General features: G+C 38.1%; 58 protein-coding genes and 3 pseudogenes (2 of these 61 only partly in view). 37 read left to right on the plus strand and 24 right to left on the minus strand.

Annotated elements, in window-relative coordinates:
* The 5 genes from G8E00_RS15760 to G8E00_RS15780 form a co-directional block, all read left to right on the plus strand.
* Positions 1 to 1,232 carry the 3' portion of a Tn7-like element transposition protein TnsE gene (locus tag G8E00_RS15760; RefSeq protein WP_166226180.1) on the plus strand. Its footprint begins 379 nt before the window's first position, so only the last 1,232 of its 1,611 coding nucleotides appear in the window; the start codon falls outside the window, past its left edge; the stop codon is at positions 1,230 to 1,232.
* 102 nt (positions 1,233 to 1,334) lie between these two features.
* Complete coding sequence (locus tag G8E00_RS15765; protein WP_166226183.1) at positions 1,335 to 4,103, plus strand: class I SAM-dependent DNA methyltransferase; 2,769 nt, start codon at positions 1,335 to 1,337, stop codon at positions 4,101 to 4,103.
* The gene (locus tag G8E00_RS15770) at positions 4,100 to 6,253 is read left to right on the plus strand and encodes a DEAD/DEAH box helicase (RefSeq protein WP_166226186.1); all 2,154 of its coding nucleotides are present in this window, start codon (positions 4,100 to 4,102) and stop codon (positions 6,251 to 6,253) included. The genes G8E00_RS15765 and G8E00_RS15770 overlap by 4 nt, the downstream gene beginning before the upstream one ends.
* 15 nt (positions 6,254 to 6,268) lie before the next feature.
* Complete coding sequence (locus G8E00_RS15775) at positions 6,269 to 6,541, plus strand: hypothetical protein (RefSeq protein ID WP_166226189.1); 273 nt, start codon at positions 6,269 to 6,271, stop codon at positions 6,539 to 6,541.
* 13 nt (positions 6,542 to 6,554) lie between these two features.
* Positions 6,555 to 7,772 carry a GIY-YIG nuclease family protein gene (locus G8E00_RS15780; RefSeq protein ID WP_166226192.1) on the plus strand — a complete coding sequence of 406 codons (1,218 nt, stop codon included), beginning with the start codon at positions 6,555 to 6,557 and terminating at the stop codon, positions 7,770 to 7,772.
* Here G8E00_RS15780 and G8E00_RS15785 read toward each other — a convergent pair.
* Positions 7,753 to 7,965 carry a helix-turn-helix domain-containing protein gene (locus tag G8E00_RS15785; RefSeq protein WP_166226195.1) on the minus strand — a complete coding sequence of 71 codons (213 nt, stop codon included), beginning with the start codon at positions 7,963 to 7,965 and terminating at the stop codon, positions 7,753 to 7,755. The genes G8E00_RS15780 and G8E00_RS15785 overlap by 20 nt on opposite strands.
* Positions 7,966 to 8,054: 89 nt before the next feature.
* Between G8E00_RS15785 and G8E00_RS15790 the strand changes: the two genes are divergently transcribed.
* Positions 8,055 to 8,537: a hypothetical protein gene (locus tag G8E00_RS15790; protein WP_166226198.1), complete on the plus strand. Its 483-nt coding sequence runs from the start codon at positions 8,055 to 8,057 to the stop codon at positions 8,535 to 8,537.
* A gap of 221 nt (positions 8,538 to 8,758) precedes the next feature.
* On the opposite strand, the gene G8E00_RS15795 is transcribed toward G8E00_RS15790, so the two are convergent.
* From G8E00_RS15795 to G8E00_RS15805, 3 genes and pseudogenes are all read right to left on the minus strand, one after another.
* Entirely contained in the window at positions 8,759 to 9,535 is a 777-nt protein-coding gene (locus tag G8E00_RS15795) for a sulfite exporter TauE/SafE family protein (RefSeq protein WP_166226201.1), read from the minus strand.
* A gap of 102 nt (positions 9,536 to 9,637) precedes the next feature.
* Positions 9,638 to 10,864 (minus strand): annotated as a pseudogene (locus tag G8E00_RS15800) (FAD-dependent oxidoreductase); the annotation flags it as partial.
* A gap of 174 nt (positions 10,865 to 11,038) precedes the next feature.
* A complete protein-coding gene (locus G8E00_RS15805; protein ID WP_166012480.1) occupies positions 11,039 to 11,725 on the minus strand; it encodes an MBL fold metallo-hydrolase in 687 nt (228 codons plus the stop codon).
* A 179-nt stretch (positions 11,726 to 11,904) separates the two neighbouring features.
* Here G8E00_RS15805 and G8E00_RS15810 point away from each other — a divergent pair, with 179 nt between their 5' ends.
* Positions 11,905 to 12,891 carry a sigma-54 interaction domain-containing protein gene (locus G8E00_RS15810; protein ID WP_166226207.1) on the plus strand — a complete coding sequence of 329 codons (987 nt, stop codon included), beginning with the start codon at positions 11,905 to 11,907 and terminating at the stop codon, positions 12,889 to 12,891.
* Between the two features lie 28 nt (positions 12,892 to 12,919).
* Entirely contained in the window at positions 12,920 to 13,393 is a 474-nt protein-coding gene (locus G8E00_RS15815; protein WP_166226210.1) for a DUF523 domain-containing protein, read from the plus strand.
* Here G8E00_RS15815 and G8E00_RS15820 read toward each other — a convergent pair.
* The 4 genes and pseudogenes from G8E00_RS15820 to mhpT all read right to left on the minus strand — a co-directional run bounded on the left by G8E00_RS15820 (position 13,390) and on the right by mhpT (position 16,863).
* Positions 13,390 to 13,676: pseudogene (locus tag G8E00_RS15820) on the minus strand (DUF4031 domain-containing protein). The gene G8E00_RS15815 and the pseudogene G8E00_RS15820 sit on opposite strands and share 4 nt — an antisense overlap.
* Positions 13,677 to 13,840: 164 nt before the next feature.
* Positions 13,841 to 14,794 (minus strand): bile acid:sodium symporter family protein, encoded by a 954-nt coding sequence (locus G8E00_RS15825; protein WP_166226213.1) that lies wholly within the window; start codon positions 14,792 to 14,794, stop codon positions 13,841 to 13,843.
* An 83-nt stretch (positions 14,795 to 14,877) separates the two neighbouring features.
* Positions 14,878 to 15,504, minus strand: coding sequence for a bifunctional nicotinamidase/pyrazinamidase (gene pncA / locus G8E00_RS15830; protein WP_166226216.1), 627 nt, complete (start codon positions 15,502 to 15,504; stop codon positions 14,878 to 14,880).
* Positions 15,505 to 15,657: 153 nt separating this feature from the next.
* Positions 15,658 to 16,863: a 3-(3-hydroxy-phenyl)propionate transporter MhpT gene (gene mhpT / locus G8E00_RS15835; protein WP_166226219.1), complete on the minus strand. Its 1,206-nt coding sequence runs from the start codon at positions 16,861 to 16,863 to the stop codon at positions 15,658 to 15,660.
* A gap of 724 nt (positions 16,864 to 17,587) precedes the next feature.
* Here mhpT and dapA point away from each other — a divergent pair.
* The 4 genes from dapA to G8E00_RS15855 all read left to right on the plus strand — a co-directional run bounded on the left by dapA (position 17,588) and on the right by G8E00_RS15855 (position 20,479).
* Positions 17,588 to 18,487 carry a 4-hydroxy-tetrahydrodipicolinate synthase gene (gene dapA, locus G8E00_RS15840; RefSeq protein WP_166226221.1) on the plus strand — a complete coding sequence of 300 codons (900 nt, stop codon included), beginning with the start codon at positions 17,588 to 17,590 and terminating at the stop codon, positions 18,485 to 18,487.
* Positions 18,488 to 18,499: 12 nt separating this feature from the next.
* Complete coding sequence (locus tag G8E00_RS15845) at positions 18,500 to 19,105, plus strand: lipoprotein-34 precursor (NlpB) (RefSeq protein WP_166226224.1); 606 nt, start codon at positions 18,500 to 18,502, stop codon at positions 19,103 to 19,105.
* A 36-nt stretch (positions 19,106 to 19,141) separates the two neighbouring features.
* The gene (gene purC / locus G8E00_RS15850) at positions 19,142 to 19,861 is read left to right on the plus strand and encodes a phosphoribosylaminoimidazolesuccinocarboxamide synthase (protein WP_166012488.1); all 720 of its coding nucleotides are present in this window, start codon (positions 19,142 to 19,144) and stop codon (positions 19,859 to 19,861) included.
* Between the two features lie 75 nt (positions 19,862 to 19,936).
* A complete protein-coding gene (locus G8E00_RS15855) occupies positions 19,937 to 20,479 on the plus strand; it encodes a hypothetical protein (protein ID WP_166226226.1) in 543 nt (180 codons plus the stop codon).
* A 37-nt stretch (positions 20,480 to 20,516) separates the two neighbouring features.
* Here G8E00_RS15855 and G8E00_RS15860 read toward each other — a convergent pair whose 3' ends face one another.
* Positions 20,517 to 22,892 (minus strand): glycerophosphodiester phosphodiesterase family protein, encoded by a 2,376-nt coding sequence (locus G8E00_RS15860; protein ID WP_166226228.1) that lies wholly within the window; start codon positions 22,890 to 22,892, stop codon positions 20,517 to 20,519.
* 400 nt (positions 22,893 to 23,292) lie between these two features.
* Between G8E00_RS15860 and G8E00_RS15865 the strand changes: the two genes are divergently transcribed.
* Complete coding sequence (locus G8E00_RS15865) at positions 23,293 to 23,955, plus strand: YrbL family protein (RefSeq protein ID WP_166012491.1); 663 nt, start codon at positions 23,293 to 23,295, stop codon at positions 23,953 to 23,955.
* A 57-nt stretch (positions 23,956 to 24,012) separates the two neighbouring features.
* Here G8E00_RS15865 and G8E00_RS15870 read toward each other — a convergent pair whose 3' ends face one another.
* The 3 genes from G8E00_RS15870 to G8E00_RS15880 form a co-directional block, all read right to left on the minus strand.
* A complete protein-coding gene (locus tag G8E00_RS15870) occupies positions 24,013 to 25,287 on the minus strand; it encodes a replication-associated recombination protein A (RefSeq protein WP_166012492.1) in 1,275 nt (424 codons plus the stop codon).
* Positions 25,288 to 25,428: 141 nt separating this feature from the next.
* On the minus strand, positions 25,429 to 26,619 hold the full coding sequence (locus G8E00_RS15875) for a PQQ-dependent sugar dehydrogenase (protein ID WP_166226231.1): 1,191 nt from the start codon (positions 26,617 to 26,619) through the stop codon (positions 25,429 to 25,431).
* Between the two features lie 113 nt (positions 26,620 to 26,732).
* The gene (locus tag G8E00_RS15880; protein WP_166226234.1) at positions 26,733 to 27,185 is read right to left on the minus strand and encodes a YcgN family cysteine cluster protein; all 453 of its coding nucleotides are present in this window, start codon (positions 27,183 to 27,185) and stop codon (positions 26,733 to 26,735) included.
* 292 nt (positions 27,186 to 27,477) lie between these two features.
* Between G8E00_RS15880 and G8E00_RS15885 the strand changes: the two genes are divergently transcribed.
* From G8E00_RS15885 to G8E00_RS15915, 7 genes are all read left to right on the plus strand, one after another.
* Positions 27,478 to 27,636, plus strand: coding sequence for a DUF1328 domain-containing protein (locus G8E00_RS15885; RefSeq protein WP_166012495.1), 159 nt, complete (start codon positions 27,478 to 27,480; stop codon positions 27,634 to 27,636).
* 233 nt (positions 27,637 to 27,869) lie between these two features.
* Positions 27,870 to 28,607, plus strand: coding sequence for a dienelactone hydrolase family protein (locus G8E00_RS15890; protein WP_166012496.1), 738 nt, complete (start codon positions 27,870 to 27,872; stop codon positions 28,605 to 28,607).
* Between the two features lie 49 nt (positions 28,608 to 28,656).
* The gene (locus tag G8E00_RS15895; protein WP_166012497.1) at positions 28,657 to 29,022 is read left to right on the plus strand and encodes an HIT family protein; all 366 of its coding nucleotides are present in this window, start codon (positions 28,657 to 28,659) and stop codon (positions 29,020 to 29,022) included.
* Positions 29,023 to 29,174: 152 nt separating this feature from the next.
* Positions 29,175 to 30,212: an A/G-specific adenine glycosylase gene (mutY, locus tag G8E00_RS15900; protein ID WP_166012498.1), complete on the plus strand. Its 1,038-nt coding sequence runs from the start codon at positions 29,175 to 29,177 to the stop codon at positions 30,210 to 30,212.
* A 79-nt stretch (positions 30,213 to 30,291) separates the two neighbouring features.
* Positions 30,292 to 30,834, plus strand: coding sequence for a M23 family metallopeptidase (locus G8E00_RS15905; RefSeq protein ID WP_166012499.1), 543 nt, complete (start codon positions 30,292 to 30,294; stop codon positions 30,832 to 30,834).
* A gap of 22 nt (positions 30,835 to 30,856) precedes the next feature.
* Entirely contained in the window at positions 30,857 to 31,102 is a 246-nt protein-coding gene (locus G8E00_RS15910; protein WP_166012500.1) for a hypothetical protein, read from the plus strand.
* 26 nt (positions 31,103 to 31,128) lie between these two features.
* Positions 31,129 to 31,683 carry a DNA-3-methyladenine glycosylase I gene (locus tag G8E00_RS15915; protein ID WP_166226237.1) on the plus strand — a complete coding sequence of 185 codons (555 nt, stop codon included), beginning with the start codon at positions 31,129 to 31,131 and terminating at the stop codon, positions 31,681 to 31,683.
* A 20-nt stretch (positions 31,684 to 31,703) separates the two neighbouring features.
* On the opposite strand, the gene G8E00_RS15920 is transcribed toward G8E00_RS15915, so the two are convergent.
* Positions 31,704 to 33,125, minus strand: coding sequence for an aminotransferase-like domain-containing protein (locus tag G8E00_RS15920; protein ID WP_166226240.1), 1,422 nt, complete (start codon positions 33,123 to 33,125; stop codon positions 31,704 to 31,706).
* A gap of 109 nt (positions 33,126 to 33,234) precedes the next feature.
* On the opposite strand from G8E00_RS15920, the gene G8E00_RS15925 reads away from it, so the two are divergent.
* A complete protein-coding gene (locus G8E00_RS15925; RefSeq protein WP_166226243.1) occupies positions 33,235 to 33,663 on the plus strand; it encodes a hypothetical protein in 429 nt (142 codons plus the stop codon).
* 221 nt (positions 33,664 to 33,884) lie between these two features.
* A complete protein-coding gene (locus G8E00_RS15930; protein WP_166226245.1) occupies positions 33,885 to 35,030 on the plus strand; it encodes an MFS transporter in 1,146 nt (381 codons plus the stop codon).
* Between the two features lie 49 nt (positions 35,031 to 35,079).
* Here the strand turns inward: G8E00_RS15930 and G8E00_RS15935 are convergent, their stop codons facing one another.
* Positions 35,080 to 35,733, minus strand: coding sequence for an START domain-containing protein (locus G8E00_RS15935; RefSeq protein ID WP_166226248.1), 654 nt, complete (start codon positions 35,731 to 35,733; stop codon positions 35,080 to 35,082).
* Between the two features lie 54 nt (positions 35,734 to 35,787).
* Positions 35,788 to 36,609, minus strand: coding sequence for a 4-hydroxy-tetrahydrodipicolinate reductase (gene dapB, locus G8E00_RS15940; RefSeq protein ID WP_166226250.1), 822 nt, complete (start codon positions 36,607 to 36,609; stop codon positions 35,788 to 35,790).
* A 324-nt stretch (positions 36,610 to 36,933) separates the two neighbouring features.
* On the opposite strand from dapB, the gene G8E00_RS16495 reads away from it, so the two are divergent.
* The 10 genes from G8E00_RS16495 (at position 36,934) to G8E00_RS15985 (ending at position 46,014) form a co-directional block, all read left to right on the plus strand.
* Positions 36,934 to 37,062: a hypothetical protein gene (locus tag G8E00_RS16495; protein ID WP_264821262.1), complete on the plus strand. Its 129-nt coding sequence runs from the start codon at positions 36,934 to 36,936 to the stop codon at positions 37,060 to 37,062.
* A 284-nt stretch (positions 37,063 to 37,346) separates the two neighbouring features.
* Entirely contained in the window at positions 37,347 to 37,745 is a 399-nt protein-coding gene (locus tag G8E00_RS15945; protein ID WP_166012507.1) for an RcnB family protein, read from the plus strand.
* A 234-nt stretch (positions 37,746 to 37,979) separates the two neighbouring features.
* Positions 37,980 to 38,342, plus strand: coding sequence for an RcnB family protein (locus tag G8E00_RS15950; protein WP_166012508.1), 363 nt, complete (start codon positions 37,980 to 37,982; stop codon positions 38,340 to 38,342).
* Positions 38,343 to 38,511: 169 nt separating this feature from the next.
* A complete protein-coding gene (gene argA, locus G8E00_RS15955; protein WP_166012509.1) occupies positions 38,512 to 39,867 on the plus strand; it encodes an amino-acid N-acetyltransferase in 1,356 nt (451 codons plus the stop codon).
* 327 nt (positions 39,868 to 40,194) lie between these two features.
* Positions 40,195 to 41,166 (plus strand): sulfonate ABC transporter substrate-binding protein, encoded by a 972-nt coding sequence (locus G8E00_RS15960; protein ID WP_166226253.1) that lies wholly within the window; start codon positions 40,195 to 40,197, stop codon positions 41,164 to 41,166.
* Between the two features lie 15 nt (positions 41,167 to 41,181).
* Positions 41,182 to 42,189 carry an aliphatic sulfonate ABC transporter substrate-binding protein gene (locus tag G8E00_RS15965; RefSeq protein WP_166012511.1) on the plus strand — a complete coding sequence of 336 codons (1,008 nt, stop codon included), beginning with the start codon at positions 41,182 to 41,184 and terminating at the stop codon, positions 42,187 to 42,189.
* A gap of 26 nt (positions 42,190 to 42,215) precedes the next feature.
* Positions 42,216 to 43,391 (plus strand): FMNH2-dependent alkanesulfonate monooxygenase, encoded by a 1,176-nt coding sequence (gene ssuD, locus G8E00_RS15970; protein WP_166012512.1) that lies wholly within the window; start codon positions 42,216 to 42,218, stop codon positions 43,389 to 43,391.
* A gap of 8 nt (positions 43,392 to 43,399) precedes the next feature.
* Positions 43,400 to 44,197, plus strand: a complete 798-nt coding sequence (gene ssuC / locus G8E00_RS15975; RefSeq protein ID WP_171522933.1) for an aliphatic sulfonate ABC transporter permease SsuC — start codon at positions 43,400 to 43,402, stop codon at positions 44,195 to 44,197.
* A 9-nt stretch (positions 44,198 to 44,206) separates the two neighbouring features.
* Positions 44,207 to 45,004 carry an ABC transporter ATP-binding protein gene (locus G8E00_RS15980; protein WP_166226256.1) on the plus strand — a complete coding sequence of 266 codons (798 nt, stop codon included), beginning with the start codon at positions 44,207 to 44,209 and terminating at the stop codon, positions 45,002 to 45,004.
* A gap of 386 nt (positions 45,005 to 45,390) precedes the next feature.
* Positions 45,391 to 46,014, plus strand: a complete 624-nt coding sequence (locus G8E00_RS15985; RefSeq protein WP_166012546.1) for a TetR/AcrR family transcriptional regulator — start codon at positions 45,391 to 45,393, stop codon at positions 46,012 to 46,014.
* A gap of 97 nt (positions 46,015 to 46,111) precedes the next feature.
* Here the strand turns inward: G8E00_RS15985 and G8E00_RS15990 are convergent, their stop codons facing one another.
* Positions 46,112 to 46,675: a 5'-methylthioadenosine/S-adenosylhomocysteine nucleosidase family protein gene (locus G8E00_RS15990; protein ID WP_166012515.1), complete on the minus strand. Its 564-nt coding sequence runs from the start codon at positions 46,673 to 46,675 to the stop codon at positions 46,112 to 46,114.
* 190 nt (positions 46,676 to 46,865) lie between these two features.
* Between G8E00_RS15990 and ribF the strand changes: the two genes are divergently transcribed.
* The 5 genes from ribF to G8E00_RS16015 all read left to right on the plus strand — a co-directional run bounded on the left by ribF (position 46,866) and on the right by G8E00_RS16015 (position 52,447).
* Complete coding sequence (ribF, locus tag G8E00_RS15995; RefSeq protein ID WP_166226259.1) at positions 46,866 to 47,867, plus strand: riboflavin biosynthesis protein RibF; 1,002 nt, start codon at positions 46,866 to 46,868, stop codon at positions 47,865 to 47,867.
* 63 nt (positions 47,868 to 47,930) lie between these two features.
* Entirely contained in the window at positions 47,931 to 50,777 is a 2,847-nt protein-coding gene (gene ileS / locus G8E00_RS16000) for an isoleucine--tRNA ligase (protein WP_166226261.1), read from the plus strand.
* Positions 50,770 to 51,309 carry a signal peptidase II gene (gene lspA / locus G8E00_RS16005; RefSeq protein ID WP_166012518.1) on the plus strand — a complete coding sequence of 180 codons (540 nt, stop codon included), beginning with the start codon at positions 50,770 to 50,772 and terminating at the stop codon, positions 51,307 to 51,309. Before ileS ends, lspA begins: the two co-directional genes overlap by 8 nt.
* Positions 51,302 to 51,784, plus strand: coding sequence for an FKBP-type peptidyl-prolyl cis-trans isomerase (locus G8E00_RS16010; protein ID WP_166012519.1), 483 nt, complete (start codon positions 51,302 to 51,304; stop codon positions 51,782 to 51,784). Before lspA ends, G8E00_RS16010 begins: the two co-directional genes overlap by 8 nt.
* A gap of 120 nt (positions 51,785 to 51,904) precedes the next feature.
* Positions 51,905 to 52,447 carry an NADPH-dependent FMN reductase gene (locus tag G8E00_RS16015; protein ID WP_166226264.1) on the plus strand — a complete coding sequence of 181 codons (543 nt, stop codon included), beginning with the start codon at positions 51,905 to 51,907 and terminating at the stop codon, positions 52,445 to 52,447.
* Between the two features lie 221 nt (positions 52,448 to 52,668).
* Here G8E00_RS16015 and G8E00_RS16020 read toward each other — a convergent pair whose 3' ends face one another.
* From G8E00_RS16020 to tagF, 8 genes and pseudogenes are all read right to left on the minus strand, one after another.
* A complete protein-coding gene (locus G8E00_RS16020; RefSeq protein ID WP_406741444.1) occupies positions 52,669 to 53,061 on the minus strand; it encodes an NF045616 family extracytoplasmic (lipo)protein in 393 nt (130 codons plus the stop codon).
* A 24-nt stretch (positions 53,062 to 53,085) separates the two neighbouring features.
* The gene (locus G8E00_RS16025) at positions 53,086 to 53,553 is read right to left on the minus strand and encodes an NF045616 family extracytoplasmic (lipo)protein (protein WP_166226267.1); all 468 of its coding nucleotides are present in this window, start codon (positions 53,551 to 53,553) and stop codon (positions 53,086 to 53,088) included.
* A 72-nt stretch (positions 53,554 to 53,625) separates the two neighbouring features.
* Positions 53,626 to 54,495, minus strand: coding sequence for an IS982 family transposase (locus G8E00_RS16030; RefSeq protein WP_166221390.1), 870 nt, complete (start codon positions 54,493 to 54,495; stop codon positions 53,626 to 53,628).
* A 138-nt stretch (positions 54,496 to 54,633) separates the two neighbouring features.
* The gene (locus G8E00_RS16035; protein ID WP_166226270.1) at positions 54,634 to 55,131 is read right to left on the minus strand and encodes an NF045616 family extracytoplasmic (lipo)protein; all 498 of its coding nucleotides are present in this window, start codon (positions 55,129 to 55,131) and stop codon (positions 54,634 to 54,636) included.
* 9 nt (positions 55,132 to 55,140) lie between these two features.
* Positions 55,141 to 55,839, minus strand: coding sequence for a zinc protease (locus G8E00_RS16040; protein WP_166226273.1), 699 nt, complete (start codon positions 55,837 to 55,839; stop codon positions 55,141 to 55,143).
* Positions 55,832 to 56,368, minus strand: a pseudogene (locus tag G8E00_RS16555) (PAAR domain-containing protein). The gene G8E00_RS16040 and the pseudogene G8E00_RS16555 overlap by 8 nt, the downstream one beginning before the upstream one ends.
* Before the next feature lie 54 nt (positions 56,369 to 56,422).
* Positions 56,423 to 57,193, minus strand: coding sequence for an OmpA family protein (locus G8E00_RS16055; RefSeq protein WP_166226282.1), 771 nt, complete (start codon positions 57,191 to 57,193; stop codon positions 56,423 to 56,425).
* Between the two features lie 2 nt (positions 57,194 to 57,195).
* Positions 57,196 to 57,671 carry the 3' end of a type VI secretion system-associated protein TagF gene (gene tagF / locus G8E00_RS16060; RefSeq protein ID WP_166012526.1) on the minus strand. It continues 484 nt past the right edge of the window, so the window shows 476 of its 960 coding nt (coding positions 485-960); its start codon lies beyond the right edge, outside the window; it ends in the stop codon at positions 57,196 to 57,198.

Below are 57,671 nucleotides of genomic sequence, written 5' to 3' on the forward strand. Positions count from 1 at the left end.
AACTTGCTCGATCTCTGTTTTTCTACACTCCATATTTAGCAAGATCAGCAATTATAGAGAATAGTTTGAGCATCGATTTTGATATTGTTTCAAATCAAAATCATTATCTCATCAATATTTTACCAGCTTGCTCATACCCTATTTCTCATTTCAATGATTCAGGTATTCGACGCATCTTATCTTGGATTCTTCTTGATCCTGAGATTCGACAAGCTTTTGAAAGTATCAGTCAGTTTTGTACCAAATATGGCTATGACGCTGACCAATATCGTATATGGAGTTTTTGTTTTAATCCCCCTCAACTCAATGGAGTGATCTTTGATTCATATGGCTATTACAAGGCTGAAACTTCTGAGTTTTTTGTCAATGAAATATCAGGTTTCGAAAGAATCTCAAGCCGAATTTCTAAAGAAGTTGAGTTCTATAGCGATAAATTCACTGAGTCTAAATCAGGTGGTAAAGGCGAAAACTCTTCAGGAACTAAAAATAATGGAAAAGAACCGACCATCAAAGATGATGAAGATGGCAATAGCGATGATGTTCAAATTATTGATGTTGAACCGACACACTTCGACTTCCTAGAAGCAATTGAAACACGTAAAACTTCAAAAAAATCTAGACATAGAAACCATGGTACAAAAGATCAAGACCTACCATCTAACAATGCAAGACCGCAAGTCAGTACTAATGAGCCTATTTCTGAGGGTACTATCCCCTCTGCTGAATTTAATGGTGTTGAAGATGAAACTGAAGATCTTCATCTGTATCTTGATCGATTTTCTGCATTTCAACAAATGATTGATTTGTTTTGCAAAGAAAACTCAGTTAAAAATTTTAGCTTTCAACTTCACAAATTACCTAACATTCAAGGCCACTCCAAACATATAAAGACTGATGGTAATCCTAGATGTGTCGCAGAAGTCAGTTTTCAATTTAATGGTCAAAATATTGTGATCTTAGAAGTAGATACTTCTGACAATAAGAAACCTATCTCAACTCGTGTTTTATCGCTTAAAGACATGAATCAATGGAACCAAACTGATCGAGCAAAAGTATTTGAGCTAGTAATTACTCAATGTTTACGTTGGCCAAAAGGCATTTTTAAACATATTAGCTCTAAAAATAGTACGTTAAACCACCCCAGGATGAATTCAAAGAATCAGGAAATATCCGATTCTGAATTGGCTCATTGGGCAAATCGTATGACATTAATCCTTAATGCTAATACATAATTTTCTAAAATTTCTTAATGAAATTAAGTTTGTGATTCACAAATTTAACTTTGTTTAATTTGTTAAGATAATTGGCATATATCCTCTTTGTAATTAAAGACTATGAACGCAGTTGAAATTGAAGCGGCCGTATCCGAGCTCGCAGCAAAACCTTTTGATGCTCAAGAGTTTGCTTTTGATTTTTTAAGAGCATTTAGTAATAAAGAAACAACAATAAAAAAACTTCGAGCGGGTCAAAGCAACTCATCAGATATTGAGCATGGAGTATTACAGCGTAACCATATTCATATCGCTGTATGTGACCAAGATAAAGTAACCGAAACTTTAACAGCTTTACGTAAAAGCAAGGCAACAGAAAAAGCGAAAGCAAAATTTATTCTCGCAACGGACGGTTTGAATTTACAAGCTGAGGATCTAATTTCTGGCGACACTATTAGTTCAAATTTCTCTGAGTTTGCAGAGCATTTTGGTTTCTTTTTACCTTTAGCAGGTATTTCTACGATTCGAGAGATTAAAGATAACCCGATAGATGTGCGTGCAACGGGTCGTCTCAATAAGCTCTACATTGAACTTTTAAAAGAGAACCCAGATTGGGCCACTGAAGAACGTCGTCAAGACATGAACCATTTCATGGCACGTTTAATTTTTTGTTTCTTTGCTGAGGATACAGAAATATTTAAGCCCACTGGAATCTTTACGAAGACAATTTCAGATATGTCAGAACGTGATTCCAGCAATACCCATGAAGTGATTAGTACATTATTTCATGCAATGAATATAGAAGATTCAAAGCGTGCAGAGACTAAACTTCCTGTATGGGCAAAAAGATTCCCTTATGTAAATGGTGGCTTATTCTCGGGCAGTACTGAGGTGCCTAAATTCTCTAAGATAGCTCGTACTTACTTGTTACATGCAGGTGAGCTGAATTGGCAAAAAATTAATCCAGATATTTTTGGATCAATGATTCAAGCAGTCACCAATGATGATGAACGTGGTTCATTAGGGATGCACTATACTAGTGTTCCAAACATCTTAAAGGTATTAAACCCTCTATTCTTAGATGATTTAAACGAGCAATTAGAAGCATCAAAGGAAAGTCCTTTGAAGTTGTTCAATTTACGTAAACGTATTGCACGTATTCGTGTGTTTGACCCTGCATGTGGTTCGGGAAATTTCCTTGTTATTGCGTATAAAGAGCTACGCAAAATTGAGGCTAAAATTAATGAGCTACGCAATGAAAAAGGTCGTGCAACAGACATTCCACTGACGAATTTCCGTGGTATTGAGATCAATAGTTTCCCTGCTGAAATTGCACGTTTAGCCTTGGTGATCGCTGAGTATCAATCGAATGTTCAGTACTGTGGTCAGATTGAAGCATTGCAAACAGTTTTACCACTTTCTAAAGAGAATTGGATTATTTGTGGTAATGCGTTACGTTTGGATTGGTTAAGTATTTGTCCGCCAACAGGTAATGCGGTGAAAGTTGTTGCGGATGATTTATTTGAGACACCGTTAGTACAGACTGAAATTGACTTTGAAAATGAAGGTGGGGAAACCTATATTTGTGGTAATCCTCCCTATCTAGGATCTACTTGGCAAACTGACGAACAAAAAGCTGATCTAGAAAAATTATTTAGAAAAGAAACTAATGTTTGGAAGTCTTTAGATTATGTCTCAGGATGGTTTTTCAAAGCGGCTCTATATATTTCTGAAAATACAGATGCTAAGTCAGCTTTAGTAGCTACTAACTCTATTTGTCAAGGGCAGCAAGTAGCAATATTGTGGCCATCAATTTTTGCGAGGAAAATTAATATTGAATTTGCTTATACTAGTTTTTCATGGGCAAATTTAGCTGCACATAATGCAGGGGTAACAGTAATAATAGTTGGGTTATCTAAACAGAGTAGTACGAAAAAACGCATATTTACTACTTCTAGTGAAAACGAGATTCTTGAAAAAACTGTTAATAATATTAACGCCTACTTGGTTGAGGGTGAAAATATTATTATTGAAAAAAGATCTAAACCAATCTCAGATCTAACAGAAATGATTGCAGGAAATAAACCAGTTGATGGTGGCAACTTATTACTCACTTTAAACGAATTGCAAAATCTAAATTTAGACAAAGGCTTGCAAAGAAAAATTATAAAGCAGTGTTATGGATCCGCAGAATTAATAAGAGGTCTTCAACGATATTGTATATGGATTGATAAGTCCAATTTGGATGAAGCAACTGAGAATGCTGAAATATATTCAAGAATTGAAGCTGTTAAAAAAATTAGGTTAGCTAGTTCAAAAGAATCTACAAGAAAAGCCGCAGAGAGAGCTTTTTCATTTGAGGAAACTAAGCCAACAGCTAATAAATCAGCTTTATGTGTTCCTGTGACGAGTTCTGAAAATAGAGAGTATTTGCCTGTTGATATATTAAGTCCAGAAAAGATTGTATTAAATACAGCTTGTGTAGCTAATGATGCACCACTTTGGAATATGGCGATTATTACATCAAAAATTATGCAAGTATGGGTAGGTGCAGTATGTATTCGTATGCGTACTGATTTTCGTTTTACACCTACATTAGCTTGGAACACTTTTCCAGTTCCAAGTCTTACAGAAAAAAATAAAGCTGATTTAACTCGCTGTGCTGAAAATATTTTATTAGCTCGTGAAGCGCATTTCCCTGCAACGATTGCAGATCTTTATGATCCAGAAAAAATGCCAGAAAACTTACGCCAAGCACATGAAGAAAATGATGAGGTGCTAGAGCGTATCTATATTGGTCGTCGCTTTAAAAATGATACAGAGCGCCTAGAAAAACTATTTTCAATGTATACAGAAATGACTTCAAAACAAGCTGGGAAGAAAAAAGCATGACAACTTCAGAAAATCCAACTAATCAACGAACTGTCCCTGCTGTTTCCATTAAAATAGCTTGTACAGGAGCATCAAATAAAGCGAATGAACTCGGCATGCGCCCAATGCAGGAACGTGCTTATGATAAACGTGGTGAACAATACCTACTAATTAAATCACCGCCAGCATCAGGTAAATCACGTGCATTGATGTTTGTTGCTTTAGATAAATTAGCTAATCAAGGGATTCAGCAAGCACTAATTGTGGTGCCTGAACGCTCTATTGGCAGTAGCTTTGCTGATGAAGAATTAACAAAGCATGGTTTCTGGGCAGATTGGAAAGTAAAACCCCATTGGAACCTCTGTAATGTACCCAATGCTGATGATGAAAAAGTTGCAAAGTCTAAAGTAAAAGCAGTTGGTGAATTTTTAGCAAGTGAAGACAAAGTATTAGTGTGTACGCATGCAACTTTCCGCTTTGCTGTGGAAGAGCTTGGTGTAGAAGCATTTGATAATCGATTAATTGCAATTGATGAATTCCATCATGTAAGTAGTAATCCAGATAATAAACTGGGTGCTCAACTCAGTCAGTTTATGGAGCGAGATAAAGCGCATATCGTAGCGATGACAGGTTCATACTTCCGTGGAGATTCTGAAGCGGTTTTATCGCCAACCGATGAAAATAAGTTTGAGACAGTTACCTATACGTACTACGAACAACTGAATGGCTATACCTATTTAAAAGCCTTAGATATTGGGTATTTTTTCTATACAGGGAAATACACTGATGCTGTTATGAAAGTTTTAGATCCTACGCTTAAAACTATTATTCATATTCCAAATGTCAATTCTCGTGAAAGCACCCAAATGGGTAAGCATATCGAAGTTGAACACATTATGGATGCAATGGGGACTTGGAAAGGGGTTGATGAAGAAACAGGTTTCCATCTAATCGAAATCACAACAGAGATGGGCAATAAGCGCATTTTAAAAGTTGCTGACCTTGTAGATGATAGTGATGCAGCAAAACGCTCTAAAGTACTGACAGCACTAAAAGATCCAAAACAACGCTTTAACCGTGATCATGTCGATATCATTATTGCCTTAGGTATGGCGAAAGAGGGCTTTGACTGGATTTGGTGTGAGCATGCTTTAACGATTGGTTACCGTAGTAGCTTAACTGAGATTGTACAAATTATTGGTCGTGCTACTCGAGATGCTGAAGGTAAACACCGTGCCAAATTTACCAATTTAATTGCTGAGCCTGATGCATCTGAAAAACTCGTTGTCGAAGCTGTAAACGATATGCTGAAAGCCATTGCTGCAAGTTTGTTAATGGAGCAAGTGTTAGCGCCTCGTTTTGAATTTACGCCTAAAGATCAGGGTGCATTAGATGGCTTTGATTATGGCAAAGATGGTTATCAAAAAGGTAAAACAAACGTTGGTATTAATGGTAAGACAGGACAAGTCCATGTCGAAATTAATGACCTAAAAAAACCAGAATCTGAAGAAGCTAATCGTATTTGTAAAGAAGATTTAAACGAAATTATTACGGCTTTTGTTCAAAATAAATCTGCTATTGAACGTGGCCTCTTTGACCAAGAAAATGTCGTACCTGAAGAATTAACGCAGTTAGCGCTGGGTAAAATTGTTCAGGAAAAATATCCAGAATTAGAGCCTGAAGATCAAGAAGCCGTACGTCAACATGCCATTGCAGCATTTAACTTGATCCAGCAAGCGAAAAAAGAGCTTGAACAAGCCCAACAAACGCTTGGAGGCACAACAGCTGGCCCTAGCGGAACTGGAAATCCAGATGATAAACCTGAATCGAACATAGCGTTTATTCAGGGTGTTAAACGTTTTATGAATGTACGTGATTTGGATATTGATTTGATTGATCACATCAATCCATTCGAATCAGCGTATGCCGTCCTTTCTAAAGCAATGGATGAAGCAACACTAAGACAAGTTCAAGCACATATTTCGGCTAAGCGTATCAACCTAAGCCCTGAAGAGGCAAAAGAATTAGCAATTCGAGCTGTGCAGTTTAAAAAAGAGCGAGGTCGTTTGCCAGATATTAACTCTCAAGATGCGTGGGAAAAACGTATGGCTGAAGGTGTTGCAGCCTTTGCTCGATTCAAGGCACAAGAAAAAGCGAAAGCGAGTTCTTAATTAGGAGAATCAGTGATGGAACGACTGACAGATGATCAAATTCTAGATGAACTTGAAATTCAACTTGAGTTAAAATCGCCAAAAGTCTTAACGCCTTTACAGGAACGTTTGATTTCTGGGTTTGAAGAAATTAATCACTTCTTTGAAACCCATCAGCGAATTCCATCACATCATGCTGATGCAGATATTTTTGAAAAATTATGTGCATCTCGATTAGATAAAATCAAACAGAATTCTGAAATGAAATCTGTTGTTCTATTCTTAGATAAATTCAATCTCTTAGGTTAAACAAGGTAAATTTATGGCTGATTTTTCTGATGACGAGTTATTGTCAGAGTTGGGAATTGATCTAGCACCAGTTAAGTCAGTGACCTATACAGCTAAAGAAGAACGTTTAATCTCTGGCTTTGAAGAAATCATTCATTTCTATGAAGAGCATAAAAGAGTGCCATCTAATACTGCTGAGACGGATATTTTTGAACGTATGTATGCTGTGAGATTGGCTCAACTCAAACAATCTGATGAAGCAAAAAAGCTGTTAGCTGATTTTGATCAATACAGCTTGTTGTCTGATTCTGATAATGAAAATTCAGATGTAGCAAGTTTAGCAGAGGATGATTTACTCGCTGAATTAGGGATTGAATTGGAAGATGAAGAAAATATTCTTATTCTAAAAAATGTACGGACTCAAGAAGAACGTAAAGAAGCTGAATTAGTTGGTAGACAAAAAGTATGTGAAGATTTTGGAGTATTTGAACCATTATTTAATCAAATCCAAAGCGAGTTAGAAACTGGTATTCGATACACTAAGCGCTATGGGAAAAATAATGTTTTAGAGAAAAATGATTGGTTCATACTCAATGGACAATTAGTGTTTATTGCAGAAATATCGGAATATTTTGAAACATCAGATGGCCATCTTGATGCAAGAACACGCTTAATCTATTCAAATGGCACAGAGAGCAATATTTTAATGCGCTCGTTAACTAAATCTTTATATAAAGATGAAGCTGGTAGACGTGTACTAATTACAAATAATACAGGCCCTTTATTCGTTGAAGAAAACTTACCTAAGTTAGAAAATGAGATTGAAATACAAAGTGGTACTATTTACGTACTTCGTAGCTTATCGAGCAACTCTTTTATTAAAGAACATAAACAAGTTATTCATAAAATTGGCGTAACTACTAGTAAAGTGAATAAACGCATCACTGATGCTAAAAATGATCCTACTTATCTGCTCGCAGATGTAGAACTAGTTGCTAGCTATGCATTACCAGAAAATGTTGTACCTCATAAATTAGAAAAATTGATTCACAAAGTTTTACAATCTGCTCAGTTAGATATCAATATTGAAGATAGATTTGGTAAACCTGTGAAACCGAAAGAATGGTTTTTAGTACCTCTAGAAATTATTGAAGAAATCATTAAACATTTGAAAAATGGTACGATTACTGAATATATTTATGATATTAACAAAGCAACTTTAGTACCTATAACTAAGGAATCAGACTCCTAGCTGGTATTTTTAAACTATCAGCTAGTTGAAAGATTTTTTCTAAAGTAGGATTCACCTCTCCCCTTTCAATCCGTCCTAAATAACTACGATCCATATTACAGAGCAATGCCAATTGCTCTTGTGACATGTTTCGTTCTTTTCGATATTTACGAACAAGTTGCCCAAATTGAATAGTAAGTTCTGACATAAACATTCAAATGCTTAAAAAACAGAACTATCACTATTTGAGGACTATATATCCACGGACTATAATCCTCTTTTTAAGTTTTCTAGTCTTTCATCATGAAACAAATTGCTTCCCCTATCTTTAAATATTTTCTTTTACTTTTATCCCGCAATCAAATTAATGGATGGACATCAAACAAAATTTGGAACAACTTGAATCTTTCAAAAGATGAGAAGCATCAAATCAACAAACAGCAGCTTTATAGACTTCTGAGAAAAATGGTCCGACAAGGACACTTGGCCAAACATATTCATCCTGACAACTCAAGACTTTCAACATTTGTCGAGACAGAAAGTATGAACGCCTTTAGAAAGCAATTTGAAAATCATATCGTGAAACATGATTCAGAAAAACTTGAACTAAAAACTAAAGAATTAAAAGAAAATCAAAAAATTTACGAAAATCAAATCAAAGCTTCTGAACAAGCACTTATAGACTTTCCAGAATTAAGAACTGAAATATTAGGAAGAAAAAACCAAATACTTCAAGATATTGAAAAACTGAAAGCTTACACTGACTTTCTAGCATCATTGATATGAGAATAGATTCAAAAAAAACTAAAGTTTCATTTCAGTATGAAACTTTATTACTCGATGGAAAGTAAAAGTGGAAGAAAAGATAAAGCTGAGTATGAAACTTTATTACTCTCGTACATATGTTGTATGAGAGTAATAAAGATATACCTAGTGAAATCATATAATCAAACCTAATCAAAAAGCCGATTTAAAAATCGGCTTTTTGATTCATACATTTTGACCTGTCACCATACCGATAACACCAAATAAAATGCCACGCTCATAACAGTCATCGCAAAAATGCGTTGAACAGCGTACACAGAAATAAAACAGCTTAGTGATCTACCCAGAACCATCCCAATAACACAAGCCATCACGAATCCTATGGTCACAGAAATTGGATATTGATATCCTTCAAGCATATGCATTGCAATGCTAACGCCACCAATTAAAAAGATGATCATCAGCGATGTTGCCACAATGCTCCGCATATCTAAATTTGTGACTTTACGTAGTGCTGGCACGATCGCAAAACCACCACCTACCCCCAAAAGCCCTGTCAAAAGTCCTGCCACCATACCCAAAGCACCCAAAATGGATGCCGTTTTTAGATTCCACATGAAGCGCCCCGTGTTTTGATTCACTTTACAAGGCGGATTTGCCACATCATGAACATGGTTGAAAAAAATCCGATACGCCACAATCAGCATCACCCCACTAAACCCCAAGGTCAGCCAAATGGGTGAAATGATATGACTGAGTGAAACACCAAAATGTGCAAATGGAACACTGATCACAGCAATCCAAAGTGCCGCACGGTATCGGACAATCTTTTGTAGAAAACCTTGAATCGTTCCCACAAATGCTGAAAATGTAATGGCGAGCAACCCGACTGGTGCTGCTTGAGCAACAGACCAACCTTGGCTTGCCATGAGTGCAGGCACAGCCAAAATGCCACCACCAGCACCTGTCAGCCCCAATAGGCAACCAATGGCTAAGCCTTCTAAAATGAGTAACCACATGATGTTATTTCACCTGTATTCATCGGATCAGGCTTATTACAGACAATAAGCACCCTACCCATTTTTTAAATCAATAAAAATGGGAGTTTTAGTGTGTGGAAATTACTGGTTTGCTAAGCTAGGTTTGACCATCCATTCATGACCTTTGAGCATGCCATTCCAATAAACATAAGGAATGATTCGGGCTTTTAATAACCATGCAAAAGCAGTTGGACGTTGACCATCCAATAACCATTTCGGGAAGCTTGGATTGAGTACACCACCATAGTTAAATTCGGCCAAAACCACTTTGCCCCGTTCAACTGTCAGTGGACATGAACCATAGCCATCGTAATGTGCAAATTGCTGACTTCCTTTAAGGTATTGCAGAACATTGACGGCAACAATGGGGGCTTGTTTACGAACTGCTGCAGCTGTTTTAGCATTGGTGGTATTGGTGACATCACCCAACGCAAAAATGTTGGCGTATTGTGGCTTCTGATGTTGCAAAGTTTTAGGATTGACATCAACCCAACCTGCAGCATCCACCAATGGGCTTGAGCGAATAAAGTCAGGAGCATGTTGTGGTGGCACCACATGAATCATGTCGAATTCAGTTTCAATGATATTTTTTTCATCACCAATGGTGACTTCAAACCAAGCATGTTTACGTTCACCATCAATTTTGACCAAACGATGGCTGAAATGCAGGTTGATGTCATATTTCTGTACATATTCCATCAATGCTGGAACATAGGCTTGCACTCCAAATAACACACCACCTGCATTAAAGAATTCAACCTGAATGTCTTTCAAATGACATTGTTTTTGCCAATGATCTGAAGACAAGTACATCGCTTTTTGTGGCGCACCTGCACATTTAATTGGCATGGGTGGCTGAGTGAAGATCGCTTTACCTTTTTTCAACTGACTGACCAATTGCCAGGTATATGGAGCAAGATCGTAACGGTAATTTGAAGTCACCCCATTTTTACCTAAGGTTTCTTCAAGCCCTTCTATGCCTTTCCAGTTGAGTTGTAAACCTGGGCAAACCACCAAAACATCATAGCGAATCTTACTTTGATCTTTTAAAATCACTTGATTTTGTTCTGGTTCAAATCCCACAACAGCTTCCTGAATCCAATGCACTTTTGCAGGCATGACATCTTGCATACGGCGTTTGGTTTGCTCTGGAGTAAAAATACCCCCACCGACCATGGTCCATCCAGGCTGATAATAATGTGATTCCGCAGGATCAATTACTGCAATATCGAGACTAGGTTGACGAGCCAATAAACTGGATGCTGTAGAAAGTCCTGCAGCTCCGCCACCGACAATGACTACACTAAACTTTTTCATGTTAACTGCCTAATATTTAATGATGACCTCATCACCTCAGACTTTTAATCCAATTGTGATGGGTCTAATTCAACTGATGTAATGGGGAATTCCCATCATTTGATTCATTCTGTTCACATGCCATTACAAAATGGACAATAGAAAATCAGTGATATGAACAGGGTCTTAGGATTGCCCGCATGCTTGATTGGCAGGTAATGCAACATCAATTTTTTCTGGATAAGGCAAATTCAAATTTGCCATAATGTCGATAAATTCAGCCTTGGAACGTCCTTGTCCTAAACGTGAATTGTGCAAACGCTCGTGTTGCACAGTGGTGCTGAATCGACCACGATAGTCATGTCCAGGATAGATCACGGTCTCATCGGGCAAAGTAAAAATTTGTTGATGAATACTGTCATATAATGTGGCTGCATCTCCTTCCTGAAAATCTGTTCGACCACAGCCATCAATCAGTAATGCATCGCCTGTAAAGACCATACCTTCAGTCACATAACTGGTACAAGCTCGGGTATGACCTGGGGTGTAACGTGCCTCAATCAAAATTTGTCCAATTCGAATCGCACTACGGTCAGTAATATAAATATCTGCACATGCCACACCAGAATGACGATGAATCACGGTTTTACAGCCAAATTTGCTTCGAAGTGAATTTGCAGCAGTAACGTGATCTGCATGGACATGCGTGTCTAAGCTATAAGACAACACTAAATTTTGCGACTGCAATACTTCTGCATATTTTTCGATTTCAGAAACGACTGGATCAATCAATACCGCTTCACGACTTTGCTCACATGCAATTAAGTAGGTATAAGTCGAACTTTGCTTTTCGAAGAATTGCTGGAAGATCATTCAAATTCTCTAACAAATAAGATCATATTCCATATTTGCAAGGACAGTGCCAACTTTTAATATTATTTTTATATGTATACTATTCAATAACTTGAATTAAAAAATACAATAACGTTGTTTTCCAATGTTTCAGTTTTGTTTCATAATACGTTTCATTGGTTTCATATATTGTCTCGCTCATGCAACATTCTGATCATTCTCTACACTCAGCGACCGTTCAAAAGCAACTGAGTGAGTGCTTTCATAGCCGTTCACCAGAAATGCATCACATGTTTTCCATCATTGAAAAAGTGGCAATGACCGAGTTTCCTGTATTGGTTCGTGGCGAATCAGGCAGTGGCAAAGAATTGGTTGCACGTGCTATTCATGACTATAGCCATCGTAAAAACCAAGTGTTTATTGCTATCAATTGCGCAGCTTTAAATGCCAATATTCTAGAAAGCGAATTGTTCGGACATGTCAAAGGTGCATTTACAGGTGCAATTCGTGAACATAAAGGTGTTTTTGAACGTGCTGCGGGCGGTACGCTATTTTTAGATGAAATTGCGGAAATTCCTTTAGAACTACAAGCTAAACTTCTGCGCATTTTAGAGTCAGGCGAGTTCACACAGTTGGGCGGTGAAAAATCGATTAAATCGGATGTTCGCATTATTACTGCGACCCATCGTGCCTTACGCGAAGAAGCGAGACTGGGACATTTCCGTCAAGATTTGCTCTATCGTTTACGTGTGATTCCTATTTTTATTCCCCCTTTACGTGAGCGTAAAGTCGATATTCCGTTTATTGCAGATGCGATTCTAAAAGAACAAGATCCGTATTTTGATGTCACCCCAAAAATCACCGAACAAGCCATGGATATTCTGATGAGTTATGACTGGCCTGGAAATGTGCGTGAACTGAAAAATACCTTGTTGTATGCGCTGACTATGGCCAATGGCAAACCTGAAATTGATGTATATGATTTACCAGATGAAATTAGTCATACGCAATATCACCATTTTCAAAATCAGACTTCCAATGACACCCTCAAATCTCAACAACCGATCAATGCGGTGACTTTAGAAAAGATGCTCATTAAGCACAATTACAATATGAATCAAACTGCGAAAGCTTTGGGCATCAGTCGAACCACTTTATGGCGCTATCGTAAGCAACTGCATTTATAATTGAACGCTCATCCATGATTTTAATCTTATGAAATTTCTAATCAGCGCCTGTTTGGTCGGGCATCCCGTTCGCTACGATGGCAAGCACTGTTTGCATAGTAAACTCAAAGCGTTGATTAAAACTGAACAAGCCGTTGTGATTTGCCCTGAAGTGGCTGGTGGTCTCTCTACCCCACGACTGCCTGCTGAAATCGTCGGCGGTGATGGATTCGATGTGTTACAAGGACAAGCAAAAGTCTTGAATAGCATTGGAGAGGATGTCACCCAAGCATTTCTTTACGGTGCTCATCAAGCTTTAGAATGGGCAAAGGCACATCACGTTACCCATGTGATTTTAAAAGCCAACAGTCCTTCTTGTGGGGCAAGTTTGATTTATGACGGCACATTTACAGGACAGAAAATTCAAGGCAATGGCGTAACCTCAGCCTTACTGAAACAACATGGATTTGAAGTCTGGACCGAAGATGAATTTTTAAAAGCACTCGATTTACATGAAGATTAACGCACTTTTTGATGCTGAAATTCTAACGCCAAAAGCTCGGCTTTTAATTTTTTGCCACACGCAATAATAGTTTTACGATCTGCCTGTACTGCACCAAATTGCAAGATCAGTTCACGCATTTGCACTGTCACATCATAATGCGGATAAGATGCAGTACGATGAAATAAGCGCGGATCAATATTCATCTTTTGGCAAAGGCATGTAATTCATCCAGACCATCTGCCATCAGATGACACCACTCTTTGCCTCGATGTGACACGCGCATATTATCAACGTAAACCATGTTGTCTTTTTTCCCAAGTTCATTCGGCATCACTATTCTTGATGCTTTTATGATGAATAAATAAGGGATCTTGCGTTAAAAATAATCTTTTTTCACAATTTTAAAATAAAAAAGAGCGCCTTTATGCGCTCTTCTCTCAATTACATACTTTCAGCCGAATAAGATTATTTATTGTCTTTCTCCAATTTATCGGCCTTTGATGCCCAATAAGTTGCCAAAGCGGGACCCGAAATATTGTGCCACAAGCTAAAGATTGCACTAGGTACAGCGGTTATTGGTGATGCTGCAAAATGTACAGCGGCCAGTGCCACGCCTAAACCTGAATTTTGCATACCGACTTCAATGGCAACGGCTTTACTGTCAGGGTAACTTAATTTAAACAAGCGACTCGCCCAAAATCCTAGCAAGTAGCCAAAACCATTATGCAATATGACTATGCCTAATATCATGAGGCCTGATTGTAAAATGGAAGCCTTACTTGCCCCAATAATCGCCGCCACAATCGCCACAATAGCAATCACTGAGACCAAGGGCATGACCTGTATGTATTGTTCGACTTTCTGCTTAAACAACGCACGAATCATCAAACCAAGAACAATAGGAACGAGCACCACTTGAAGAATCGAGATAAACATTGAACCTGCATCTATTTCCAACCATTGACTGGCTAGAAGATAAAAAATAGCAGGTGTCAGTAAGGGTGCAAGCAAAGTCGAAACAGAAGTACATGCCACCGATAATGCAGTATTGCCTTTCGCCATATATGTGATGACATTTGACGCTGTTCCTCCTGGGCAGCATCCCACCAGAATCACCCCTATGGCAATTTCAGGTGCCAAATTAAATAATTTACACAAAGCATATGCCAAAGCGGGCATCACCACGAACTGTGCGACTACACCAATGATGACGGCTTTCGGACTTTGCAAAACACCTTTAAAGTCATCCAAGGTCATGGTCATTCCCATCCCAAGCATGACAATACCTAACATCCAAGTAATGTAAGGTTTCAGCCAAACAAATGCCTCAGGAATCCAAAGTGCAATGCCTGCAAAAAGGACCACCCATAAAGCAAAGGTTTTCTGAATAAATTTCGTGAATCGCAAAAATGCGGCCATAGACTTCTTCCATGAAAATTTTTAAATATTGGATTTAGGCTAAGAAAATGGAAGGCTATATGACTTCCATCCAATCCGAGAGATTATGCAACTAGATCTTTGCTATAAATCTTCTTCACGCCCTTCGACAACATCTCTTGCCAAGCATGCTGTAGCGAACCTTGAAGATCAATGCCCTTGGTCGCATCTGCAATCACATAACTTTCAAAACCTAAGTTTGCCGCATCAATCGCTGTCCAAGCCACACAAAAATCTGTAGCAATACCCACGACATAAACCGTCTGAATGCCACGCTCTTTTAAGTACCCTGCCAGCCCTGTTGATGTTTTATGATCTGCTTCTAAGAAAGCGGAATAGCTGTCTATGTGTTGATGGAAACCTTTACGAATAATCAGCTGCGCAGTAGGAAGCTTTAGATCTGGATGCAATGCTGCATCCTCTGTGTCTTGGACACAGTGAGATGGCCAAAGCACCTGCGTACCATAATCCAGTTGAATGGTATCAAACGGTTTTTTGCCTGCATGATTATCTGCGAAAGAGATGTGATCTGCTGGATGCCAATCTTGGGTAATCACAATATTGTCAAAGAACTGTGCCAATTCATTAATTTTCGGAATAATTTCATCGGCATGTGCAACTGCTAAATTCCCACCTGGGGTAAACCCATTTTGTACATCCACCACGATTAGCGCGCTATGTTCAAATCGCATCGTCAGTCATCCTTTATCATCTTTTTATCAATGACTTTGTATATTACACATCAAGTCTATAACTACAATGCCTCAAAATAAAATCGAAATGCATAAAAAACAAAAGCCCACAATTTATGTGGGCATTTAAAGACTAAACCAAAGGTTTTAAGATTAAATACGGCGAATTAATAACAACATGAACACTGCAGAAATCACAATACATGGAATCGCTGCTGAAATCACACCTGCTGCACCAAAGCCAGCAGTTAAAAGACTTCCCGCAATTGTAGGTCCTAACATCGCACCTATACGACCAACAGCCGACGCCACACCAACGCCCGTACCTCGCACTTCAGTTGGATAAACAATACCACCAAAGGCATATAATACCCCTTGGCAACCAATCACAAATGCGCCAACCAGTGCTGAAGCTAAATACATTTGTGTTAATGAATCTGCTGCATTCAATGCCAATAAACCAGAAAGAATTCCACCATACATTAAAATAATAACGTATGCCTTTTTCCAGCGGTCAGTTAACATGCCTAGGATTATTGTTCCAACAGCCGCACTGAGCATGAAATAAAACTGTGCTGTTGCACCTTCCTTACGTGTAAAGCCCAGCTCTGTAAATAAAGAAGGTAACCAGCTCAACATGATGTAAACCACCATCAATGTGAAGAAGTAACTCACCCAAATAAATAGGGTTTGCAGCAAGTTTTTCGAATTGAACAAATCTTTGAATGAACCTTGCGAAACACTAGCGACCGCACCATCAGTCTTAACTTCTGATTTTGCTTTTAAATATTCTTTAGATTCAGGCAATAACCAAACCATCACAGGGATCACAATAATCGGCAGCAAACCACCTAAATAGAAAATATTTTTCCAATTCGCACCAAATTCAGTACTTGCAACCAAAGATAGAATAGCAGCGCCAACAGGCATACCGCAGTACATAAGGCCAACTGCTCGACCACGTTTTTCAACGGAGACAGCTTCAGATGCCAAGGTAATTAATATCGGCATCGCTGCACCAAGACCTGCTCCGGCTAAGAAACGCACCACAAGTAAGGTATTAAAACTATTCACCCAAACTGTACATAAAGTAAATATCGCAAAAATCGCAACCGACCAAATGAGAACCGCCTTACGACCAATTCGGTCTGCAATTCTGCCACCTACCAATGCACCAGGAAGTAGACCTAAAATTCCAGTGCTAAAAAAAATCCCCAATTGAGAACTATCTAAACCAAAATATTCACGAATACCCGCGGCAGCAATACCCGCAGCTTGAATATCCATCCCCTCAATCACTGCAATGAGAAAGCAGATGCCTACCGTAATAATTGCATGTTTATTCCCTGATTGATCCATTCAAACTTCCTTTTAAATAATCAGAATAAAATTAGTCATAGATTATGTAGGGATCAAGGTTGAGTTAAAGTAATCAATAAGTGCTAGAAGATTGATCATTTATAGACAAATGCTAGCAGACTCATGCTTGAATAATTTCAACAATATAGTCCTAAAAACAATCAGTAAATTTGTTGAATTTTTAAGTTTTTGGAGCGTTGTTGAATGTGCACAATGTTTAATTAGATCAAATGATAAAATTGATTGATGATATTCATATTTTATTCCTCTAAGTCAGAGCTTTTTTCTTATTTTAAAATCATCTTTTTACTAAAAAAATATACATTAAAACTCTTTTATAAGTTTTTTTTAGTCTTAAAATGCATTGTTTTAATGTATAAAGATAAAAATAGTAGATATTTTGTTGTTCAGGATTTGGGCAACGATCTATTCTTCTGTACAATTCAAGGCTATATTCATACTTTTGCCAAATATTGTGTGAAAAATTTAATATTCTTCATTCACTTGGCAACAAATAAAAAAAAGTTACTTGTTTTAACTAAACTTTTTTTTCACTTTGACTAAAGCATATTGTTCTTCATGTCAGCTTCAGTCATAATTTGCATAAGCATTATCCAAGACGGTTTTACCATATTTGGAAATGTTTTAAATCAAAATACAAACCCGTCCAAACACGAGATGTTTCAATTTTTATTTGGATGGAAATATAGGATATTTTTTTAAAATGACTACGCAAGCACAGACCATTCAAGGCTCAATTGTCGCAATCGTCACTCCAATGTTTGAAGATGGAACTGTAGATTGGAAGGGTCTCGAAAAGCTTGTTGAATGGCATATTGCTCAAGGTACAAACAGCATTGTTGCAGTTGGTACAACTGGTGAAGCATCGACTTTAAGCATGGCTGAACACACGCAAGTGATCAAAGAAATCATTCGTGTTGCCAACAAACGTATCCCTATTATTGCTGGTACTGGTGCAAATTCAACTCACGAAGCAATTGAACTGACCAAAGAAGCCAAAGAAATTGGTGCGGATGCTGCACTTTTAGTGACTCCTTATTACAATAAACCAACGCAAGAAGGCTTATATCAACATTATAAAGCAATTGCTGAAGCTGTTGATTTACCTCAAATTCTCTATAATGTGCCTGGTCGTACAGGCGTCGACATGCACAACGAAACAGTCATTCGCCTAGCAGATATTCCGCAAATTGTGGGTATCAAAGACGCGACAGGCGACGTAGCACGTGGTGCTGAACTCATTGAAGGCTTAAAAGGCAAATCAATGACGGTTTATTCAGGCGATGATGCTACAGCTTACCAACTGATGGCGCATGGTGCTTTGGGTAACATTTCTGTGACTGCAAACGTTGCGCCAAAACAAATGAGTGAAGTCTGTGCAGCTGCCATTGCAGGTGATGCTACACGCGCTGAAGAACTGAATGATAAAGTTGCGGTTCTTCACAATGTGCTATTTTGTGAATCAAATCCAATCCCAGTGAAATGGGCATTACATGAGATGGGCTTAATCGGAACAGGGATTCGTCTTCCATTAACGCCTTTAGCAGAACAATATCGTGCTCAACTGCGAGAAGATCTAAAAGCAGTGGGTATCATTCAATAAGAGCTTTTAAATATGCAATTACGTTTAGGTTTAACACTTGTCCTTTCAGCTTTAAGTTTAGTAGGTTGTAGTAAGCTAAGTATTAACAACGGATCCTTAGACTATATCAAGAAAACGACTTCACACGAGCCACTAAAGTATCCTGAAGGCGCAATGGTTAGACCTGAAACGCCATTGTATCCATCTCCAGTGGTAGACCCTCTTGCCATTGAAAATGCGCCGACATATGAAAATCAACGTGGTAACCGTTTTGAATTGCCACGCCCAAATGTTACGCAATCCAATACTCAATTATCTGAAACAGCAACTGTTGAAGTGGGCAGACCACAACTTTTGACCGATGGAAATGGTAATCCATTGATCAAAGTTGAAGGGAACTCTGATACAATTTGGCAGTACACCACCGCAACACTAAGTAGTTTGAATCTTAATGTCGTTGCGAAAGGGAAAAACTCGCCAGAAGTAACGATTAAAGTCGATGGTCAGAATTACGTCTTAAAACTGTCTACTACAGGTTCAACAAATACCCTTGCTGTGTTTGATGCAAAGAATAACTTCGCAGATAAACAAAAAGCTGCAGAGTTGTTAACCCAGATTTATCAAAACTGGCCAGCCTAGTCGTTCTAGGCATTTTTTTCTGAAAAAGGTTCCACCATGTTAAAACAAACCTTGCTCTATACTGGTAAAGCTAAATCCGTTTATGAAACAGATAGTGCAGACCATTTGATTTTAGTCTTTCGCGATGATGCATCAGCATTCAATGGTGAAAAAATTGAACAACTAGATCGGAAGGGTAAGGTTAATAACCGCTTTAACGCCTTTATCATGGAAAAGCTTGCTGCCGCTGGCATCGAGACTCATTTCGAAAAATTGCTTTCTCCAACTGAAGTGTTGGTGAAAAAACTTCAAATGATTCCTGTTGAATGTGTGATGCGTAACTACGCTGCAGGTTCATTATGCCGTCGTTTAGGTGTAGAAGAAGGTATCGAATTGACGCCGCCTACATTTGAATTGTTCTTTAAAGACGATGCGCTTGGCGATCCAATGGTGAACGAATCTCAAGCCATTGCTTTAGGTTGGGCGACTGCTGAACAGTTGGCTCAAATGAAAGAATTGACTCAAAAAGTTAACGTTGTGCTTAAAGATCTATTCGCTCAAGGCAACATGTTATTGGTCGACTTCAAACTTGAATTTGGTGTGTTCCATGACCGCATCGTACTTGGTGATGAATTCTCTCCAGATGGTTGCCGTCTATGGGACAAAGATACCAAGAAAAAATTAGATAAAGATCGCTTCCGCCAAGGTTTAGGTGGTGTGGTTGAAGCGTATGAAGAAGTTGCTGCACGTATTGGTGTAGATCTTTCTGACATCTAAGTCTTGTTACTTCAAAAAACCGAGTCCAAAAAGACTCGGTTTTTTTATAATAAAAAATTAAAACAGAGGATAAAAATGCTTAAACCTTTGACCTTCTTTATGCTGATCAATGTGTATATGATCAGCACTACATTTGCTCAAAAACTTCAATGTTTAGAGGATTATCCCAACATCATTGCTCCAGAATTAAAAGAGATGATGTTACAACTGAGTAAAGGCGATTACACAATACTTGAGACTAAAACGCATCCGTCCTTAATCGAATACTCAGGTGGTAAAGAAGCCTATTTAAGCGTGCTAAAACTAGCACAAAGCTTTTTAGCCAATCAAAATATTGAAATTACAGATATAAAAACTGAAGCACCGACTTATACATATTTCGCTGGAGACGAAGAAGTTTGTTTTATTCCTAAAATGATTAGCATGAAAATATCGGGGAAAGCCATTTCAGTGCCTCCTTCTTATATGGTTGCAGTACGCACATTAAACACTCAAGAATGGCGTTATATTGAAGGCGCGAATTTACAAAAAAAACCACACTTACTTTATGTGCTTTTCCCAAAATTTCCTAAAGATGCCAAACTTCCATATGACACAAATGAAGCTATACAAGAATAGCTAATCAATACCAATATAAATTAATTTTATAAATCAATTATTTGATATTTATTTGAATAGGTTCTGAATACACTGAATAACGATTTTGCGTATCCATAGCATATCGATATCCTACTAGGACATAAGCCGTACCCTTGCCTAAGAACTTGAGCTGTCCATGTTCAAGCGAATATTTAGGGGCACCTTCCAATACGATAAATTCAGTAGGTTTATCTTTAAATTTTTCACCATTTTGTCGTGTTAAATTGACTTCAACATTCAAAACCTGACCTGTACGAATAGATAAAGAAGATTTAACATCAGCATTGAGCACAAAATTTCCATAATTTTGAATATGATCTGTCGTTACGCCACTTATTCCAGCCAAATATAAAGATTTAAATTTTTCATCATTCAGATTCCAAGGCCAAAAACTCACTCCAAAACCCTGTGAAGCACTAAACAAGCGCACCAGATCTTTACGAAACGGCGGATGATAAGATGAATGATATTGCTGTGCCTGTTGAACCACTTGCGCCACATTATTTTGCAAACTGGCATGATTAGGCAAATACCCAATCAAAATCCCTGTAGAAATCTCTGGTATCTGCTGTTTTGCTCTTAAAATTTGTTCATGATTAAACGAAGTCAGTACCACTTGATCAGACACATCGTATTGTTCTATTTCCTTCTTCAAGAGGCGAATAAGCTCAGGATTGGCGCTCTTCATTTCCACCATCAGCACTACATTTTTATGTTGCTTCAATACCTTAAAATAGTCTGACAATAATGGAATTTTATAGTTTTTATTTTTGCTTTTTAATTGACTGAGTTCAGCCCAAGTCATTTCCACGACCTTCCCTTTTGCGGTCGTTGTTCGGTCAATCGTATTGTCGTGCATGACCACAATTTTCAAATCTTTGGTCAATTGAATGTCATTTTCAACCAAATCTGCACCCAATTTCATGGCATGCACTGCACTTTCAAGTGTGTTCTCATCTTCTAAACTGGGTACACCACGATGCGCAATCATAAAGGGGCTTCGAAGTAAGGTATCTCTTGGAAATTGTTTTAAGAGTTGCGCATACGCTTCAGGGTTTTTGGTCAAAATTCCATTGGCCCCTAAGGTTAAGTTTTGTGCAATATCTGGAAGATCTTCTTTAAATAACGCTGCATCTAGCCAAACATTCATCAGGCGTTGTTGAATGTATCGAATATTTGATTTTGTCATCATGGTTTTTGGCAAGATGACGATTTTTGTCGATGCCCCATTTGCCAAACGGATAACTTGATTCAAGCTGGTGGGATTCGATTTTAGCGTGTGCTGATCCGTCAAATCTAGCGCCGTTTTCACCCAAGGCAGTTGTGAATTCACTGTATCTAAAACGTCTGTTTTTTTTGAAACCAAAATCATCTGAGCAAAATCCTGTTGCGCAATATGTTGTTTTAGCGCTTCTACAGTCTTGATGTCTTGAACTTCTAAAATCAGAACATTGGGCAGTTGTTTTGTTTTGATTAACTCCAATAATGAGCCAGTAGATTGTGCTGCAGTATTCAATAAACGAAGCGACTGATCTATTTGATAAAATGATGCTCTGGATGAACGTTCACTCGTGCCTTTTACTGAATCGGCCTTTGTGATCAATATCGGAGCACCAGAAATATTGATACTTTCTTTGCTATTGTTCTGCGTCATTTGTTGTTTTGATTTTTCTAAAATTTCACTGACTTTAATACTTTTAATTTTCATCAAAGCACCAGCAGTTGAAAACCCAATTTCAGCTTGGGTCATTGGATCTGCCAGTTCTATTTCTTGCACCAATTGCTGATTCAAATAGTGCTGCACGCGATTGCCAACCATTTCAATACGCGCTGTATAGATTTGATTTGCAAGAACAGGGGCTGGATAAGGCTGCGTCGTTTCCACCTGCCATTTCCCATTTTTTAATCGACGACCAAATTCAGTTCCATTTTGCAGTGTTGTATTTTGACGAATGGTGAATTGATAATATTCAGTCGGTATTACCCCTTGCCCGAGCTGCACTTGATAAATCAGCCCTGCCCACCGACTCTCATTCACCACATCCGCCAAAGTGAACTCAAGCTCTATTTGATAATTTTTATTGTCTTGAATCAATTGCGGCAATATCAAGGACGTTGGTATTAAAGCATTTTGACGCCCATCGATCCATAAAAAACCCTGATCAATATAAACACGACCTGGATTGTTACCTGGAATTTTCCAACCTATGCCCAAGGTACTTAATGTCGAAAATTGCTGTTCATAGATTATTTTGGAGGTATTTATCTGCTGCTGATGTTCTAACTGGACATTATTTGCACTTTTAGATTCGAATGTCTTTGATGTTGTATTCGCATAAGTTGAAGTCACTAAAATACAGGTATATAGCACAGCATATTTTAAAGTTTTCATAATAAATCTATATAAAAATCATAGTGTTCTGTTGTAAAAAAGAATAATTCACCAAAAAACATAAGCTGTTTAAATTATCATATGAGAATATTTTATTCATATTTATGATGATTATTTGCATAAATTTTGCGTTAAATTATCAGTTTGATTGAATAAATCGTTTTTATGAATAATTTTAATTTAAATGATCACTTTCACTTATTTATTCAACTTGATTAGAATAACTTAATACCAGGCAACTATAGGAGTTGGTTACTCACTGAGAGAGACTATAGTTGCCAACCTATTTATTCAATCATTTCATTCTCTTAGCTTTGAATTTAAAGAAAAAACTCTTCATTTTTTCTTAAATAACAGTATTATTTAAATAATAGCAATCCAAAAAAAATAAGATCGTGTTATGTACTTAAAAATTGAAAATCTTAAATTAATTGGGCAGGGGTGTTCAAAGATTGTATATCAACATCCTGATGATCAAAATAAGATCATCAAAATCATGAATCCGCAACGTGTCAGTATTCATGGTGGCTTTAAAAACCATAGTAAGATGAAGCAACGATTCGCTCAAGGGATTTATCGCCATTTTCGCCGTGAATTAATTCAATATTTGCAATTGTGTAAAGTAAATTATCAAAAAAATCAGTTCACTTTCCCTGTTGAAACGCCTTATGGTTTTATTCATACAGATCAAGGTCTTGGATTGATTGCAGAAAAAATCGTTGGTCCCGAAGAAAAAAGCCTAACCCTTGAACAATTAGCCCGTACAGGTCAAATTCAAGATAAGCATTTAAAAGCATTGGATGAATTTTTTGATGCTTGCTGTGATTTACATATCGTCTTTGCCGAGGTGAATATTGCAGGCATTATGTATACCGAACATCGCAATCATAAACCTGAGTTCGTTTTAGTAGATGGCATGGGCGAAAAATTATTCATCCCCTTGCGTGCAATGTTCAAATCCATCAATACACGCAACGTTCGTAAAGTTGAGAAAGACATTAAGCAGAAAATGCGACAAATGATGGAAGCACCATTAGCGTCTGAGCAAGTTTTTGTTCAATAAATTAGAGATGAAAAAGGCACCTTAAGTGCCTTTTATTCATAAAAACGGGTTATAAAATTATTGCTGTTGCTGTTGTTGCTGCCAACGACGTTGCTGTAAACGCTCACCCTCAACTTCGCGCTTATTACGCGCAGATTCGTATAGCTTTGTTCCTTTTAACTCAGGTGGCATATAGTCTTGTAAAACAAAGTTTTCAGGGTAATTATGTGGATATAAATAATCGACACCGTAGCCCTGCTCTTTCATCAATTTTGTTGGTGCATTACGTAAGTGTAAAGGCACAGGTAGATTTGATGTTTTATCGGCCAATTCCAATGCTTTATTGATGGCTAAATAAGTACTGTTGCTCTTCGCACTGGTCGCTAAATACACAGCACATTGACCTAAAATAATGCGACATTCAGGCATCCCAATGGCTTGTACTGATCTAAAACATTCACCTGCCAAAAGTAATGCATTGGGATTCGAGTTTCCAATATCTTCAGAAGCAGCAATGAGCATACGACGGGCGATAAATACTGGATCTTCCCCACCTTTCAGCATGCGAGCCATCCAATAGAGTGCCGCATCAGGGTCACTGCCGCGAATTGACTTAATAAATGCTGAAACCAAATCATAATGTTGTTCACCTGATTTGTCATACCGTGCAATATTTTGTTGAGCGACTTTTACTACAATCGCATTGGTGATGATATTTTCTATATCTGCTTCAAAAGTGCTTGCAACTAAATCTAATAGATTGAGTGCCTTTCGAGCATCACCTGCAGCAAATTGAATTAAAGCATCATATTCCTCAATTTGAATATGACGATCCTGCAAAAATTTATCTTGGCGTAAAGCTCGACCCAATAAATCCTGAATGGTTTCATGGCCCAAACTATTGAGCGTATAAACCTGACAACGTGACAACAATGCATTATTCACTTCAAATGAAGGATTTTCAGTGGTTGCACCTATCAGCGTGATTTTACCCTTCTCTACAGCACTCAGTAATGCATCCTGTTGAGATTTATTAAACCGGTGAATTTCATCAATAAAGACTACAGGGACAATCAGATCACCACTTTCAGCAATAATTTCACGTAATTCTTTAACGCCCGTATTGAGCGCAGATAAACTTAAAAATGGACGATCAACTGCTTGAGCTAAAAGCAAGGCAATCGTGGTTTTACCTACGCCAGGTGGCCCCCAAAAAATAATTGAAGGCAAATGCCCTTGATCAATCATTTGACGTAAAGGTGCGCCCTCACCTAAAAGATGGTCTTGCCCGATAATCTCAGACAAATCACGTGGACGTATGCGTTCAGGAAGTGGAATTTGAGTGTCGGACATATTCTTATGTAAATCGTAAAATGCTATTCCCTAGTCTACTATGGAATAGCATAAAACCAACTTTTTTCCTGTTAAACCGAATCAGATTTTTTAAATCATTCAATCAACTATTGTGCCCATGAAGGCTCATACTTTTCAAAATTAAGGACTGAATTTTAAAAGTTTTGCGTTCGCTTCATCTTCTAAAACCCAAATTGTTCCGTCTTTGGTTTGGTGTATATCACGAATACGCTTACCCATATTGAGGCGTTGCACTTCTTTCACGGGCTGTTGGTTTACATCCACCACCACAATCGATTGTGAAGATAACCCACTGATGAGCGCTTTATTTTTCCACTGAGGAAATGCATTGCCTTGGTAAAAGATTAAACTTGATGGGGAAATAACAGGTGTCCATGTGATTGCTGGCGCTTTAAACTCAGGACGCGTGTCATGATTCGAAATCACTTTACCATCATAATGATCGCCATTAGACACAAATGGATAACCATAGTTTTCACCTTTAACCACAAGGTTTAGTTCATCGCCTCCTTTAGGACCCATTTCAACATCCCAAAGTTGCTTTTTATGATCAAAAGCAATACCAAGCGGATTTCGATGCCCTAGTGACCAAATTTGAGCCGTTACCCCACCTTGGTCATAAAATGGGTTACCCAATGCAGGTGTTCCATCGTCATTTAAACGTAAAATTTTGCCAAGATTGGATTTCATGTCCTGTGATGGAGTGAATTGTTGACGTTCTCCCGAGCTAATCCAAAGTTTTGCTTCATCATCAAACAATATTCGATGTGAATAATGCCCTTGACCTTCAACTTTAGGAACCTGTTCCCATACTCTTTTGATGTTTTTTAGAGTTGGTTTTGCAGGATCTGTTAAATCCAATTCAGCCCGAACCACCACAGCGCCATCTAAGTTATTTTTTCCTCTTTCTGCATAACTTAAATAGATCCAATGATTGTTTGTATAGTTTGGATGTAAGGCAATGTCTCCCAAGCCACCTTGTCCGCCGTATGAAACTTGAGGTAATCCTGAAACATTTACAATTTCTTTGCGATCTGGGTTCAATATTTTCAGTGCACCTTTACGCTCAGTAATCATAAAACGTCCATCTGGGAGATCGACCATCGCCCAAGGCTCATTAAATGTTGCAACTTTTTCAGTACGATAACTTTGATTAATGAATGGTTCTGAAGTTTCTGAACCATTTTGTTTTAAATTTTCGCTTTTTGATTGAATCGTTTTAGAGAAACTGCTTTCATCGGAATGACATCCTGCTTGTAACGTTAATGTTACTGTCGCCAATCCCGCGAGCACCCAATTTTTTTTATTCATAACAATCTCCTACCTGAGATGCCTCAGAACGCTATTATAAGTAATTTAGCCACAAATTATGCTGTATCTATCACACAAATTATTGCTAAATGTGGAACAATATTGTTTTTATCTTACCTTACCCAGCGCACAACATATTCATCAATGTTGTCTTCATCGACATGTATTTCTGATATACAACGTCCTGCCGCTGATTTACGTGCATGCATAACACTTTCACGATCGCCTGTATTTAAATAATGCCAAGTGGGTAATTTCTTGCCTTCGTTTAAACGACGATAAGCACAGGTCGAAGGTAACCATCGAATCTGTTGTAAATTTTCATAGGTCAGTTGAATACAGTCTGGTACATGTTGCTTGCGATTTTCATAATCGGAACATTGTGCTGTTTGACAATCCAATAATTTACAAGACACTTTGGTATAACAGATTTCTTGTGTGTCTTCATCTTCAAGCTTGACCAGACAACACATACCACATCCATCACATAATGCCTCCCATTCCGCTTGGCTCATTTCAGCCAGAGAATAGTGTTTCCAAAATTGGGGACGTAAAGGCAAATTCATGGTCTACAGTGGCAATCAAAATAAGTAAAGGCATTATAGCTAAAATTAAGGAAAACAGCGTTGTAATTGATTGAAACAAAGCAAGCGTTCAAAACTCAAATACTTTCAATAACATAAGATTTGTTAATATCTAAGTTATTAATTTTCATCAATAATTATAAATTGTTTATGTACCATCTATACAATGCTTAACTTTTATACACTTTTTAAATACATATTGATTTGATTTTATTCATATACTAGTAAGCGAAGTACACATTAAACACGTATAAAAATCACATGGAGAATAACTATGTTTCGTTGGGCTATTATATTTGCGGTGATCGCATTAATTGCAAGTCTACTCGGTTTTGGAGGCGTCGCTGGTCTATCTAAAGACTTTGCTGTCATTCTATTGGTCGTTGCTGTGATTCTCGCAATTATCGGTTTTATTTCGAGAGGGAAAGTTTAACTTTCCAAAAGTTTCAAATATCGTTTAGATACTTAAAAAGAAGGGTTTAACCCTTCTTTTTTTATTTTTTCAATTTGCTTTATGCTGTGCTCAGCGATCAATGTCATCGCATTTTTAAATTTTCTTTTCATAATAATTTCTCACATTTCTCATGTTTTTTATCTATTTTTGATCATCAAAATCTCATTATTTATGCTTTAATCTTTGTTCATTCAACAAAAAGGACTTCATCAATGACCAACGCAATTCAAACACGTGAAATTCAGTACACCGCAGAAGATGGTTCAAATTTAAAAGGTTATTTCGCTGCACCTGAACATACACAACCCGTTGCAGGAGTCATTGTTGCGCCAGAATGGTGGGGTCGTAATGAATATACTGAGCAACGTGCCAGAGAACTTGCAGAACAAGGATATGCAGCATTGGCGATTGATATGTACGGTGACAAAAAAGTCACCACAGATGCAAAACAAGCCTATGAATGGATGATGCAAACTTTTGATCACCCAGACACGATTGTGACTCGTGCGTCTGCAGGTTTAGAGACTTTGGCCGCACAAGCTGAGGTAAATCCAGATAAACTGGCTGCAATTGGCTTTTGTTATGGTGGGAAAGTCATTTTAGATTTGGCACGTTCTGGGGCGAATTTAAAAGCAGTGGCGACATTCCATGCCAACTTATCTCCAAAAGCACCAGCTCAGGAAGGTCAAGTCAAAGCTGAAATACTCGTTCTTCATGGCGAAGATGACAGCATGGTGTCTTTAGAAGATGTTGCAAAGTTTAAAGAAGAAATGACCGCTGCAAAAGTAAATCACAATGTGTTGATTTATAAAAATGCCAAACATGGCTTTACAAACCCACTTGCAGACGAAAGAGCAAAAGCCAACGGCGTAGATTTAGGTTATAACGCTGAAGCAGAACAAGAAAGTTTTGCAGCGATGTATGCTTTATTGGCACGAAATTTAAAGTAGTTCATTCCAAACAAAACATAATGAACGATAGATAAAAGAGGATACGGCAATGACAGATCAAAAATGTGCATATTGTAATTATGATGAATACGATGTAATTGATAAAAATGATTACGGTGTCATTCTGCCCGAGCCGAATCCTTTATCAAAAGGTCATACCGTGATTATCCCCTTGCGTCATGTCAGTTCATTTTTTGAAATTACAGACAAAGAGCGTAAGAGCTTGCAGTCTTTGCTTGAACTTGCACGTAATGAATTGAAACTACGTCATCATCCAGAAGGCTTTCATATTGCGTTTAATGATGGAAATGTCTTCGGTGAACAGCCAAGTGAACATTTACACATTCATATTATTCCACGTTATAAGAACCAACCACTGAAACTAGACAGTCGTTGGGGCATTATTTCCGAATAAATTAATGGTTGAAACTGATCTAAAATACAATCCTGAAAAGGTGCTTCGGCACCTTTTTTCATGTATATAGCAAAAGTGCAAACAGTGAATCTTTACCCAACCCACCCATCGGATTCGTTATACTAAACGCCTCATCTTTTTGAACAGCTCACATGTCGCAATTCTCATTTTCAGATGCTTTACTTACGTGGTTCGATGTGCACGGACGCCATGATTTACCTTGGCAAGTGTCAGATGATCCATATAAAGTTTGGGTCTCTGAAATTATGTTGCAACAAACTCAGGTCAAAACTGTTTTACAGTATTTTGATCGTTTTATTGAGCGCTTCCCTACAGTTCATGATTTAGGGCAAGCCAGTTGGGATGATGTCGCACCCTATTGGGCTGGATTAGGCTATTATGCCCGCGCAAGAAACCTGCATAAAGCTGCAAGCATTGTCCATCAACAAGGTCATTTTCCAACGACTTTAGAAGAATGGATCGAATTACCAGGCATTGGACCTTCTACAGGCGGTGCAATGATGTCATTGGGTTTACGTCAATATGGCGTGATCATGGATGGTAATGTCAAACGTGTCTTATCACGTTTTTTTGCTATCGAAGATGACTTATCTAAACCCGTACATGAACGTGCGATGTGGCAACTGGCTGAGGAGCTTTGCCCAACTGAACGTAATCATGACTATACCCAAGCAATTATGGATTTGGGCGCAACCATTTGTACCCCTAAAAAGCCCTTATGTTTATATTGCCCGATGCAGCTTCATTGCAAAGCACATCAACAAGGTTTAGAAACCGAACTCCCTTTTAAAAAACCCAAAAAAGCGGTTCCAGTAAAATCAGCAAAAGTGCTTTTATTGCAAACTGGATCAAATGAATGGTTATGGTCACAACGTCCAAACTCAGGATTATGGGGTGGCTTATGGTGCTTACCTATTTTTGAGCAGGAGCACGATTTCCAAAACATCATTCAACAATTTAAATTGATCTCTACCCGACCTGCAGTGTCAATTTCACATAGTTTTACCCATTTCACGTGGCAATTAGAAGCGCATATCTTCCCAGTTGAACATGATCAGTTAGAGTTTCTTCAGGCTGAATTAGGAGGAGAATGGTTCAGTCCTGATCAAGCAACCGCTTTAGGTATACCAACCGCAATGAAAAAACTGATTTCAGCAATAGATCTTTGAGAACACTTATATTTATGACATAGTTAAAGCACTTTTCATGTTTTATCGCTTCATTTCAAATTTTTTAAAGGGTGTTTGCATGGTTACATTGATTCGCATGGGTATGATCAGTTTTTTGATTGTTTTAATCTCAGCTTGTACAACCACACCGAAGAAATCTACGCCAACGCCCTTACCGCAAAAAACAGTGAATCAATTAAAATCAATGCCTTTACCTAAACGCCTTCCGATACCTGTCGCAGGTGTTCATCAAAACAAACTGACAGACACATGGGCCGCCTCTCGTAGCAATGGACGTGCACATGAAGGTATTGATATTTTAGCGCCTCGAGGTACTAAAGTTTATAGTGCGACAGAAGGTCTGGTTGCCAGCTTGAAAGATAACAATTTAGGTGGCAAAGTGATCTGGATCTTAGGGCCTGGTGGGGCTTGGCATTATTATGCACACCTTGATGGACATAAACGTGGTTTGAAAGAAGGTGACTATGTGCGTCAAGGCGAACATATTGGCTATGTTGGCAACACAGGAAATGCACGTCATACTTCACCCCATCTACATTATGGTTTATACCTTGCTGGTCGTGGCCGTGGTGCAGTTAACCCATTCCCTTATTTACGTTAATTTTTGAGTTTAGGAAATATTCATGTCAGAAGCTTTGATCAATCGTCTCGTTGAATTTGCAGAATCAGGCAATCAGCAACGAATTGTGCTGAATGGACAATCACATCAAGGCTGGATCATGGAAATTACCGAAGATGCACTACTCATCAGCACGGGTTTTGCAGACAAGTCAGGTAAGGATTTCTGGATCAAATTCGACGATATGAACCAAGCTGAACTCTATTATTGGGACAATAAAAACGATCAGTGGGTTGAGTTCAAAATATAAAATCATCACCTCAAAGGAGCATCTTCATGACAATTAAACGCTGTGGTTGGTGCTCTTCAGATCCTTTATATATTGACTACCATGATCATGAATGGGGAAAACCTCAGTTTGATGAGTCGCATTTGTTTGAAATGTTGTGTCTAGAAGGTCAGCAAGCAGGCTTGTCATGGATCACCGTTTTAAAAAAACGTGAGCGCTATCGTGAGCATTTCTTTCAACATCCGATACAAACGATTGCAAATTTCAGTAACGAAGAACTACAAGAAAAATGCCTAGATGCAGGTTTAATTCGACACATTGGTAAACTCACCGCCATTCGAGATAATGCCATCGCTTGGCAAAACATGAAAAGCCAAGGCATTGATATGGTCAAATGGCTGTGGGATTTTGTGGATCATCGACCACTGCAAAATAGTGTTTCAGATTATAAAACTGCCCCTGCCCAAACAGAACTCAGCCAAAAAATTTCAAAAACTTTAAAGAAAAATGGCTTTAAGTTCGTTGGACCAACGACGATCTATGCTTTTATGCAAGCCGTTGGCATGGTCAATGACCATGAAAATGACTGTCATGCCAAATAAACCAAATTTGAAATTCAGACTTAAAGTTGAGTTTTAGCCCAATTTGCCAAAAGTTGAATCGCATGTTTAATGTCATCTGACAGCTCATGTCCAGCATTTAAACGTATGCAATTGTTATAGCGTTGATCTTCACCAAATACCAAACCAGGCACAATATTGATACTTTGCTGTTGTGCGTATCGATACATCTTTAAGCTATCAATCTGTTCTGGCATTTGAATCCAAAGTGCATATCCTCCTTGTGGCTGATTGATTCGAATTTCAATGCCTTCAAAGGTTTGCATGATGAATTGACGATACTGTTCGACTTGTTTCATTAATTTTGGCTTGAGCTGATTTAAGTGTTCCCGATACGCTCGGCTATAAATGAGATCTGCAAGTCCCAACTGTAACGGTGTATTCACGGCAACATTTTGAGTCAAAATTTTTGCTCTTAGATGTTTTAAGCGTGAAGGCAAACAAAACCATCCTAAACGATAGGATGGTGACAATGACTTCGATACTGAACCACAATAAATCACATAGCCTTCATGATCCCAATATTGAATCGGCAGTGGTCGCTTCAAGCTATAAGCACATTCGGCATATATATCATCTTCAATTACAAAACATTGATACTTCGCTGCTAACTTCGCAATTTTTTCTTTTTCAGCATGACTTAAGCAAAAGCCCAATGGATTCTGAAAATTAGCAGTCAACAAGCATACTTTTGAACTTGAATCTCGCATCGCTTGTTCTAGACGATCAATATCAAAACCATCAGCATGGGCAGGAATTTCTAAAATTTTTCTTTTTAATGTTGCCAATAATTGCAACTGACCATTATAGTTTGGCGTAGGAATAATAATGCTGTCACCAACATCTGTCAGATTTTGAATCACTGTCGACAACGCTGGCATACAGCCATTACTAATATAAATCTCATCTTTGGCGATAAAAATACCATCTTCAGCCCAATGTGCAGATAAAGCTTCTCTGAGTTTTACATGCCCTTGACGGTCGCTATATAAAAAATCTTCAGGTTTGCTATGTTTTAAGGCACGTTGAATGGAACGGCGTAATGCATCTATCGGAATTAAATTGGGAGACAATTGAATTGACCCTAAATGAATCAATTCATGGCTAATCGACGCTTCATGAATCTCGATTTGAAGTTCTAAATTGGAAACCTCTTTTGCCTCGGCAGCAAAATCTAGATGTTCTGGTTGAGCAATGATACGACCTTGATCGCTAGGCGCTTTAACGAAATATCCCGCTTTGGCTTTTACATAAATCAGTCCCTGCGCTTCTAATAATTCATAACAACTTTTTGCAGTATTTAAACTGACCTCATGCTGTTCAGCAAATTGTCTGAGTGAACTGAGACGCTGACCAACCGTTAATTCACCGTGATAAATTTTTTGAGAAATATGTTGTGCCAAAGACTGATATTGAAACGACATGATCTGTACTCATTTTTTAGATTTTGTTGTATCTGTATCTATCACAATAACAGATTTATGCTCCTGATAACGTTCCATTGCCATATGAAATAACGATAAGGAGACCATCATGAGATTTAAATTGAAATGCACGCCTTACATATTTGTCGCTACTACTTGCTTCATTGCTTTTGCATTATCCGCTTGTGATGCAAAGCCTAAAAATGCTTTGGCACAACAACAACATTTTATTTGTAAATCACTCATTGATGGATTTTTAAAAGCACAACATTTAGGACAATATGAACTGCAAAATGTTCACCCTATCGTTCAAGATGCTGTATCTGAAAGGCAGTATATTTATCGTGTTTCTAGTGATTATCAAATCAGATTAACGCCACAACAGAAAAAACTGCATTTCCAGTGCCAGCATCAGGATCCACAACACTATCGTGTGCAATTCATTCATACCGATAGTCAAATTGTACAAACACTGATCCAACTTGAATTGCCTCCAAAACCAGTCATGCGCCAATTAACGGCTTTCTCACTGGAATAAATCCACTGATCACAATCTGGTCACTCATAAAGTATGATTAGATGTTAAATACGTTTTAGCATCTATTCTGATCACCTTTAAAATCGTTATGACAGTTTAGGCAAAGTTTTTCCTTATTTAAGCATTTTGTATCCATCGAAAAAGTCGCAAAATAAGCACATAGAAATCTGAATTGAGAACATGATGTATTCAAATAAATGTCATATTGATGTGAACGCAAAATGAAATTAAATTTACCTTTACTTGCACTTGCTGTCGGTGCATTTGCCATTGGCACGACCGAATTTTCTCCTATGGGCTTTTTGCCCCAAATTGCTGAAAGTTTAGATATTTCAATTCCTACAGCAGGCATGCTCATTACTGCTTATGCCCTCGGCGTGATGATTGGCGCTCCGATCATGACGCTATGCTTTGGGCACTTTTCACGTCGCAAAGCACTGATTATTCTCATGGCAATTTTTACGATCGGAAATTTACTGGCTGCTATTGCACCCAATTACTGGGGACTCATGGGCGCACGCATCATCACCAGCTTAAATCATGGCGCTTTCTTTGGCATTGGATCTATTGTGGCAACGAGCGTCGTACCGAAGGATAAACAAGCCAGTGCGGTTGCTATGATGTTTATGGGTCTAACCATCGCTAATATTGGTGGTGTTCCCTTAGCCACTTGGGTTGGACAAAACATCGGTTGGCGGATGGCTTTTGCAGCGATTGCTGTATTGGGGCTCATCACCATGCTGTCGCTATGGAAAGCTTTACCATCAGATTCAACATCATCTCGACCAGATGTCAAAGCTGAACTCAAAGTGTTGATTCGATTACCTGTCGTATTGGCACTTCTAACCACTGTCATGAGTGCTGGCGCAATGTTTACGCTGTACACCTATATTGCACCGAGTTTAGAGCACATCACACATGCAACGCCGACCACCATTACCCTCATGTTGGTACTCATTGGCGTTGGTTTCTCCATAGGGAATCACTTAGGTGGAAAATTTTCAGATATTTCAGTCAATAAAACACTGATTGGATTTTTAGTTTTGTTGATGGTCATGATGCTGCTCTTCCCAATTCTCGCTTCGACTACAGTAGGTGCCGCTTTGGCATTGGTTGTGTGGGGCGCTGCAGCTTTTGCTGTTGTTCCGCCCTTACAAATGCGGGTCATGTCAGTAGCACATGAAGCACCAGGACTGGCTTCATCCATTAATATTGGCGCGTTTAACTTAGGCAATGCTTTAGGTGCAGCCGCTGGGGGTGCTGTGCTCAGTTTCGGTTTAAGTTATGCAGCAGTTTCAATCACAGGCGCACTACTCACCGGATTGGGTTTGGTGCTAGTATTTATACAAATGAAACTTGCCAAATGAACCTTTGATCTTGGTTTGACGATAAAAAGCCTGCATAAATGCAGGCTTTTTATTTTAAAATTTTGGGTAAATCAGGCAATCGCTTATTCGGCTTATTCAGTTCAGTTCTCATCTTTAACAGCATTTGATACGGTTGTTGTTTCAATAATAAATTGGTCACAGATTGAGGAATCACCCCTTCTGGGTCTGCATAACCCGTAGTAGTGACTTTGACTTTTTGTTCCGCTAATGGCTGAAACATCCAATTGCCTTGATAATCTTGCAAACGTACATAATCAGGATTTTTGGCTTTGCCCTGCTGTATTGCCTTATTCTTTATATAAATAAAACCATTGGCATCTTTAAAAACTTTACCTTGCACAATGACATCACGATCTTTGAGTGGAAATGGAAAGTCCAAAACCATATAGAGCTTGAATTCACCCTTATTCAAATCTTGTGAGAGTATTTCAGCATGAGCCACATTGGGCACCCAAGATTTCGCATACTCCACATCAAGAACAATGGCGACGGCACGGTCAATGGATGTATTTAAAATGGTCTCAGCTTTGTAAGACATTAAAGATTTATAAGGATCTTGAATGGTCCACACTTTAATATTGTTTTTATCCAAACTCAGTTTACTACTTTCAGCAGCAAAAACAGGTGTTGTCAGGCATAGCGCACTGACAACACACATCATTTTCATTTTTTTATTGTTCATTTTTTACAACTATATTCTTTATTTTTTTTTGATTACTTTCAATGATACGAAGACTTAAACTTCAATATCATTAAAGCCCAATACATCTTTCATATCGTATTTTTTTGGCGCTTTGCCAACGACCCAAGCTGCTGCACGTACTGCACCCGAAGCAAAGTTCATACGATTGGTAGCTTTATGGGTAATTTCAACACGCTCACCATCTGCAATAAACATTGCAGTATGTTCACCGACAATATCGCCACCACGGATGGTTTGGAAACCAATGCTTTTACGTTCACGTGGACCTGTATGACCTTCACGGCAATACACAGCATCTTCTTTTAAATCACGACCCAATGCACCGGCAATCGCTTCACCCATCATTAAAGCTGTACCCGATGGTGCATCCACTTTATGACGGTGATGAGCTTCAATTACTTCGATATCCACCGTGTCACCAAACACTTTAGATGCAAGTTCTAACAATTTAATTGAAACGTTAACCCCAACAGAATAGTTCGCAGCATAAACAACAGGTGTTTGTGTCGCGCTTTCATCTAGATATGCTTTTTGTTCATCATTCATACCTGTTGTACCAATCACGATGGCAACACCAGCTTCACGACATAATTTTAAATGGTGTGCCGTTGCTGCAGGTGCAGTGAAATCAATTACAACGTCACAATCTTTCAATACCCCTTGAAGATCACCCACAATCTTTACACCAACAGCTCCAATTCCTGCGAGTTCGCCTGCATCAGCACCAATCAAGCTACTTTCAGGGCGTTCAACTGCCGCGGCAAGCTGATAACCTGCTTCTTTTACGGCTTGAATGAGGATGCGTCCCATACGACCGCCTGCACCTAATACACCAATGCGTGGAGCTGCTGACATAACATATTCCTAATGTTGCTTCAAAATTGTCCTTACTATAACAAAAGACTGGGCGCTCGCTAAGATCAAGCGGACAAAATCAATGAAATAATCATTGCCGGTCACTCCATTGATACCTAGGTAACTATCAAACAAATACATAGAAAAAATGGCTAAAAAGTAAGATGACGTTTAGAATTTAGTCGATAAAATCGAATTAATAAATCAATATTATAATTATATTCGGTTTTTTAAATTCCAATATCCTCATTATGATGTCTGAGAAACATCAATACCTTCTGAAATAAGGATTTTTAACTTGGCAGATCCAGTTCAAAAAAAGCAATGATTCGTCGTATTGAATCATTACAACTCTCTCCTGCACTCATTTCTGCTTTAGATGATGCACAGCAAGCTGAAGATATCGTTACAGCGGTACATACTTTATTGCATTACTCACAGCAATGGAATTAACCCTTTAAAAGTTTAAGAACTCCATGCCATATCTCATCAAGCGATTGCTGAATTGTGATTTTTAAATAACTATTTACAAATTAATTATCTGCAAGATTATTTATTGAAAAACGTGCTTGAAGCTTGATATATCAAGATTTTCGTTAATAATGTGCCTGAATGATCAAATATGTTCTTATTATCTATCGAATTTTAATCGAATATATAATCGATCTTCACAGTTTCTCTGCAATTTTTGAGTACATTAGTCAAAACAGAACGATAAAAGGTAAATGAGGCGCGATATGAAAAAGATTTTGACAGCTATGACATTATCTTTATGTGCAATGTTGGTGAGCACCAATTTTGCCAATGCTGCCCCTCATTCTGAACATTCTCGCGATTTTGATCAAGATGATCGTGGCAGAGGTCATGATCGTGGTTTTAAACGCGACTTTCAATCAGATGACACACAAGACCGCCGCAAAATGCGTGAAGAACGTGGTGTAAAACGTTTACAACAACATAAATGGCAGACGGGTTATGTTATGCCTCAGCATTATCGTGGCAATAGTTATAAAGCGGATTATAAGCAAAATAATTTGCCAAAACCGGGCAATAATCAACAATGGTACAAGATTAACAATGATTACATTTTGATCGACTCAGGTACCAACAATATTGTTCAAATTCGACAAGATTAATCTCGCTCAATCACCAATAACAAATTCAAGCCCAACGCATGTTGGGCTTTTTTACATGAGTCATTTCATTTATTTTGTTTCATCTTATCCTACTCAAAACACTGCTGTAAAAACCTTCATAAAGTCTTCATATAATTAACAAATCAACTAAATTTGTTTCATGGTTTATCTCAGATGCTCAGTTAATTTGATCTCATCAGGAAAGTTATAGACAAACATCCAGAGGTGAACACAATGAAAAAATTATTAAGTGCGATCGCAGTTTCAATGGGTGCTTTAATGGCAACTTCTGCTATGGCAGCTCCATATAACCACCATGACAACAGATACCAAGAGCAACGTCATCACCAAGCTAAACACTGGAATAATGGTAAAAATGACAATCGCTATAACCGTTATAAAACAGTTAATCCAAGCCGTGACTGGCGTCGTGGGCAAGTTCTTCCACGTGAATATAACTCACCACGTTATATGGTCAACCACAAAAATTATCGTCATTTAACTAAACCAGGTCGTAACCAAAACTGGTACAAAATTAACGGTGACTTCGTATTAGTTGATCACCGTAATGGAAGAATTATGAGCATCGTTGGTTAATTCAAATTTCTGATTAATTCGAAGACGCTCGTGCAAAAAGCCCAAATCATATTTGGGCTTTTTTATTTGAACTTTATTGATCTTTGTTATTCATATACAACACAGGTGTGCAAACGATCATTTTTGTTTAGAATCAGATCAACACTTAAATGATTAGTTTGGAAAATCTATGCAGATGGAATCGATAGACAATGTACACAGCAATGCTCAAGAGTATGTGCACTGGTTCCGTAATTCTGCGCCCTATATCAATGCTCATCGAAACAAAACTTTTGTACTGATGTTTGGTGGTGAAGCTGTACATAATGCAAATTTTAAAAATATTATTCATGATATTGCATTGATGCATTCACTGGGTATTCGCCTCATCTTGGTTCATGGCGCTCGCCCTCAAATCAGTGAAAATTTAAAAGAAAAATCAATTCAAAGTCCATTTCATAATAATCGTCGCATTACCACACGTGAGTCTTTAGCTTCTGTGATGAGTGCGGTAGGTTCAATCCGCTTACAGATTGAAGCTTTGTTGTCGATGGGACTTGCCAACTCCCCTATGTATGGTGCACGTATTGATGTGGTGTCAGGAAATTTAGTCACCGCGAAACCCTATGGTATACGTGATGGTGTGGATTTTCAGCTGACAGGTGAAGTTCGTAGTGTCGATACAGATGCGATTCAACGCCATTTAGACAATCACAATATTGTTTTACTCGGTCCATCGGGTTATTCAACTACAGGTGAAGTTTTTAATTTATTGGCTGAAGAAGTCGCAATGAAAACAGCGATTGATTTACAGGCCGATAAACTGATTTTCTTGGGAAGTCAGCAAGGCATTATTGATGAATTTAGTAAATTGATGCGTGAAATTACCCCACATCAGCTCGATCAACATATTGCTAAATATCAAGATTCAAATTTTGAAATTGCACTACATCTTCAATATGCCAAAGAAGCCTCATTACAAGGTGTACATCGTGTACATCTGATTTCCTATGATCATGATGGTGCGCTGATTGAGGAGCTGTTCACCCGTGATGGCCATGGCACAATGGTCACAGATGCACATTATGAAGAAGTTCGTACCGCAACAATTGATGATGTAGGTGGTTTAATCAATCTGCTTCGACCATTAGAAGAAGAAGGGATTTTAGTCTATCGTTCACGTGAACGCATCGAAAATGAGATTGATCATTTTGCAGTGATTGAACGAGATGGCATGATTTTAGCCTGTGCTGCACTGTACCCAATTCCTGCTAGCCAAGACGAAATGAAGTCAGCTGAACTTGCGTGTGTTGCTGTTCATCCAAGTTATCGTAAATCCAATCGTGGTAGCCAAATTCTTCATTATTTAGAAGAAAAAGCAAAAAGCATGGGCATTGAACAATTGTTTATTTTAACCACCCGAACGGCACATTGGTTTTTAGAACAAGGCTTTATTGAAGCAACAGTAGATGACTTACCTGAAGCTCGCCAAGCGCTCTACAACTTCCAACGAAATTCCTTGGTCTGTAAAAAGCTCATTTCTTGAAATGGGTGATTTTTATATCTTTATTTCTCATAATCTTATCTGCTTTAGCGCATGAAAATAGTCGTCATGCGTTATGCATAAAGCAGATAAGATTATCTCATTTTCAATGATCAATAAAAACATATAATTATCAATAATTTAATCAAATAAATTTAAAACTCCAGTCCTTTATCCTAAATCATTTTTTAGCATAAACTTTTCTCATTTTTATTTATCTTTTTTTTTCATTAGGAATTCCTGATTTGTTATTTTTTTTGGAATAGAAAATTGATTAGCGTATACGCATTCACATCCTTCCATTTAAAAAAAACAGGGGTAAAAGTATTCATGGATGCCAAGCAAGCAAATTTCTGGTTCAAATCTACGATTGTGACTTCAGTAATCGCTAGTGTATTCATGATGTCTGGATGTGGCAAAAAAGAAGCTGAAACAGTGACGCTCAATATCGGCTTTCAAAAATATGGCATTTTACCCATCGTAAAAGAGCGCGGCACGCTTGAAACGGCATTAAAAGCAAAAGGTGTCAACGTAAAATGGGTGGAATTCCCTGCAGGTCCACAACTGCTCGAAGGCTTAAATGTGGGGAGTGTGGTACTTGGCGAATCAGGTGAAGCACCGCCTATTTTTGCTCAAGCCGCAAATTCAAATTTGGTATATATCGCCAATCAGCCACCAGCACCTAAAGCTGAAGCATTAATCGTGCAAAAAGACTCTAAAATTCAAACGATTCAAGATTTGAAAGGCAAACGTGTTGCTTTAAACAAAGGGTCAAACGTTCATTACCTATTATTAAAACTTTTAGAAGCAAACAAATTAACACTGAGTGATATTGAAGTGGTGTATTTACCACCATCGGATGCTCGTGCTGCCTTTGAACGTGGTGCTGTCGATGCATGGGTCATTTGGGATCCGTTCTTCGCTGCCGCTGAACAGCAAATTGGTGCACGTGTGATCGCTACAGGTGACAACTTAGTCAAAAACTACCAGTTCTATTTGGCTGATCGTAAGTTCGCTGAACAAAACCCTGAGGTTTTAAAAACGGTCGTCCATGAATTAAATGAAAATACAAAGTGGGTAGCAGAGCATCAAGATGAAGCTGCCAAGCTTTTGGAAAAACCGACTGGATTAGAATTTGGTGTTTTAAAAAGTTCAATCGCTCGAATGGGCTTTGGTGTAAAACCTATTTCGAATGACATTGCCAAAGAACAACAATATGTTGCTGATGCCTTTTATCAACAAAAATTGATTCCAAATAAACTCAATATTCAAGCTGCCATTTTAAGCAGCTCAGATAAATAACATCTGGAGACCATCATGGGTCTATTTAAATCATTTAGCTTGGTGGGCATTACAGCAGTCAGTTTGGGATTAGTCGCGTGCGAAAAAAACCAACCGACCGAGCAAAATAAAACAAATACAGCAACAGCTTCAGAACAAAAAAAAGATGACGTTAAAACAGTCTCTATTGGTTTTCAAAAGTCTTCTTTGAATTTACTTGTGGCACGTGAACAAAAGCTTTTGGAAAGTCAGTTTCCAGGAGCAAAAATTGAATGGCGTGAGTTCCCTGCTGGTCCGCAAATGTTAGAGGCTTTAGCCGTGGGCGCTGTAGATTTTGGTGCTGTTGGCAATACACCGCCTATTTTTGCGCAATCAGCGGATAAAAATTTGAATTATGCCGCTTATGAAGTTTATCCCGGCAGTTCGTTAGGTTTGGTATTACCTGAAAAGTCGAATATTACTGATTTGAGTGGCTTAAAAGGCAAACGTATTGCCTTACAAAAAGGCTCGAGTGCACATGAGTTTTTAGCCAAAGTTCTACAGAAAGCAGGGCTCACTTGGCAAGACATTCAACCGATTTGGTTACCACCTGCAGATGCACGTGCAGCCTTAGATAAAGGCTCAGTCGATGCATGGGCCATTTGGGATCCTTTTCTATCAGCGGTTGAATTGAATGGACATGTGAAAGTTCTTATTGATAGTCAGGTGTTTCCTAAAACTTATTCTTATTACATTTCAAATCCTAGCTTCACTACAGTGCATCCAGATGCAGTGAATAAAGTGATCAAGAGCCTCAATGAAGCGGATCAATGGATTTTGAAAAATCAAACTGCTGCCGTTGAACTTTATGGCAAAAGTACTGGCTTAGTACCAGAAGTGGCAAAACGTGCATTGGATCGTCGCTTAAAACCTTCTCCAATTTTAGCGATTAATTCAGAAGTCATTCAGTCTCAACAAAAGATTGCTGACTTATTTTATACAGAGAAATTGATTCCCAAAAAGATCAATGTTCAAGACGCAGTTTTATCTGCTGACAACAAGTAATTTTTAATTAAGCAAGGAAATTTGACATGAAAATCTTTTGGTTCATTCCTACACATGGTGATAGCCGCTACTTAGGTACAAGCAAAGGCGCACGTCAAGTGGATCATGCTTATATGAAGCAGATTGCTGTTGCTGTAGATAACTTAGGTTATGAAGGTGTGTTGATTCCTACAGGTCGTTCTTGTGAAGACCCATGGTTAACAGCTGCAAGCCTGATTGATGCAACAAAAAATCTGAAATTCTTAGTGGCGCTACGTCCAGGCGTAACGACTCCTGCTCTTGCTGCACGTATGGCGTCAACCTTTGACCGTTTATCAAATGGTCGTGTTCTTCTCAATCTCGTGACTGGCGGTGATGAAGAAGAGCTTAAAGGTGACGGCGTGTATGAAGATCATGCAACACGTTATAAAACTGCAGCAGAATACACCACCATTTGGCGTGAAATTTTAAAACGTTCTCACACAGGTGAAAGTTTCACTTTCCATGGCGAACGCTTAAGTGTAGATAACGCTAAATTGTTGTATCCACCTGTTCAAGAACCGCATCCTCCACTATGGTTTGGTGGTTCTTCAGATGCTGCTGTTGAGCTTGCTACGGATCAAGTCGATACCTATTTAACTTGGGGTGAACCACCTGCTGCTGTTAAAGAGAAAATTGAAAATGTCCGTGTCAAAGCAGAAGCGAAAGGGCGTACTTTAAGCTACGGTATTCGTTTGCATGTGATTGTACGAGAAACCAATGAGGAGGCATGGGCGGCAGCTGAAGAACTGATTCAATATGTCGATGATGCCACCATTGCAGCTGCTCAAGCAAAATTCAAACAAATGGATTCTGTCGGTCAACGTCGTATGGCTGAACTGCATAATGGCGACCGTAGCAAACTTGAAGTGTCTCCTAACCTTTGGGCTGGCGTTGGCTTAGTCCGTGGTGGTGCTGGTACGGCGCTTGTCGGTGATCCAGAAACTGTTGCTGCTCGTATTCAAGAATATGCAGATTTAGGCATTGATACTTTCATTTTCTCTGGCTATCCACACTTGGAAGAATCGATTCGTTTTGCAGAATTGGTGTTCCCATTATTGCCACTGGAAACACGTAAAAAACTCACTCAACCGAATTTGACTGGCCCATTTGGTGAAATCGTCGCAAATAACTATGTTGCTGATGACGCTAAAAAAGAGGTTAAATCTCAGGAGCCAGCATGACGAAAACGATTGGAAAAGCTGAAAGCCTAGCTTCTCGTAGTTCCAAACAACTGGGGCAGCGTTTGCTGCCTTGGTTGGTTCCTATTTTACTGATTGCTATTTGGCAAATTGCATCAGTCACTGGTCTTTTAGAAAGCCGTGTGCTCCCTGCACCCACTGCTGTTGTTATTGCTTTTTGGGATTTACTGGTCAGTGGTGAACTTTGGAAACACGTCAAAATTAGTGCAGGACGCGCACTGATTGGTTTATTCATTGGTGGTGGTTTAGGCTTATTGTTAGGACTACTCAATGGTTCATCTAAAGTGGCTTCTACGCTACTCGATACCACGCTGCAAATGATCCGAAATATTCCAGCCTTGGCACTCATTCCACTGGTGATTTTATGGTTCGGGATTGATGAAACAGCCAAACTGTTTTTAGTGGCAATCGGGGTATTTTTCCCGATTTATATTAATACTTACCACGGAATTCGTTCGGTTGACCCGCAACTCATTGAAATGGGTGAAAGCTATGGACTGAGCCGTTGGCAACTTTATAAAGAAATTATTTTACCGGGTGCATTGCCTTCAATTTTAGTCGGACTTCGTTTTGCATTAGGTCTCGTCTGGGTTCTACTTATTGTTGCTGAAACGATTTCGGCTCAAGCAGGTATTGGCTATATGACCATGAATGCTCGTGAATTCTTACAAACAGATGTCGTACTGGTGGGTATTTTACTTTATGCCTTGCTCGGGAAATTGGCCGATGTACTCGCAGTATCATTAGAAAAACATTTACTGCGCTGGCATCCAGGTTACCAAAAATAGGAGATGAGCATGACTGATTTAAGCATACAGCACTATGCTGGTGATTTAGGTTCGACCACAGAAACGACCATTGATGCTCCAGACAAAATTGGTGCTGAAATTAATATCGAACAATTACATAAATTTTATGGCAGCGTTAAGGTTTTAGAAGACTTAGACTTACATATTCAGCCTGGTGAGTTCGTTGCCATTGTTGGGCGAAGCGGTTGTGGTAAAAGTACTTTACTGCGCCTGATTGCTGACTTAGAAAAGCCAAGTTATGGTGAAATCAAATTTAAGTCTGCACTGAATTTTCGAGAAGGTATTACCTCGGACGATATTCGTGTGATGTTCCAAGATCCACGTTTATTGCCTTGGAAAAGCATTCTTCAAAATGTGCAATTGGGGCTAGACAAGACTAAATTTGAAAAAGCTGAGAATCTGTTAAAGAAAGTCGGCTTAGATGAAAAAGCAAAATTATGGCCATCACAACTGTCTGGTGGACAGAGACAACGTGCCGCTTTAGCACGTGCATTGTCTCATACGCCGCGCATCTTATTGCTTGATGAGCCTCTTGGTGCTTTGGATGCCCTGACCCGTCTAGACATGCAAGATTTAATTGAAAAATTATGGCTCGAACAAGGTTTTACCACGATTTTAGTCACCCATGATGTGAGTGAAGCTGTGACATTAGCAGACCGTATTATTCTGCTTGATAAAGGGCACATCGCGAACGAGTTTATCGTTGACTTGCCTCGTCCTCGTCAAAAGAATGCTCAGTTTCTTGAAATTGAACAAAGAGCACTTCAAGCTGTACTGTCGACATAAATTGACAAAGCATATGTATTTTGAACAGATATTTGATCATGCACAGCCTTATATAATGAAAAATTAACCAATAAAATAAGGCTGTTGCATATAAATTTTACAACTTTAAACTGTAATTCGTCGGTTAATTGATAAAATCATAAAAATAAATTCAGTATAATTTACATACAATTATTTAATAAAATTTAATTTTCAAGCCATTTATGCATTTCATTTCTTTTTTTTTATTTCTTAGTTATTGTTTCTAAAAGCATTAAATTTAACCACCTGTTTTAATTAATCATCCTGACTTCACAATTAATGATAATAATCATCTTTAAATCACAATTCCTTTGTGCACAAATCAGACATTTTCCCGTACAATTTGGACATCTTTTTTATTGCTTATTGATGAGATGGAACAAAAAAAGAGTACTCAAAAACGTCAGCAACTTTTAGCTGCTGCACTTGATGTATTTTCTGTATACGGTTTTAGTGGTGCAAGTCTTGATGAAATTGCACAACTGGCTGAGATGCACAAGTCGAATATTTTCTATTATTATGAAAATAAAGAGGCTCTATACGTCGAAGTCCTGACTACAGTCATGCAAAAATGGCTTGCTCCTCTGCAAGTTCTAGAACCAGATCTTGAGCCTGCCCAAGCGATTACGCAATATTTAATGCAAAAAATTGAAGTGTCTCGCACTCAACCAAAAGCATCTAAATTATTCGCTTTAGAAATTATTCAAGGCGCGCCACATATGCTGCCGATTTTAAAAGGTCCATTAAAAAAACTTTTTAAACGTAAAGCAAAAGTCATTTCAAAATGGCAAGAGCAAGGCAAAATTTCTGACAAAATTGATGCTGAAGTTTTGATTATTAACCTTTGGGGAATTACTCAAAACTATGCCGATTTCAGTACTCAAATTGAAATGGTGACGGGTAAAACGTTGCGCAACCGTAGTATGTATGAACGTACTGTTCAACACACCGTGCATATGATGCTTTACGGTATTCTTCCACGTAATTGATCCTCTACATGAATAAATAATCACACAGTTTGTTTATTTTTGGCATATGACTATACACCGCTATGGTCGCCACCTTTCAAATCTTGATTTAAAACAATCAAATGCTTTTATATAACGACAATAATTTCTGAGCACCCAATAACAAATTTTCTTCCCAATCGAGATGTGCTGTGTCATTTGCACCGTCAGTAATGTACTTGACTGAGATCAATCGTACGCCAAGTTTTTTACAGACCTTCGCAATGGCATAGCCTTCCATATCGACTAAATGACAAGGCACTTTTGGGGTTCCTGTCTCAAAGCTATCACCAGTACCACAAATCCCTTTAGGTAAATCACTAAAATGTGGGTCTAATATAATTTCCGCTGGATAATCAGTATCGATAGGTGTGGTTCCAATTGGAAATCCAAGCGGTGATACATCCATATCGCGCTGAACAAATTGAGTCACTTCGACCAAAGCATGCGCATCAAAAATTGAACTGCCAGCTGTACCCAAATTTAAAATGGTTTTACAGCCTGTTTTCTGGATCACTTCAAACGCTTTAAATGCTGCATTGATCTTACCAATCCCGCTGTAATGCACATTAATCCCTTCGGCCTCAAATAAGCCTTTAGATTCATTCGGCAAAGCCATCATCAGCGCCATAGAATCAGTCATATCATGTACTCAATATATTTTTCAGCTATTAAAAGAAATAAACTGCAGATGTGCAATGGTTGATGATGAGTCTTGAAATGGATGACTCATCAAATCATGAAAAAAAGTTGGGTAAAAACACAACAACAAGACGAAACTGTGAGAATATGGCAATATATAGCCCAAATTCATTTTAGTCACAAAATCGCCCATGAAGCTGCTCCGCATAAATGCTTTAGCGCCAAATTTTCAATTACCAAAGACTGCCGTTACCATTGGTAATTTTGACGGTGTACATTTGGGTCATCAGGCGATGATTAAGCAACTCAAAAACATTGCCGCAGAACAAAACCTAAAAACCTTGGTGATGATTTTTGAACCGCAACCCTTGGAATTTTTCAAAGGTTATGATGCCCCACCGCGTATCAGTTCCTTACGTGAGAAAGTCGAATATTTGACTGAGCTGGGTATTGATTACATTGCTGTCGCTAAGTTTGACAATACCTTTCGCAGCTTAAGCGCAGAAAATTTTGCAGATATTTTAAAATTTAAACTCAATGCACATACCTTAGTCTTGGGTGATGACTTCCATTTTGGAAAAAATCGTCAAGGCAACAGTGAATTTTTAAAACAATATGGTTTTAATGTTCATAACTTAGACACCATTGAACTGTTAGGTGAACGTGTCAGTTCAACACGTATTCGCCAAACCCTTCAAGCAGGTGATCTGGCCTTAGCAGCGCAATTACTCGGACGTCCTTACAGTATTACTGGACGGGTTCAATATGGCGATCAAATTGGGCGTACCATCAATTTTCCAACCATTAATGTCCGATTAAACCGCCATAAGCCCTGCTTGCACGGTATTTACGGCACAGAAGTGGTGTGTAAATCTATTTCTTTACAAGATAAAGTAAAATCGGATAGCCCAAGTCAAGTGGGTATTGCAGGCTATGAAGAGACGTCACTGTATGGTGCGGGACATGTAGGAACGCGCCCTGCCATTCAACAAGATCATCCAGAGTGGCGATTAGAAGTACATTTTCCTGATGTTTCTGCTAATCTGTATGGCCTGTTAATGCGGGTGACATTCTTGCACTATTTACATGGTGAAAAGAATTACCCTTCGCTTGAAGCGCTAAAAGCTGGAATTGATGATGATGTTGAGAAACTCCTTGAGTTTCGAAAAAACACCCCCAAATTTCCCTTTTAATACACCAAAATTTTAATGTAGAACGCGTCAGCATCAGACTGATTAAATTGGAAGACAACTTGCATGAGCGATAAGCAAACTCCTGAAAATGCAGTGGATTACAAAGCCACGCTAAACCTCCCAGGTACTGAATTTGCAATGAAAGCAAATTTGGCAGTACGTGAAGCGAAATGGTTAGAAGAGTGGTATGCCGACAACATTTATCAGCAGATTCGTGCATCGCGTATTGGCAAGAAAAAATATGTGCTTCATGACGGCCCTCCTTATGCCAATGGTCAAATTCACTTAGGTCACGCGGTCAATAAAGTCTTAAAAGACATCATCATCAAAAGTCGTGTGATGGATGGCTTTGACGCGCCTTATGTTCCAGGTTGGGACTGTCACGGTCTACCAATTGAACTGAAAGTCGAAGAAAAAGTCGGTAAAGTAGGTGTCAAAGTCGATGCGTCTACTTTCCGTAAAGCGTGCCGTGAATACGCATACACACAAGTCGAATTACAAAAGAAAGACTTCGTGCGTATGGGTGTGTTCGGTGATTGGGACAATCCATATTTAACAATGAACTTCAAACAAGAAGCAGATATTGTTCGCGCTTTAGGGGCGATTGCCAAAGCGGGTCATATTGAACCGGGTCTAAAACCAGTGAACTGGTGTCTAGACTGTGGTTCTGCATTGGCTGAAGCTGAAGTTGAATATGAAGATAAAAAATCAGATGCGATTGATGTCGGTTTTACCGTTGTTGATTTAGCAGATTTATCTGCACGTTTAGGTGTCACCGTTACAGATTCAACGGATATCGTGATCTGGACGACTACACCATGGACCATGCCTGCCAACCAAGCGGTTTCACTGCATGCAGATATTGACTATCAGTTAGTCAAAGCTGTTGGTGAAAACAAAGTTGCGCAAAACCTGATTTTGGCAAAAGATTTGGTTGAATCTGCAACTGAACGTTATGGCTTTGAAAGCTTTGAAGTGATTGCTGACTTTAAGGGTGCAAAACTTGAATTACTGCAACTGCAACATCCATTAATTACTGAACGCCAAGTGCCAGTGATTTTAGGTGAGCACGTGATTGCAACCAGTGGTACAGGTGCAGTACATACGGCGCCTGGTCATGGTGTAGACGATTACAAAGTTGGCTTGCTGTATAACTTAAAAGTCGAGAATCCTGTTGGCGGAAATGGTGTTTATTTACCGACATCACCAATTTTCCCAGGCGAGCATATCTACAAAGCCAATCCGAAAATTATCGATGCGCTAAAAGAATGTGGCAAACTTTGGGCACATGTGGTGATCAAGCATAGCTATCCACATTGCTGGCGTCATAAAACACCTATTATCTTCCGTGCGACACCACAATGGTTTATCAGCATGGATGCCAAAGGCTTACGTCAAAAAGCTTTGAATGCAATTGAAAATGACATCAGCTTTGTCCCTGATTGGGGTAAGAACCGTATTGAGTCAATGATTGAAGGTCGTCCGGACTGGTGTATCTCACGTCAACGTACTTGGGGTGTGCCAATCCCATTCTTCGTGCATAAAGATACCAACGAATTGCATCCACGTACGCCTGAACTGATCGAAGAAGTTGCAAAACTGATCGAGAAAGAAGGCATTGACGGTTGGTACAACCGTGATGCTGCTGAGTTCATTGGTGCAGATGCAGAGCAATACAACGCTGTACGCGATACATTAGACGTATGGTTTGATTCGGGTACAACACACTACGCTGTGCTTCGTGAACGTGAAGAATTGACCGATCCTGCTGACTTGTACCTTGAAGGTTCAGATCAACACCGTGGTTGGTTCCAATCGTCATTGTTAACCTCAATTGCGATTAATGAACGCGCGCCTTACAAAGGCTTGTTGACTCACGGTTTCGTGGTCGATGAAAAAGGCCGTAAGATGTCAAAATCGATCGGTAACGTGATCACACCGCAAGACATCATTAAAGATATGGGTGCAGACGGTTTACGTTTCTGGATTGCATCTGCTGACTATCGTTATGAAATGACGGCAGGTAAAGAAATCTTTAGCCGTGCGTCAGACGGTTACCGTCGTATTCGTAACACGCTTCGTTTCTTACTTGCGAACCTCAATGGTTTCAACCCTGAAACGGATTGCTTAGCGATTGATGATTTGATTGCACTAGATCAATACATCTTGCAACGTGCTGCTGACGTTCAGAAGACCATTCAACAAGCTTATGAAGATATGAATTTCCATATCGTGACCAATGCTTTAACGAATTTCTGTATTAATGACTTGGGTGGTTTCTACTTAGACATCATCAAAGATCGTCAGTACACGACCAAAGCTGACTCACAAGCTCGTCGCTCTGCACAAACTGCGTTGTATCATTTGGTACAAGCATTTGTCCGCTGGATGGCGCCTATCTTAACGTTTACAGCGCAAGAAGCTTGGCCTCTAATTCCAGGTCAAACTGAGAAATACGTTTTCACTGCTGAGTGGTATGATCTTCCTACTGCGACATCTGCAAACTTGCTTTCAGAAGCAGATTGGCAGACATTGATTAGCGTAAAATCAGCAGTGAACAAGCACATTGAAGCTGCACGTAATGAGAAAATTGTGGGCTCAAACCTGTCTGCTAAAGTTGAACTTTGGGCAGATGAGTCATTAAAAGCAGTACTTGACCGTTTAGGCGACGAGCTGCGTTTTGTCTTAATTACGTCGCAAGTGGTTGTTAATACATTTGATGCTGCACAAGGCAATGCCTCTGACCTTGAAAGCTTACGTGTCAAAGTATCAGCCGCAGCTGGTGAAAAATGTGCACGTTGCTGGCATGTTCTTCCAGATGTAAATACACATAAAGAACACCCAGGTCTTTGTTCTCGTTGTATTATTAACCTTCCTACAGGTCAAGGCGAAGAGAGAAAATATGCCTAATCCACACAATAAAAAGGGCTTATTCCAATTCTACCCACACAATTTAGTGTGGGTGGGTTTATCCATTGTCGCGATTATTATCGATCAATGGACCAAATGGATTGCATCGACACATCTGAATTATGCAGATCCAGTCCCTGTATTGCCCTTTTTAAATTGGACATTGTTACACAACTACGGCGCAGCCTTTAGTTTCTTGTCCGATGCCGGTGGATGGCAACGTTATTTCTTTACTTCATTGGCAGGTTTAGTGTCTGTAATTTTTGTATTTTGGCTCATGCGTATGCCAAAAAACATGATCGTTTTACCCCTCGCCATTGCACTCATTTTAGGTGGCGCTGTGGGGAATTTAATTGACCGTGTATCTCTGGGATATGTCGTCGATTTTATTCATGTTTATTACAATAACAGTCATTTTCCTGCCTTTAATATTGCAGATAGTGCCATTACCCTTGGCACGATTTTGCTACTTATCGATACCTTTTTCTTAGAAAAGCATCGTATTCAACGTGCGGAAGCGCAAAATGACTGATTTTATTAATCCCAACGAAGATACTCGCATTGAAGCTGGCTCAAAAGTAGATCTTCACTTTTCTGTCGCAATTGAAAATGGCGTGGAAATTGATAACACTCGTAGCCGTGAAGAGCCTGTTAGCCTAGTGATGGGTGATGGTAGCTTATTGCCTGGTTTTGAGAAGGCCTTGTTTGGTTTACGCGCAGGCGACCGCCGTACTGTTAGCCTTCCACCAGAAGAAGCTTTTGGTCCTTGGAACCCAGAAAATGTTCAAAAATTTGACACTGTAAAGTTTGAACAGCGTCCAGTTGAAGGTCATATGATTGAGTTTGAAGACAAAGCTAAACAAAGTCTTTACGGCGTCGTGAAAACTGTCGGTGATGACATCACAGAAGTTGATTTCAATCATCCGCTTGCTGGTAAAGATATCACTTTTGAAGTTGAAATCTTTAAGGTGACCCCAGCAGGTCAGCAAGGCGTTAAAATCATGTAGATTTACATGAGAATAAAAAGAAGCTCCTTCGGGAGCTTTTTTATTACTGATACAATTCAACGATATGCATTCTGCATTAAACAGATTAATTTAAACAATAAATAAACCTTGGAAGATAAAATGAAAATTCAAATTATTGTTGGTAGTGTTCGTGAAGGACGTACTGCCATTAAAGTCGCAAAATGGATTGATGACGCGCTAAAAAGTTATGACTACAGTACCGTCGAATCAGAAATTGTGGATTTAAAAGAATGGGACCTGCCTATTTTCGCTGGTGCGAATCCACCCTTGACAGGTATTTATGATCAACCAAAACAACAAGATTGGGCAGATAAAATTGCTCAGGGTGATGCCTATATTTTCATTAGCCCAGAGTACAACCATGGCTATAGTGCTGCACTTAAAAATGCGATTGATTACCTAGGTAAAGAATGGAATGGTAAACCTGCGGCTTATGTAGGTTATGGTGCAACCAACGGTTCACGTTCAATTGATCAAATTCGTCAAGTCGGTACGCAAATGGGATTGATTGATTCAAATTCTACTTTAGAAATTCGAGATATCTTTACACGAAATAAGACAGAAAAATTTGAGCCGAATGAATTCGACAGCCAAAATTTAAAAACGATTTTTGATAAATTAGTAAAATATGTGAGTGCTTAATTATCATCTTTGTACGTTTTGGCGTACAAGTCACGTAAATAATCACGTCTATTTTGATGATGTATTACTTTCTATACTAGAACCATAAAGAGATAGGAAGTCTCATAAAATAAATAGAAAATAGCAGGATGCTATATAGGTCAAACAGGATGTTTAGCCTTCGAAAGAATTTAAAAAGCCCCGACAGGATGTCGGGGCTTTTTAAATTCTTATTATTATACTTAACACTCTTCGCAACTATCATTAATTTGAAATACTTGAATTTCTTTCTTTTTCCCAATCAAACAGAAGCGTTGAGAGAAATTTTTATTTGATTCTAAATTCACTTCATAAATTTTATTCAATTTTAGATGATTTGTTTCAATCTTTAAGCATTGATTCAAATTTATAGGGAATGGAGTATTTATATAATCTTTTGAATAGATAACTTTGAATGGCTCACTTTTTTGAATTTCACCAATAAAAACAATAAATGATTTATCCAAGCTTAAATAAGTATTCTCACTGTCCTTATATATACAGAGTACGTTATTATGAAAATTAAGATGTAATTTCTTAGACATAGGTTCTGCGCAGCCTACGGTCATCAATAATTTTAAATAAAAATTTTGCAAGAATGAGAACCTAGACCTATAAATCTAAATCAATAAACTTTTAATCCAAGTGATAAATTTTTCAAAAAGATTCTTTCCAGAATAGTCATGTTTTTCTCTTCCACAGGTATAACCATCAACGACTTTCATCAATTGGATTTTACCATTCGGCTTAGAAACACAAATTCTTTGAGAATATGCTTTATTCATATCTAGATTAATATCATATGGGATATTGTGCTTAAAATTCGAATTTTTGATAGCAATACAATCTGCAAAAGATTTTGGTATATTAATATGATGATATGTAGCACTATATGAAGATTGATAGGCTAATTCAGTATTTACCTCACCCATATACAAGTAGATTCTTCCATCGTAATAATCAGAGTTAGGATCATTTGTGTAGATACAAATATCATCATTTTTTATTTTTATATATAATTTTGAATCACCCGAAGCGATTGCAAATGTACTAAAAATCATAAGTAACAATAAAAGTAATATTTTCATTATTATCCTTTACAGATATGAATATTATAATATTTTTTAAATTATACTTTTCTATATATACCCGAATCCTGCTTAAGCCGATGACTCCATAATTTGAATCGTTGGCTTATTTCGATGGGTTAATTGATATGCACATAACGAAGCATAAATTCCGCTGAGAAATCCATAAGTACTACGTGCTTTACTCGTCACTAAATGATATTGCCCTTTCAATAAGCTGAATAATGTTTCTATCTTATTGCGTTGCCTTAGGTGATATTCATCTGATGCACTGAGTTGAACAGATTCCATGTTCCTCCGATGATAAGTAATTAAATCAATACCTTGAACTTGCAGCCTGCGCTTTAATTCTTGGCTGATGTAGCCTCGATCCCCGTAAATTTTTCCTTTTAGGCCATCAACTAATTGCTCAACCATTTTTATGTCAGCAACATGTCCATTCGATAAAGCAGAACAGGTAATTTCACCAAATTGATTCATCGCAATATGTAATTTACAGCCATAGAACCAACCCATTGAGCTTCTACCGCGTGATGCAATTTGGACTAATGATTTATGGCGTTGAATACGTTGATTTTTACAAACTGGCAGAGTTGTTGAATCAATCCATAAATATTGTGTTTCTTGACCTTTCATCAGCGCCACATGCAAAGCGTGTAGAGCCAATTGGTGCATATTGATCAGATGAATCATCCTTTGATAGCAAGGCAAGTATTTAAATAAATAGCTTTTATCTTCTTTTAACCAAGTGAAAAAGGCTTTGAAATTAGTGAAATGAGAGGATTTATACCAAATAGCAATAAAGATAATTTCTGAAAGACTGAGTTGAGCAACTCGGATTCTTGAAAGTTTGCCATCTTGCTTGAGAAATTTCCAATAAGTTGCTTCAAATTGTAGAAAAAAGTCATCAATTAAGCAGAATAATTCGGTACTATTGAACATTAGGACTAGGGTTGTGAGTTTGGTGTGGTAACTCAACTGATGGCTCTAGTCCTTCTATTTTTCAAGTCAATTTCTTATCCGCGATTCGGGTTATATATATCAAATAATTATAATTTTTATATTTTCGATATAGAAAAATTATTTATCAAAAATATAGCTGATCATTTTTTTAAAATAATTCATTATTGTATCAAAAATTGAATTACCACTCTTACTTTCCACCTTATATAATTCATTTGAACATTTTTGAAACTGATCTACACTATAAATTTTTTTCGTTTCACTTATACAGATTCGTAATGAATAAGTTTTATCTAATTCGATAAAAATATCATGTGGCTTATTTTTTTCTATTTTTTCTATAGGAATAGAAATACAATTATCTAAATCTTTGGGTACCTTAATATTGTAATATATTTTTTCATAATCATCTGTACGAGATGTAGTTTCATCTAGATTTGTTGTATAGACATACGCTCTATTCTCATAGCCTAAAATTGCTTTATCATCTTGAGTAAAAACACACAAATTTCCATTTTTCATATGAGCAAACAAAGGTTTAGTACCTGGAGAATTTGCCTTAATATGATTAGAAAAAATTAATAAAACAATTAAAATAAAATATTGCTTCTTCATGTTTAGTCTTCATGGATTTATTGGTAATAAGGACTTATCATATGGATTATGTAAAAAATCTCTTAAAATTCTCTCTACATACCCAGATAATCTTACACTTTGAATATGGTGATTTCTTTTAGGATTAACATTTTGTAGCCATCCAGCATCAAACCACATTTCTATTAATTCAGCTTGTTGTTCCATATTAAATTCATTAAATTTTTTTTCTTTATCTTTTCCCAAAATATCAGTTACATACCCCTTTAACTTATTAGTTTTTAAATCATTAGAATAAGCTTCTGAAGAATAATCAAGTTTACAACCATGTTTAATGCCATGCAGCCAGTTTGCTAAGCCTTGCTGATACTGCCAGACATGTGTCATCTCATGTATAAAAAAACATTTTGATTCTCCCGATACTTTAGATTTACTAAAGTCTTGGACATTATCATATTCACTTACTGGAAAAAATATTTCCCCATTAGGGGTAATTGCAAATTCCGATTCAAAACCCAAGATTCCTCTGTGTAGTAATACTTTAGAATAATCTATCGAATCTTTAAAAATTTGTTGGCACATTTGAATCTCACCTGCCGTTAAATTTCTTCTTGTCTGAATTTTAAGCTCTGTAGTTGGAGGTATCTTCGTATTTTTAATTTTACCAAGTTTGGCTTCAGCATTAGCTAAAATAATTTTAGCAGCTGCCTTTGTATTATTATTATCCATGTCTATGTTCCTCACATGTAATATTAATCTTAATATCAAATGCTGAATCATCAATTATAAGTTCAGTAAATCCATTTTTATCCGTAGTGCCATGCATGATTTCACCATTTTTCGTAATCTCATAGCAAATATTTGAAAGCGGTTCATTTGTTAATTCATCTTTTAACAAAAACCTATGACCATATTGTTCGTTGTTAAGTTCATTTACAAAATTATTGTTTTATACATTCTGATTTGTGTTTTTTACTCCGCCATTACTGGGTCCAGTAGCTCCCACAACTAAACTTTGTTTAGGCAACAATTTACAACCACAAGATAAAGAATCATTCACTCTTGCAACAGATTTCCCCATAACTTGCATATATGGATCACCAGAGACAATTGTCGCTGTAGTTTGATGTTTTGGACAGGTTGCTTTATCACCAATACATGCTACAGCTATACCTTCAATTAAAAAGCTACTATTACCTGTAATAACATTACCTCCACCTATTGTGGGGCAACCAATTGTAATATATGGAATTGCCATAGCTTTATCCTTCTTATTGTTTTAATTCATTTTTAATATGAATTGAATTTGAAGTTATTGCACTTCAAATTCAATACGACGGTTTTTCTTACGCCCTTCTGGCGTTGCATTGTCTGCAACAGGTTTATCTGCACCAAAGCCTTCTGTGCTTAAACGCGTTGCTGCAATATTTTTCGCAATCAAATATTGTTTCACCGCATCAGCACGTTGCTGACTTAATGTTTTGTTTTTATCAGGGTTACCCTGACTGTCCGTATGTCCAATAATCTTGACATTTTTGCCTTGGACTTTATTCAGCGCAATGACCATTTCATCTAGAATTTGAATACCTGCAGGCAATAACACAGCACTACCTGATTCAAATTCAATAATTCGGTTTCGAAGTGCATTATCAATAATCGCTTGCTCTGCATGATTTATAGAAAGTTGTGAGGCAAAACGATAAGGCTGTTGAACCAACGCTTGGAACAAATTAGATGTCGGCTGAATATCTTCTTGGGTTAAAACTTTACCAGTTAAATCGACTTGAGTTCCACGAACCTTCAACTGACCTTGTCGTACTTTTTTCAAATCAGGGGTAATCAGTTTGGTGACTGAGTCACTCCAACCATTCGGTGCAGAAACTGGTCTGACTTGAATTTTATCAATGACTTGATCATCTCCGTAAACCGAACGCATTTTGGCTAAAATGGCTTGTTTGGTCATCTCATTCGGAACAGCACCATCTACAATAACAGGCTCAGCAAAGCTTGATACAGAAAGACCTAAGCCTAAAACAAAGCTCGATATTTTGATCCATTGTAAAAGTTTATTTTTTCTATTCATCATTATTCTTCTATAAACGTTTGTCTAAACAGTTTCATACCCTGATTTAGACTGAGTTGGCGTTCACATAAGCCTTGTTCAAGCGCTGCTAAACCTGCATTTTGCTCAAGATATGGATCAATCCATTGTGCTTGAACCAAAGACACCCAATGATCAGTCGTCATGGTTTGTGTGAAAATATTACTCAATGCTTCAATGTCTGCACCTTGAAACCCAAATAAAACCACAGGGTTTTCTGCATGCAAAATACCAATTAAAAGTTCTGTATTGTGCTTCGACAAGAAACGGGCAATTAAACTCACCCAAAAACCTGCGATTTCATAACAATAGCTTGGGTTATTGATGGGAAGTATCAAAATTTTATTGAGTTTTGATGTGCCATGTTTAAGTACAGGTTGTAGCAATAAACCAAGACCTATCATACTTTGCGCAAGTTCATACACACTCATTTTCATCAGTTGTGCAAAAGTATGCATAG

The organism is Acinetobacter shaoyimingii (assembly GCF_011578045.1).
Classification (GTDB): Bacteria; Pseudomonadota; Gammaproteobacteria; order Pseudomonadales; family Moraxellaceae; genus Acinetobacter; species Acinetobacter shaoyimingii.

Coding starts and splice junctions, on each gene's coding strand:
- G8E00_RS15765 (WP_166226183.1), top strand. CDS start 1,335: ATGAACGCAGTTGAAATTGAAGCGGCCGTATCCGAGCTCGCAGCAAAA.
- G8E00_RS15770 (WP_166226186.1), top strand. CDS start 4,100: ATGACAACTTCAGAAAATCCAACTAATCAACGAACTGTCCCTGCTGTT.
- G8E00_RS15775 (WP_166226189.1), top strand. CDS start 6,269: ATGGAACGACTGACAGATGATCAAATTCTAGATGAACTTGAAATTCAA.
- G8E00_RS15780 (WP_166226192.1), top strand. CDS start 6,555: ATGGCTGATTTTTCTGATGACGAGTTATTGTCAGAGTTGGGAATTGAT.
- G8E00_RS15785 (WP_166226195.1), bottom strand. CDS start 7,965: ATGTTTATGTCAGAACTTACTATTCAATTTGGGCAACTTGTTCGTAAA.
- G8E00_RS15790 (WP_166226198.1), top strand. CDS start 8,055: ATGAAACAAATTGCTTCCCCTATCTTTAAATATTTTCTTTTACTTTTA.
- G8E00_RS15795 (WP_166226201.1), bottom strand. CDS start 9,535: ATGTGGTTACTCATTTTAGAAGGCTTAGCCATTGGTTGCCTATTGGGG.
- G8E00_RS15805 (WP_166012480.1), bottom strand. CDS start 11,725: ATGATCTTCCAGCAATTCTTCGAAAAGCAAAGTTCGACTTATACCTAC.
- G8E00_RS15810 (WP_166226207.1), top strand. CDS start 11,905: ATGCAACATTCTGATCATTCTCTACACTCAGCGACCGTTCAAAAGCAA.
- G8E00_RS15815 (WP_166226210.1), top strand. CDS start 12,920: ATGAAATTTCTAATCAGCGCCTGTTTGGTCGGGCATCCCGTTCGCTAC.
- G8E00_RS15825 (WP_166226213.1), bottom strand. CDS start 14,794: ATGGCCGCATTTTTGCGATTCACGAAATTTATTCAGAAAACCTTTGCT.
- pncA (WP_166226216.1), bottom strand. CDS start 15,504: ATGCGATTTGAACATAGCGCGCTAATCGTGGTGGATGTACAAAATGGG.
- mhpT (WP_166226219.1), bottom strand. CDS start 16,863: ATGGATCAATCAGGGAATAAACATGCAATTATTACGGTAGGCATCTGC.
- dapA (WP_166226221.1), top strand. CDS start 17,588: ATGACTACGCAAGCACAGACCATTCAAGGCTCAATTGTCGCAATCGTC.
- G8E00_RS15845 (WP_166226224.1), top strand. CDS start 18,500: ATGCAATTACGTTTAGGTTTAACACTTGTCCTTTCAGCTTTAAGTTTA.
- purC (WP_166012488.1), top strand. CDS start 19,142: ATGTTAAAACAAACCTTGCTCTATACTGGTAAAGCTAAATCCGTTTAT.
- G8E00_RS15855 (WP_166226226.1), top strand. CDS start 19,937: ATGCTTAAACCTTTGACCTTCTTTATGCTGATCAATGTGTATATGATC.
- G8E00_RS15860 (WP_166226228.1), bottom strand. CDS start 22,892: ATGAAAACTTTAAAATATGCTGTGCTATATACCTGTATTTTAGTGACT.
- G8E00_RS15865 (WP_166012491.1), top strand. CDS start 23,293: ATGTACTTAAAAATTGAAAATCTTAAATTAATTGGGCAGGGGTGTTCA.
- G8E00_RS15870 (WP_166012492.1), bottom strand. CDS start 25,287: ATGTCCGACACTCAAATTCCACTTCCTGAACGCATACGTCCACGTGAT.
- G8E00_RS15875 (WP_166226231.1), bottom strand. CDS start 26,619: ATGAATAAAAAAAATTGGGTGCTCGCGGGATTGGCGACAGTAACATTA.
- G8E00_RS15880 (WP_166226234.1), bottom strand. CDS start 27,185: ATGAATTTGCCTTTACGTCCCCAATTTTGGAAACACTATTCTCTGGCT.
- G8E00_RS15885 (WP_166012495.1), top strand. CDS start 27,478: ATGTTTCGTTGGGCTATTATATTTGCGGTGATCGCATTAATTGCAAGT.
- G8E00_RS15890 (WP_166012496.1), top strand. CDS start 27,870: ATGACCAACGCAATTCAAACACGTGAAATTCAGTACACCGCAGAAGAT.
- G8E00_RS15895 (WP_166012497.1), top strand. CDS start 28,657: ATGACAGATCAAAAATGTGCATATTGTAATTATGATGAATACGATGTA.
- mutY (WP_166012498.1), top strand. CDS start 29,175: ATGTCGCAATTCTCATTTTCAGATGCTTTACTTACGTGGTTCGATGTG.
- G8E00_RS15905 (WP_166012499.1), top strand. CDS start 30,292: ATGGTTACATTGATTCGCATGGGTATGATCAGTTTTTTGATTGTTTTA.
- G8E00_RS15910 (WP_166012500.1), top strand. CDS start 30,857: ATGTCAGAAGCTTTGATCAATCGTCTCGTTGAATTTGCAGAATCAGGC.
- G8E00_RS15915 (WP_166226237.1), top strand. CDS start 31,129: ATGACAATTAAACGCTGTGGTTGGTGCTCTTCAGATCCTTTATATATT.
- G8E00_RS15920 (WP_166226240.1), bottom strand. CDS start 33,125: ATGTCGTTTCAATATCAGTCTTTGGCACAACATATTTCTCAAAAAATT.
- G8E00_RS15925 (WP_166226243.1), top strand. CDS start 33,235: ATGAGATTTAAATTGAAATGCACGCCTTACATATTTGTCGCTACTACT.
- G8E00_RS15930 (WP_166226245.1), top strand. CDS start 33,885: ATGAAATTAAATTTACCTTTACTTGCACTTGCTGTCGGTGCATTTGCC.
- G8E00_RS15935 (WP_166226248.1), bottom strand. CDS start 35,733: ATGAACAATAAAAAAATGAAAATGATGTGTGTTGTCAGTGCGCTATGC.
- dapB (WP_166226250.1), bottom strand. CDS start 36,609: ATGTCAGCAGCTCCACGCATTGGTGTATTAGGTGCAGGCGGTCGTATG.
- G8E00_RS16495 (WP_264821262.1), top strand. CDS start 36,934: ATGATTCGTCGTATTGAATCATTACAACTCTCTCCTGCACTCATTTCT.
- G8E00_RS15945 (WP_166012507.1), top strand. CDS start 37,347: ATGAAAAAGATTTTGACAGCTATGACATTATCTTTATGTGCAATGTTG.
- G8E00_RS15950 (WP_166012508.1), top strand. CDS start 37,980: ATGAAAAAATTATTAAGTGCGATCGCAGTTTCAATGGGTGCTTTAATG.
- argA (WP_166012509.1), top strand. CDS start 38,512: ATGCAGATGGAATCGATAGACAATGTACACAGCAATGCTCAAGAGTAT.
- G8E00_RS15960 (WP_166226253.1), top strand. CDS start 40,195: ATGGATGCCAAGCAAGCAAATTTCTGGTTCAAATCTACGATTGTGACT.
- G8E00_RS15965 (WP_166012511.1), top strand. CDS start 41,182: ATGGGTCTATTTAAATCATTTAGCTTGGTGGGCATTACAGCAGTCAGT.
- ssuD (WP_166012512.1), top strand. CDS start 42,216: ATGAAAATCTTTTGGTTCATTCCTACACATGGTGATAGCCGCTACTTA.
- G8E00_RS15980 (WP_166226256.1), top strand. CDS start 44,207: ATGACTGATTTAAGCATACAGCACTATGCTGGTGATTTAGGTTCGACC.
- G8E00_RS15990 (WP_166012515.1), bottom strand. CDS start 46,675: ATGACTGATTCTATGGCGCTGATGATGGCTTTGCCGAATGAATCTAAA.
- ribF (WP_166226259.1), top strand. CDS start 46,866: ATGAAGCTGCTCCGCATAAATGCTTTAGCGCCAAATTTTCAATTACCA.
- ileS (WP_166226261.1), top strand. CDS start 47,931: ATGAGCGATAAGCAAACTCCTGAAAATGCAGTGGATTACAAAGCCACG.
- lspA (WP_166012518.1), top strand. CDS start 50,770: ATGCCTAATCCACACAATAAAAAGGGCTTATTCCAATTCTACCCACAC.
- G8E00_RS16010 (WP_166012519.1), top strand. CDS start 51,302: ATGACTGATTTTATTAATCCCAACGAAGATACTCGCATTGAAGCTGGC.
- G8E00_RS16015 (WP_166226264.1), top strand. CDS start 51,905: ATGAAAATTCAAATTATTGTTGGTAGTGTTCGTGAAGGACGTACTGCC.
- G8E00_RS16025 (WP_166226267.1), bottom strand. CDS start 53,553: ATGAAAATATTACTTTTATTGTTACTTATGATTTTTAGTACATTTGCA.
- G8E00_RS16030 (WP_166221390.1), bottom strand. CDS start 54,495: ATGTTCAATAGTACCGAATTATTCTGCTTAATTGATGACTTTTTTCTA.
- G8E00_RS16035 (WP_166226270.1), bottom strand. CDS start 55,131: ATGAAGAAGCAATATTTTATTTTAATTGTTTTATTAATTTTTTCTAAT.
- G8E00_RS16040 (WP_166226273.1), bottom strand. CDS start 55,839: ATGGATAATAATAATACAAAGGCAGCTGCTAAAATTATTTTAGCTAAT.
- G8E00_RS16055 (WP_166226282.1), bottom strand. CDS start 57,193: ATGAATAGAAAAAATAAACTTTTACAATGGATCAAAATATCGAGCTTT.